We start from the raw sequence: 57,671 nt of genomic DNA on the forward strand, positions 1-57,671 counted from the left end.
AGTTTCTTGATGTAGTAATCTTGTTTACCATTTTCAACATGTTCAAAAATTTTTTTAAAATTTATGGGTGAAACCCATTTACCAAATGACGAAATTAGTGTATTCTTGTCCATAATGTGGTCCTTTACTATTGGATTTGGACAGGAATCACCTGTACTTCCATTGTAAAGGATTTTTTTGTTGTATGGACAATTTTTGAAGATTGCTATTATTTTGAATCATCAGATTTAATTAATGCAACGCTAGTGATTCAAGCTAAACCATTAATTTAAATTCTATTATTCTTTATTTTAATCTATTTGTTTATTTAAACAACTAATAATTTAGTTTTTAAGACCTAAATTTATCGTCTTTAGTTGACATTCTTCTACATAAATATACAATATAGGTAAGATTATAGTAATTTTAAATTTTTTTAATCTTATTATCTCAACTTTTTATCTCAACTTTCGCATAGCGATATCTAATGTGAAACCTTAAGCCGTAATGCTTAAATAATTATCATATATAACTCTTGAAAAACCTAAATATAATGAAAAACACCTCATGATCATGCAACAAATACATTTTACAAAGGTTTAGAATGCTAACACTTGGATGGACAGATGGCCAAACCTTTATTCCTATAGAATCATCTTATGTCTAGATGGATAGTTTGGTCATACCACAATTGTCTTCTCTCGTTACATTTTACTCGCATGGCAACACCGTTGTAGTAAAGATTTAAGGACGCTTGGTGGAATCTTTTATGAATTTTGTAATGAAATAGGTGAATAAAATTAGGCAATAACACTACAACAATGATTTGAACCAATTGAAGATATTTCAAAAAATCAAATCGTAAAATAACTAAATCGATTAAAAATCAACTACAGCAACGCAGGTTTACCCAATTATATAAAGGCTTACCTGCCTATTTAAGCATGCGAAAGTTAAATTATTATTTAAGAGGAGATGAAAGTATGACCAAGGACACAAAAAATAAATCTATCGGTTGGTTGAAAGGTGTCCTATCTAATCAAAGCCAATCGGATCAAAGTAGTAAAGAAGAACTAGTTACAACTGCTATATTTGAAGAACAATCTAGTAATATGGAAGAGCCTGAACAATCAGATATTCCTAGCAATAAGCAGTTATTTTTAAAAGATAATCAGGATAAAGTATCGCTAGATTTAATAGTTTCTGTGGAAAATATGCTAAGTGACCGGCAATTACTTCTTTATAAAAATAAAGCTCTTGAAGACCAATTATATAATGCGAATGAAACAATTAGTCGTTTAAAGCATGACATTGCAAAGAAAGAGCAACTTTTACAGGACAAGAATCAGGAAATTAGCGTATTAGAAAGCAATCTTACAAACAAACAAATGAGCTACGATCAACTTCTTGAAGATTATAAAGACTTTCAATATACTTCAAAACAAGAATTTGATAAAATTTCAAGTCAACTTGAAAAAGAGATTATTAAATATAACAAACTTAATGAAAAATCTACTTACACTGAATATCAAAATATGTTAAAAATCAAAGAACTTGAAGAGAAAATTAGTCATCTAGAAGTTGAAAATCAAAAGTACATAGAACAATATCAAAGAATTCTTGGTGAAAAGAATCAATTAATAGAGACCATTAATGATTTTACAGAGCGGATGTCATTCTCTTTTTCCCCAAAGAAAACTGCATCTACGACTCTATCGGAGTAAACAGGCACCTACAATCTAGTCACGACTAGAGAAAGGGGGTACCCATGTCAGTTTACCATGGAAAACTACTTGAATTATTATCAATCGATAGAAAATCTGATAAATCTTTTTTACGAGTAAGATTATCATTTGAACAAGAAGTTGAACTACTTTGGGAAATTGACCATGATACAGCTGAGAATTTGAAAGTAGTGACTGTATTTGGAGGGAATTATAAATACAGATTGGCCCTTTATGGCTTCTGGGATTCAATTAGAAAGCAAAACGTAAGTTATGTAACAAGAACCTATCGAGATCAAAGCGATAGGATCTATTTTCTATGCTCCGAAGAATATGTAAAAGAATTAAACTTTATTAAATGTATCCAACAAATAAATCAAGTTCACACTTTACCATTCTTATATCCAAATCTACCAATTAGTGAACTAGAACTAAAACGAGAAGAAGTAAATTCTAATAGATATAATCGAAAGTTTGCATGGATAGCTGTTACCATGCTCAGTATCATATCCACTATTCTATTCGGATATTCAGGTCATGCTAATATAAATAAGACTGGATTTGATGAAAAAACACCTAAAAAAGCAGAACTTGTGGTTAATGAAGTTGATTTGAATCAAAAAGATAAAGAGAAACCATCTGCTAGTGAACAAGCAGAAATTGATTCTTCTATTCAACCTAGCATTCCTTTTATAGAACTAAATAAGGTAATAAACTACAGTATTCCAGAAGGCTACGTTTCCCTTACCTTCGATGACGGTCCATCTAAATATACAAAGGAAATTATTGATGTATTAAAGAAGTATCAGGTTGGTGGTACATTCTTCTTTATTGGACTTAATGCGAAGAAATATCCTGACTATGTTAAATATGTTAACTCAAACGGTTACTCTATTGGTAATCATTCTTTGAACCATACAAATTTCACGAATCTCTCCTATGAAAAGCAAGAAATTAATCTAATAAAAGCAAATCAAATAATTGAAGAAATTATTCCAGATACTGTCGTTCTCTTTAGACCACCCTTCGGAGCTAAAAATGAATTAACCATAGATTTAATAAATAAAAACCATAAAAAGATGGTACTTTGGAATAAGGATACGGAAGATTGGAAAGACAATAATCCCGATGAAATTCTTAATTATATACATAACTCTAAAGCATCTGGGTCTATTATCCTTCTCCATGAATCTCAAGCTGTTATAGATGCTTTGCCAAAGATCATTGAATATTTGCAAGGGAAGGATTTAAAAATTGTGAGTTTGAGATAAAAAATATTTAAAATATACATAATAACTGTTCCATTCGGACTATTAAAAAAGTCCTAATTTTTTTATATTTTTAAAGGGAATTAACAAAATTCGTCGAATAATACCCTGTTATCATTTTTAAAAGGGGAGCTAAGTAGAAATTGAGGAGAAAAAAGAAGAAATCAAATTTATTTACTATTTTAATTTTATCTAATACTGATAAGCCTGTAATACGTTTGAAATTACCGAAAGTAAGTATCTATATAATGTTTTTATTTGTATTCATTGCTATAGTAATTCTATTTTATGTTTTTAATATAAATAATCAACTACAACAAGAGAATGTCTTGCTATCTAATAATCTTAATATTCAAACAAACAAAATAGATGAGTTACAAGAAAAAATAAAAACTATGGAAGACACTACAACTAAAGCCCAAATCAAAATAAATGAACTTGAAGAAATTGAATCCCAAATGAAAGAATACATGATGGAACTGTCTGATAATATGGACCCACGTGGGGGGATTAGTATACCGATTCCCGAGATAGAATTTGAAAATACTCAAGAAGAACCTATAAATTCTGATTTACTTTCTATTAAATTAATTGAAAGGTATAAACAAGCCATTGCTGAGATGGAAAGAACAAACAACAAATTAAAGCAGCTTCCAACTGCTTGGCCAGCAAGTACTAATACCATTACATCAAGATTCGGTATACGTAAAGACCCATTTACTAATGTATCTTCTTTCCATACTGGAATTGATCTTGCAGGGCCTACGGGAAATCCTGTTTATGCAGGCGCAGACGGTAAAGTAATTTTAGCCGAATATTATGGCGGATACGGCAAAACAATTATTATTCGTCATTCAAATACGTATAAAACACTTTACGGCCATCTTTCAGAAATAAAGGTTAAACAAGGAGACTCAGTAAAAAAGGGAGAAATTATAGGTTTAATTGGAAATACTGGACGAAGTAGTGGCCCACACCTCCATTATGAAGTGTTTAAAAATGGAAAACCTATTGATCCATATCCTTATATGAATTTTTTAAAACATAACGAAGAAAAACTTTAACATTCTCCCAGGAAAGGAAGCTGTATATGTTTAAAGTAAAAAATGATAAAGCCTTTGAGATCAACACTATTATTGGTTCAGAAACTATCATTGAAGGAAAGATAAAACTTGAAGGAAGTATACGTATTGATGGGAAAATCTATGGGGAAGTTGATAGTACTGGTGACATTTTCATCGGAAAAGAAGGCTATGTTGAACCATCTATTAAAGGAAAAAACATAATCATTGCTGGTGAAGTAAAAGGGAACTTATATACTTCTGGAAAAGTACATATTCAACCAAGTGGTAAGTTAACTGGAAGCGCAACAACAGAAGGAATTATCATCGATGATGGAGGAATATTTAACGGAGAAAGCATTATGGTTCAAAGCGACACTCAACCCTTAGCGAATAAAAAGAAAGCTGCTATAAAAACTAATAATGAGGTGGTAAATGAATGAGAAGTTGAAAGCCTTTTCTGGAATAAAAAAGATTTTACAATCAAAAATTCATAAAAACAAAACAAAAAAAATTAATTCGATCACAAATAAATTATTGTTTTCGAGAAAATAATACGCCATCTTGAAAACGTAAGAAGGGAATTAGACCGTTTGTTTCACCAAATATTTTCCAACATTTTAGATAGATTCCCAAGATTTTGGCACACCAAGAATTGATGTTGATTTCCATTAAATAATTTTAAGGCTACCTCATATGAGTCGTTATTTAACGACGTTTTGAGATAGCCTCTCTTTTTTCAATTGTTTGATTTATAGTTTCACGACATGCTGAAAGTAATTTCTTCCCCTACCTAAGAAGCGGGTTGGGTTAAATTGGCAATAATGCAACGGATTCCCTCGCTTCAAGAAATTCAATCATTTCATTCCACGACTTCGGCTTGTTTGATAAGACGGAATAATAACGTTTCAAAAACTTCACGACAAGAGCCGTTTGCAATTTATCCATGTTATCATCTGTTGGAAGAAAACAAAGGTCAAGCCCTGTTACGGCTTCTCCATCATTGTTCCAGGATGGGTGGACATAAGCGAAATCGAGGCGCTTATATCCAAGGTGAGACAATACCTCCCTACGAACATAGGGATCCATGGTTTTAACCCCGCCAAATTCATAATGCTCGATTCGATAGGGATCATAAATTTCGGCAAACATACCATATAATTGCTTTCCATTTGCCGCAGCCAAGGAGTTCAAATCCTCCAACCTCTTTTGAACTAAAAATCGGCCAATACTAAGTCCTGCTTGGCCAATAATCGTAAAATCTGTCATCGCCACATTATAATCCTCGTAATAGCGATATTCCGTTGCACCGACTACATTCCCTTCGTGAACAGCAACAAACACACGAATTCCCGGATCTTCCAAAGGCTCCTTCCACAGATCGAATTCCAATACTTCTTCGGGAGGAAAAACATGTTGCATCAATTGATGCATTTTTTTAAACAAAGGATCTTCAATACTCGTAATTCTGCGATATTCCATTTCATCATTCTCCTTATTAAAATTTAGGTGTATAAAAAGGATTTTTCCATTCCATCAGTGCTGCATAATTAAAAGATTCTTCATCCTCTAAATAGTTAGCCACCACTTTAACAGGAGTGCGGCCGCATCGAAGCAGGAAGGTAATAACAGGATCCTTCAATTCTCCTTTTACGACAGCTTCGAGGTATTGTTCCGCCGTCATCTCATCAGCTTTTTTATGATAGCCAGGCATTCTACCTCCGCCTAGCAGACGTTCCAATCCCAATTGAACAACGACTTCATACATGGATAGCATCAGCCATTTCCCCAGCCCTAATTTACGATAAGCAGGGCGCACACCAATATCAACGACATAAAGCGTATTCCCGTTCGGATTATGGTTACGAATATATCCATTATCTGTGATCTCTTCCCATGTATGTTCCGGATGGTTAGGGTCAAAATCAACAATTAATCCTGTCATTGATCCCGCAATTTCACCATCAACCTCCACACATAAAGCACCCTCTGGAAAGAGCGTAACATGGTTTTTCAGTTGTTCCGTGTTCCACCATAAATCAGACGGGAATGGTGGTGGAAAACTTTCCTGCTGGATGCGGATTAATCCAGAAAAGTCCTTTTCTTCATAATTTCGGATGACCGCCGGAATAGGTTGATCTTGGTCAAAAACATAGATCTCTTTTCGATACATTCTTCTACCTCCTCTTAAAGCAACTAGCCTCTCCTTATTTCCAATCTGGATAGAGATCGATACGTCGATCACGCCAGGTGGTGACGGATCCGCTTTCACGAACTTGATATAACAATTCTAAATCCAGATCTGCGGTGACAATCATATCCTGATTGATTTCTCCTTCGACTAAGATGCCTCGAGGCGGGAACGGGATATCGTTAGGTGTAATAATCGCTGCTTGACCGTAATTCGCTCGCATAAAGTCAACTGTGGGAAGAGAACCCACTGTACCTGTGGTGACAACATAGACTTGGTTTTCTACCGCCCTCGCATGGCTGGTGTAACGGACACGATGGAATCCATGTTGATCATCAGTACAAGAAGGAACGAAAATTACATCAGCTCCCTTAGCCTTTGCCATTCGAACGATTTCTGGAAATTCGATATCATAACAAGTTAAAATGGCGATAGTTCCCTTGTCGGTCTCGAACACTTGTAGGCCATCGCCAGGAGACATGTTCCATTCCTTTACTTCTGTCGGAGTGATATGAAGCTTTGGCTGTTCGGCAACTCTTCCGTCTGGATAGAATAAATGAGCAACGTTGTATAATCGGTCACCCTTACGGATCACATGGGTTCCCCCGATAATGTGCATCTTTGTTTGCTTCGCAAAAGATGAAAATAAATCCTGGTACTGCTCGGTGAAATCGGGTAATTCATTGATGGTTAAGGCTTTTCCTTGATTGTTACCGATAGACATCAATTGAGTTGTAAAAAACTCGGGGAATAAAACAAACTCAGCGCCGAATTCCTCAGCTGTTTTAATATAATGCTCAGATTGCTTAGCGAAATCTTCAAACGAATGTATGGTATGAAGGTGATATTGTACTGCTGACACTCTTATTTTCATTAGTTCCTTCCTCCTATGGTTTAGAGTCAAATAATTCGGAGAGTGCGAAAGGTCATAGTTCATTTTATATTATAAAAAGCCTGGAATGTTTATCAATCCTCACTGTTTAATTGCTATTAATGTAGATCAGGTTGCATCGTGAAAAACCAGTGAAAAAATGTCAATAATCATTCATATTTAATTCAGATAAGGCTTCATTCTTCCGCAAGATATCCAAAAAAACCTCCATGGCTTTTGTATGAAATTGTGTGGCTTGCGTGATTAACGAAAATTTGCGGGAAACGGGAAGTCCATTTATTTTTAACATCTTTAAAGTACCCAGTGAGATTTCTTTTCGAACAGCCCAGTGTGAAAGTAATGTGATACCTAAACCCTCTTTTACAGATTCTTTAATAATTTGAGTACTGCCAAATTCCATGATGTTATGCGGATGAAGCTGGAATTTGGCAAACATTTTTTCGGTTGCCTCGCGTGTCCCTGAACCTTCTTCTCGGACAATCCATGTTTCTTTACTTAATTCCGATATTTGTATTTCCTTTCGATTCGCAAATCGATGGTTGGCTGAGATAATGATAAACATGAGATCCTCTGCAATTGGTTCAATATGTAGCTTCTCATGTTTAAAGTTCCCTTCTACAATTCCAATATCCAATTGATGACTGGCGACCAGTTCCGCGATTTCTTTTGTATTGCCAATGGTAATGGTTGGCTTGATCAATGGATATTGCTCGCGCAAGTGTGCAATAATGTGGGGAAGTACATATTCACCATATGTAGAACTTGCCCCTATTGGTAAATTCCCACTAGCAGTATGCATTAAATCATCCACCAGACACTGCATTCGAGTATAGAGTCCCAATATTTCTTTTGCGTGATGGTACACAATTTCTCCTGCTTTATTTAATCGTACATATTTATTGTTTCGTTCCAAAAGTTTCGTCCCAACCATTCGTTCAAATGTTTGAATGTATTGACTGACTGCTGGTTGGGTCATGTGCAATTCTTCTGCCGCACGTGTGAAATTCTCCTTTTCTGCTACGGTAACAAAAACAAGTAACGATTGATCCAATATGACTTCCCCCCCACCGATTTTAAAAATACTCAATATTTATTATACCATTTTACTTATTATTATCATCATAATGATTTATTTTCCTTATCTCAAGATGCACATTATCATGGAACTGTAAAGAATAATGGAGGTGATGGAATGGCTCAAGTAAAAAACAGCGTGCCATTAACAGTTGGGGCCAGAATATCAAAGGTAGATCTAAACAAGTTAAATTTATGGATGGGCGGAATTGCTTTTACGTTTGTCATTGCTTTTATGGGTTATGGGCTAGCAAAGGTACCAGGGTTTGATCATGTTGGTCAACTCGCATCTGCGATCATCATTGCTGTTGTGTATCGTCAAATTTTTGGATATCCAGAACCTATACGTCCTGGGATCCAATTTTCAGCAAAAAAATTATTACGGCTTGCCATTATCTTGTTTGGTTTAAAGCTAAATATCGACATTGTTATTCATCAGGGACTTGGTTTGCTTGTACGTGATGTCGGAACGATTGTTTTCTCCATTTTCCTGACGGTTTTATTAGCGAAATGGTTAAAAGCCGATTCGTCCTTATCCCTTCTTCTTGGAATCGGTACAGGGGTTTGCGGTGCAGCTGCCATTGCTGCAGTATCCCCTATTCTAAAAGCTAAAGATGAAGATACAGCGATTGGAGCCGGGATTATTGCCTTAGTAGGTACTGTATTTGCCATCGCATACACCATTTTAAGACCTTTTATCGACTTAACGGGCATTCAATACGGTATCTGGTCGGGTGTAAGCTTACACGAGATTGCGCATGTTGCATTAGCGGCGGCTCCTGCTGGTCAAGACGCATTGGCAATTGGCTTATTGGCAAAATTGGGGCGGGTCTTCCTACTTGTTCCACTCAGTTTTATCTTGATGTATTGGATGAAACGTAGAGGGAAAGAACAATCAGACACAAAAATCGAGTTCCCTTGGTTCTTGATTGGATTTATCGTAATGAGTTTCTTCGGCAGCTATGTTCTTGGCAAACATCTATACGTTCCGAAGACTGTGATGAACGATGTAGCGGATTTTACAACATTTGTTTTAACCATGGCAATGGTGGGACTCGGGGTAAATGTAAGCCTTAAAGATCTCCGAACGAAAGCATTGCGACCGCTTATTGCTATGTCGATTACGTCGGTCGTTCTATCCTTCTTAACGTTTGTTGCCATGTAATTGGTTTTTATACAACGAATGAGAGGGTGGTTATAAATGAAAAGAATTTTATTTGCAACTGATGGTTCGGAATACTCTGAACATGCGGCACGGATGACAGGGGAATTTTTAGACGCTTGGCCTGAAGCAACTGCTATTGTTTTATACGTCACTGCCAAAGAAAATTATGCTTATGACTTAGTGCCTGATGTAGTCGATCGCTATGAAGAACACCTTGCGCAACAAATTCAAACCGATGTTATGGAACGCTTATTTGACAAATGGCAAAATCGTGTTCAATTCTTGCATCTTACGGGGCATCCGAGCATTACAATCTGTGAGGTTGCCAAAAAAAAGCAGGCAGATTTAATTGTTGTAGGAAGTCATGGGAGAGGCATGGTTGATCGTGCCTTATTAGGCAGTGTTTCACAAGGTGTTTTGCACCGTTCACATATTCCTGTCCTTGTTGTAAGGAAATAAAATGTAAAAGGGAGATGTTATTTATGAAACGCCCAAAAATTACAATTGTCGGTGCTGGGAATGTTGGAGCTACACTTGCACACTTAACTTTATTAAAAAAATTAGGTGATGTTGTACTTATTGATATTGCGGAAGGTATTCCTCAAGGGAAGGCACTTGATATGCAAGAATCGGCTCCTGTTGAATCTTTGAGCGCAAATATACTTGGCACGAATGACTACCAAAATACAAAGGATTCGGATATGATTGTGATCACTGCAGGAATCGCAAGAAAACCTGGAATGAGCCGTGATGATTTACTTGAAACTAACATCAAAGTGGTTCGGCAAGTCGTGCAACAATCCGCACCATTGTCGCCAAACGCATTTCTGATTTTAGTCACCAATCCATCGGATGTCATGGCACAAGTTGCACTTCAAGAAAGTGGTTTTGCCCCTGAAAAAGTAATCGGACTTGGAGGCGTTCTGGATTCTGCTCGTTTTAGAACCTTTATTGCTCAAGAACTTGGAGTGTCCTATCGAGATGTGACCGCATTTGTACTCGGTGGTCATGGCGATGATATGGTTCCGCTAGCTCGCTACTCCTATGCAGGCGGAATTCCTATCGAGACGTTACTTACCAAAGAGAAGATAGACAGCCTAGTTGAGCGGACGCGTTTTGGTGGCGGAGAAATCGTGAACCTATTGAAAACAGGAAGTGCCTATTATGCTCCTGGTTCATCGATCGTATCTATGATGGAAGCCATTTTACTTGATGAAAAACGAATTATGCCTGTTTCCGCATTTGTAAATGGCAAATACGGAGTAGATGGTTTGTTTCTAGGAGTCCCTGTAGTGCTTGGCGCAAAAGGCGTTGAACAAGTGCTTGAGATTCAATTAACGGAAGAAGAACATAAAGGGCTCATGAAATCGGCAGAAGGGGTTAAACGATTACTTAAACAAATGTAACATAGTTGATACAAAGAGACTAGTTGCCTGACCATGGTTAGGAACTAGTCTTTTTGTATTGGAATATTGTAATAAGCAAAAAGCCGTACATTTTGTACGACAAATTTTATAAGCCTTCATATACCTGGCCTCTATTTCCGATATCTATAACCAGTATTATAAGTTTCTTATCATTCTTAGTAAAAAAGACTCTGATATCTCCAATTCTAAGTCTATAATATTCATTACCTTTTAACTTCTTTACGTCACCCTTAGGTAATCCATAAATGGCAGATAAAATTCTCTTTCTTTGTTGAGTATCCTGTTTATTAATAAAACTTCAATGCATTTTTGTTTATGACAATTTTATAGTTCTGATTCATTAATACCTAACTCCTTCAGAACTTCTTCCATACTGACAAATTCAAATTTTTCTGGACTTTGTACTTATTTATGATACGGTTCACCTCTATTGATCTTAAACGCTCTATACACCTGTTCCAACAATATCAACCTCATCAATTGGTGGGGGAATGTCATTTTGGAAAAGGACAATAACATATTCGCTCGGTCATACACTTCTTTGGACAAGCCTAAGGAACCGCCGATCACAAAAACAATATGGCTTTTGCCATAGGTCATGAGCTGGTCTATTTCTTTTGCTAGCTGTTCGGAGTTTAGCATTTTGCCTTCAATGCCTAAGGCCACTACATAATCATCTTGCTTTATATTAGCAAGAATCCGTTCTCCTTCTTTTTGTTTTACCTGTTCCATTTCTGCTTCACTTAAGTTTTCTGGCGCTTTCTCATCGGCTAATTCGATGATTTGAACCTTGGTATATGCGGATAATCGTTTTTTATACTCTTCAATCCCTTGGATCAAATATTTTTCCTTTAACTTGCCAATACCGATAACCGTAATTTGCATACTCCAACATACCTCCAATCTTCCAACATTATATCCAAGCTAGTTCCGTAAGATAAACTTACATGTCAGAAAATATCCATAAAAAAACGCAAAGTCTGTCATTAGACTTTGCTGTTTTACTTTATCTCGTTTGTTCTTGAGCAGATTTACCTTCGATTCTGATCAGGGACTTCTGTTAAGGTTAATTCTATCGATTGTAGGTTGCCATCTCGATAGAAGCTAACCTTCATTTTGTCCCCTACTTTTTTCTGTTTATATAAAAACTTACGTAAATCACTAGAGCTATTAATCGGCTGGTCATCTAATTTCACGATCACATCTAATCGTTTTAATCCAGCTAAGTAAGCAGGACCAAATCGGCTTACATCATATATCACTATTCCATCATTTACAGATTCAGGTAATTTCAATACATTTACTCGGTCTGCTTGTGACACAGAGTGAAGATCAATTTGGGTAATTCCCATATATGGACGTTTCACTTTTCCGTATTGAATCAATTGGTCAATGATAGGTTTGGCCTCGCTGATTGGAATCGCAAAGCCTAACCCTTCTACACCACTTTCAGCGATTTTGGCACTATTGATGCCAATCACATCTCCATTGATATTTAAGAGTGCTCCACCACTGTTTCCAGGGTTAATCGCAGCATCTGTTTGAATAACGTCTGTTTCCCAATCGGGTTGTCCATCTCCATCTAAATCTTTATCAATGGTACGGTTTGGTGAGCTAACGACCCCAACTGTTACAGATTGAGAGAATTTAAGACCTAGTGGGTTACCGATTGCAATCGCTGGTTCTCCTGCTTTTAAGTTTGTTGAATCGCCAAAGGTTGCAACCGCATCTGCATATTTTTCATCAATAGAAATGACAGCCAAGTCTGTTAATTCATCTGCTCCCAAGACTTTTGCAGGAACTCTTTTTCCATCTGCAAGGGCAACCTCTACATTATTGGCCCCTTCAATCACATGGTTATTCGTGACGATATAAGCCTTCCCACTACGTTTATCAAAAACAACACCTGACCCAACCCCTGCTTCCACACTTTTTGTTATATTTGTCCAGAAGTTAGTTTGTTTTTGAATATTTACAACGCCAACTACAGCTGGCTTTACTTTCTCCGTTGCATCAACAATGGCAGAATTGACATCAACTTGAATTTGTTTGCCACTGGTTACATTGGTTGGCGTTTGATTATTGATTGTTTGTGATGGAGGATTTACTCCTCCCTTAGGTGTCAAATCAATAATTCCTGAATTCACAAAAGTAGGCATCAACATCAGTACGATAAGTCCACCGATAATTGCAGAAACAAAAGCCGTTAATAAATTCGATCTATCATTTTTTCTCCTTCTTTTTTGGCTATAAAAATCCTCATCATTAAAATCCATTTTTCTCACCATCCTTGATATTTTCCATTATTTCTATAGTACTATTTTTATACGAGATTGACCATCACATGTAGTCTATTTTCCTAGGAAGTAGGTAATAATGATCAATATATCTTAGAAAACGAAAATGAGGATAGGAGTGTTTCATTTGAATAAGACTTATTTTTTGCCAAAAGATGTCGATATAATAGCACAACTTGCTGATTTAAAAGAAATCGATTATAAAAATATGCTTGTTTTAACAGCCCTTATTGAATTGCTTATCGAAAAAGGTTTGATTTCTCGCCAAGAGGTTCTTCATAAAACACATCAATTAGAGACTGATTTAATCCTAGAAGATTTACTTTAATCCAACCTTTTCTTTTTTGGATATGATTTTCTCTAATGCAGTTGGTCCATTAAAATAGGTGTCCATCAATTGTACATCTTGTTCTGTAATTCCATAGTCTTCGAGAATATTCTTTACGGTTAATTTAGCTAATTCAGGTAAATTATTTTCTCTACTTAAATGGGCTAAATATACTTTTTGGGTATCTCCTGATATGATCTCAGATAATGCTTCACCTGATGCTTCGTTAGATAAATGCCCAACATCACTTAAAATTCTTTGTTTGATACTCCAAGGATAAGAAGACATTCTTAGCATTTCTACATCATGATTCGCTTCAAAAATCAATGCATCGGAGCCGGCAATTTTTTGTTTAATCTTTTGACTCACATAACCAAGGTCTGTAACGACACTTACTTGAAATTCATCTTGACGAAAAAGGTAACCAACTGGCTCCGCAGCATCATGGGAAATGGCGAAAGATTCAATTTGTAAATCAGCAAAATCTCTCACCGCTCCTGTTTCAAATATGTATTTGCTTTCCTCCTCTATTTTCCCAACATGGGTTGGTAAATGGGCAAATGTTTTTTCATTGGCATATAAGGGGATACTGTGCTTTCGTGCAAGCACACCAATTCCTTTAATATGATCATCATGTTCATGGGTAATCAAAATCCCATCAATTTTTTTGGGATCAACGCCTATTTTTCCTAACCCCTCTTCTATTTTTTTACCACTCAGTCCTGCATCAATCAGGAAATTGACGTTTTCAGTTCCAACATAAATTGAATTTCCAGTGCTGCCACTTGCTAAGACACTATATTTTATCAAAATAGACCCTCCGCTAATCTTTCTTTTTAATAAGTTAATGCTTTCTCAACTGCACCTGTCAATGCGTTTACAAAGATCATATCCCGTTTTCCTTCTATTTGATAACTAATTCTCCAGACCGGAGTCAGTACTTGGACAGAAGTTTGTTGAGTTTGTCCATGATATCCAAGTCTGATTTTTGTTATTATTGCTTCGCTTGGAAGCAATTGTTGATCCAAAAGGGTACGAAGTGCTGTATAGGAAGAAACAACTTGTCGATCTGACCCTTGATTCATAACTTCAAAATATCTTTGTGAATATTGAATTGTGCCATCTTGATTGATTTGAAACTCTAATTTTGCGTTGAAATAAGGAAAGCCATCTTTGATCTGATTATAGACAAGGTGGTTCCCCGTTGAAACGACTCCATCTAATTCATAGTGTTCAAAATTGGCGATTTTCTCTCTCGCTATCGATTCGATTACCTCGTTCTCTACTGGCATTTTCACTTTAGCTAATGTTTTTCCTTCTGATAACTGATTTTCTTTCACTTGAAGGAAATGCATTTCTAAAATTTCTTTAGGAATCGTCGCATTTAAAATAATCTTTCGTTGGCTTAATGCCTGCCTTAATTCATCCAGGCTACTTCCATCCCATTGAGATTCGTTAATACTTTGACTTTGCTTCATATAGATTTGATATCCTAGTAAAAGATTAAGAAACAAAAAGGTTAAAATAAAGATGGTTTTTGTTTTCCCCCAATCCATCATTTCATCCCACCTTCATAAGCAGGTATTGTGATTTCGTCATTTTGGTTATATCGAACCCTCCAATGGGGAAAAAGTTCTAACACGTCATTCTTTTTTTCAACCTGATAACCTAATTCAATCGATGTAATTACTTTGGCATCGATCTTATGCTGTTCTAGTTTCTTTAATAATTCAGGGCCAGAACTGGTTTTAATATATTTCGTGTCCAAATCCTGATCTAAAAGTGTCATCGATTGTTCTACTTTACTCACGATTCCATCGACTAATTGGATATTGATTTCGCCAATGAGGTACTTGTTAGTTAATAAAGGATACCCTCCTACATATTGCTGAAATGTGAAATAAGGTTGACTGGTGGCTTCAGCAAAGCCAAGATCATCAAGTTGATATTGACCCACCCAACCCCCATGTTGATTAACAAACCGAATAGAAGCAGCAAGATCATTATTCCAATCTAATTGTTTTCGATTATCTGTTACCGGCTGAAAATATGAAAATACCCGATTATTCGGGAAAAATTGCATACTTCTACTTCCGTCTGTATAAAGAACACTTTCTTTATTAGCCAATTCATATACCTTTCTAACCATGCTTGGATCAATAAATAACAATTGAATATAATCCTCGATGGAAACAGGTGTAATAAATTTACGTACTTTTTTCATTTCCAGACCTTCATTAGGTAAATAAAAAATGGGTTTTGTATTGATGTTCCTTTCCTTATTAAACGCCCAATAATATGAATACCTTGGTTGGTTTACTCCACTAGCAATGTATTTGGAAAGCTTTTTACTAGAGATTGAAGTTTCTGCTTGATACACTTTATCTTTTTGATCTGAGATAAAATAGACAATCACCTTTTCATTTTGGTCTAACACTAACCATAAGCGATTGATTTGATCAAGATACATCGTAGTCGATATCTTATAAAGAGATGATAAGACAGAGTTAGGAAGTGAAAAAGGAAAAACAATCTCTATACCTTGCTCCACTTCTATCATTTTAGTCCAATCTATAGGCTCTGAAATTGAAGTAATTTCGTAAAAAGACCAATGATCAAAATCAGCTTCTAATTGTTTAAAATCTTCACTATCTGTATTGGAGAGTGAATGAGAATTTTCCCCAAGATGGTAGATAATTTGCTTTGGCCGAATCATTTGCTTTACATCTAATTCTTGGCCAAAGGTTAATCTAGGTACATATTCTGAAGGAGATTCTTTCTCATTATTAGGACTATAAAAGATCAGGAACCATGTTAGAAATAAACTATTGGCTACTAAAACAAATAATATTATTGATTTAATTCGCTCTTTCACTTCCTGACCTCCTTTACTTCGAGACTGGAATCGTAACAATAACTCTTGTTCCTTTGTCTACTTCACTTTCAATCATAATATCTCCATCATGTGCTTTAACGATCTCTTTAGCAATGGCTAAACCAAGGCCTGTTCCACCCATTTCTCTTGATCTTGCCTTGTCAACCCGATAAAAACGTTCAAAGAGTCTAGATAGATGTTTTTTCGAGATACCAATTCCCGTATCTACTACCTCAATGATTAAATCATGATGTTTTAATCTTGCTGATACAATGATTTCTCCGCCTTCTTTGGTATATTTAAGGGCATTTGATATTAAATTATCCAATACTTGATCAATCTGATCACGATCTAATTCAACCGTTGGCAAATACTCAGGGAGATGGGAAGACAAATCGATTGATCTTTGTTTAGATTGAAATGAAAAACGATCAATGACATCTTCAATCATCTCCTTAACAGAAACCAATGTTTTGTTAGGCTTTGTTTGTTGATCATCTAAGTGAGAAAGATGTAATAAATCACTAACTAAACGAATCATCCGATCTGTTTCATGGCTAGCTACTTTGATAAATCGATGTGAGAGTTCAATGTCTTCAACAGCTCCATCTTCTAAAGCCTCAAGATAACTTTTTATTGTGGTTAAAGGGGTTCTTAGCTCATGAGAAACATTTGCCACGAAGTCCTTACGTATCTGTTCCAATTTTTGTTCCTTTGTTACGTCCTGTAGTACGATAATCATGCCAATTTCCCCACGGTTAATCCGATGAATCTTGTTAAATGTCATTTTTAATGCCTTATGTTCGTTTTCAACTTCATAATCTACAATCATACTTTCTTCCTCTTTTGCAGGGGGGAAAGAATGTAGAGAAAATAGTTGATTGATCTGTTTTTCGATAACTTCACTTTCAGAAAACCCAATAATCTCCAATGCTCTTTGGTTAACAACGATGATCCTCCCATGAGCATTTGTAGCGATAACCCCATCACTCATATGGCTTAGAATCGAGGCGAACTTCTCTTTTTCCTCTTCATTTTGGTCGATAGCTTCTTTTAATCTAACCGCCATCTTATTAAAGGTATCTGCTAAACGGCCAATTTCGTCATCCCCATATATCTTAACTCTTTGATTAAAATCCCCTTTTGTTAGTGAAACCGCTTGAGTAGTAATATCTTTAATTGGCTTTGTAATCGTTCTAGATAAAATAAAACCTAGCCATGCTGTAAATAATAAGGCAATAAGTGTTGCTGTCATTAAAATATTACTGATCCGATAAATCGTATCATATACTCCCTCAATCGAGGCTTTCATGAATACAGCACCAAGTACATTATTACCCTGCTTTATAGGCAGAGCTAAATATTTGGTACGATGTCCTGTCTTGGTATCAATCCGAATCGCTTCATCTCTTGTACCTAATAATGCCCGATTCACTTCTGTTTGATAAATTTTTTGCCCGATAATGCTTGGACTAACCTTCTCCGTAGAACTTAAAATTACACCATTACTATCAATAATCGAGACATCAACGCCATTTAACGCAAATAAATTATCTACTAAATAGTCAATATCTGCTCTTTTCTCTGCCTCTGTTTTCCCATCCTCTGTTAAATATCTTTCAAGGTTTACCGCTAATAAATTTCCCTGCGTTGCAAAAGTTTCATTAAAATTATCTAAATAATAACTCTCTAAAGATCGAATAAAATAGATTCCTATAATTTGCATCGATATTAGAATAAGTAAGAGATAAATCACAACCAATTTCCATTGAATACTTTGAAAAAACTTCCAACCTTTCAAAGGAAACTACTCCTTTTCGGATGGATAACGTAATACATAACCCAATCCCCTTCTCGTAATAATATAGGCTGGTCGGCCAGGGTCATCTTCAATCTTTTCCCGTAATCTTCTAATCGTTACATCTACAGTACGGACATCCCCAAAATAGTCGTAACCCCATACAGCCTGTAGTAAATGCTCTCTGGTTAAAGTTTGTCCAACATGTTTTGCTAAATAATATAGAAGTTCAAATTCCCGGTGGGTTAATTCTATAATCATTTCTATTTTCTTTACGATATAAGTAGATGGATAAATAGTAATTTCCCCAATTTGTATTTGTTGAGCTTGATGATTGGCTTGGTCTAAAGAATAGACTCTTCTTAAATTTGCTTTCACCCGTGCAATTAACTCTCTATTAGAAAAAGGTTTTGTTACATAATCATCTGCACCCATTTCTAAACCAAGCACTTTATCTACTTCTGTATCCTTTGCTGTTAGCATAATGATTGGTTTATCTGTAAGAGTTCTTGCTTCCTTGCAAACCTCTAATCCATCTTTGCCAGGTAACATGATATCTAATAAAATAATATCTGGATGATGATCCCTTACCTTTTGAATTGCCTCAAAACCATCAAAAGCGGTAAGGACCTCATAACCTTCCTTTTCAAAACTAAATTTTAAAATATCTGAGATTGGCCGTTCATCTTCAACAATTAAAATTCGATACTTCACCCCGTATCCCCCTTGTCTCTAACCTTATCTATTTAAGTTTATCACAAGGTATATCAATCTGAATACATAGAAAACCACAACAAAAAAACCATAAATGTGACACCCTTCTATGAGACACCCTTCTATGAATAAAGATTAAGGAGAGAAGGGTACTTCTGGAAGAAATTTATACTTTCTTCAGCATAAAAAAAAGGTAGGTTTGTCCTTGATTGAACATAACCTACCTTAGTTTACGGGATTATCTTCTTACATAATTTAATGGGTTTCTATTGCTGCCATTGACCAATACTTCAAAATGTAAATGGGTTCCTGTAGAACGTCCCGTATTTCCCATTACACCGATCTGCTGGCCTTTTGCTACTTTATCTCCACTAGAGACCATGATCTGGCTTAAATGGCCGTATAGGGTTTTCATACCATTTCCATGATCAATGATAATAGCTTTACCGTAAGCACCATTCCAACCAGCAAAAACGACTTTTCCACTATCTGCTGCTTTGATCGTACGATTACTTACTCCAGATATATCGATTCCTTCATGAGTCCTACCCCATCTTGAACCGTACTTACTGGTAATAATTCCTCCTACTGTTGGCCATAATAATGTACCAGAACCACGTGAAGAAACAATTTTAGTACCCTTCTTCACAATTTTATCTTTTGCTTCAGAAATAACCGTTTCTTTTAGAATTGTTTTTTGCGTGGTTACTCCATTTTCCTTCAATATCGAGTATTCCACACTTTTCTTACCATCGGAACCTTGTTGTACCACTTTTGTTTGGTTTGAGTACATCGATGAATCCTTTTGATAAACCACTTTGTAAGGAATTCTTTCTTGATTGATCACTGTTTCTTTTGTTTGAACAGTAACAAGCGGAGTTTTGGCTGTAACAATCACTTCGTCACCAATATTGATGAATTCACCTTTAATATTAGGATTCAATTGATATATCTGTTTCGTCGTGATGCCAAATTGTTGGGCAATTCCAGAAAGTGTATCTCCTTGTTTCACAATATATTTTTTCTGTTCTAAGGTTCCTTGTTTTAACAATGTCACCATATCTTCTGCAGATAAAATTTCTGCTGGTGTTACTTTAACCTCTTTGGTAACAACTTCTTCTTTAATTTGAATTTGATCTAGCTTTCTAATTTGTTGATTGTTTCCATCAAGAGAAGCTGCTTTTACTTTATCTTTATTCTTGTTTGGAAGAAAAGGCTGTTTGATTTGCTCAAGTATTAAATCTGCTGTTTTTTGATCTTTTACATATCCAACTACTTTTCCATTCACTACGAGTTCAACAGCTGTCGCTTGAATCGAGAAGGCATCTTTTAGAGCACTTAAAGTCTTAGCGTTATCAAACTGGCCTTTAAATTTCTTCTCTTCCTGATATGTAATCTTATTTCCAAAATTTAATGTTATCGTGCTATATGTATTCTGGGCTTGCTTTAAAACTTGCTCTTTCCATTGTTCAACTACTTCTTTATTATTAACAACCCCAACTTCTTTACCATCTAAATAGACGTGATAAAGATTTACGGCATTTGCCTGATAATAGCCTACACCAAAAAGGGTAGTCATAAGAATTGTGCCTGTAATTGAACCAATGATGATTGATCTTTTCTTATTTGATTGAATATATTGTTGTACGGTCTGAACTATTGTTTTTCCCCAATTACTAGCCTTGGTTAAGTCCTTTTGGAATTTACCTTTAAAATCGGTAAATTTATCATTGAACGTCGCCATGACAACCTCCTTTTTATGGAGTTTTTTTTCTCTCTCTCACATAAGAATGTCCTATTTTTAAAGTGGAGCCGACGATGGGACTCGAACCCACGACCTGCTCATTACGAATGAGCTGCTCTACCAGCTGAGCCACATCGGCATGTTTTAAAGCCTCCATATGTTCAAATTTACCATAATATAGCTTGTCACTTCAAGTGGAAAAATCTGAACATTTTTAGAACACTAGTAAAATGTATGCTCTTCAAGCATTCTATATACACTATATTTGAAGGGAGGCAAAATGATGAACCAAAGAAATATATTGGCTTATTTTCGATCTGTTGAAGATGCACAAAAAGCGGCAAGCGAGCTACAGCAATACAATTCAATTGAAACCCAAGTAGATCGAATAGCTTTTTATCCTGGAGACCAATTAAATGATCAGGTAAATCCCATCACAAGTCGATTTGACAGTTTAACTGATTTAACATTAGGTTCATTAGTAAATGATAACGCAGAAGTACTAGCTGCGGCAGATGTCAGTGCAAGTGGAATGGCAGATGGTAATAGAACTGCGATACCACCGAACATTTTACTAACCATTGTAATGAATGAGGATCAAGCTCCTCAGGTAGAAAACATCATCAAAAAATATAACGGAATGACTTGAGTTTATGTTTCAGAAAATAGAAAAACCTACTTATTAAAGTAGGGAAAGCGGAAAGTATATCATTTTATGGTGGTTCGGGACGGAATCGAACCGCCGACACGAGGATTTTCAGTCCTCTGCTCTACCGACTGAGCTACCGAACCTTATTATAAAAAAACATTAAAATCGCAAAGCTAACGGGATTCCGACGCGTAGCTAGTCCCGTATGGTGACCCGTAGGGGATTCGAACCCCTGTTACCGCCGTGAAAGGGCGGTGTCTTAACCACTTGACCAACGGGCCATACGCATAAAAATGGTGAGCCATACAGGATTCGAACCTGTGACACCCTGATTAAAAGTCAGGTGCTCTACCTGCTGAGCTAATGGCTCACAACTTGTCCTCTTGGACACAAAAAATATATTACCACGATAGAAATTAATATGCAACCTTTTTTGCACATTTTTCAAAAAGATTCTTTATTCTACAAATCCAACTTTCAGAATTAAAAACCCACAAAAGTGATGGCTTCTTTAAAAACTATTGCGATTCCTTTTGTGGGTTCTATGATCATATTGAAAAAAATAGATGGCCTATGCAAATACGCCTTTTATCATATTTGTTTGTTCTCGATTTGGCCCTACTGAGAAGATGGCAATAGGGATTCCAGTGAGTTGGGAAATTCGTTCGATATAATGACGAGCATTTACTGGTAAGTCATTTAAATTACGAACACCGGTAATATCTTCATCCCATCCAGGTAGCTCTTCATAAACAGGCACACATTCAGCTAACACCCTTAAATTGGCGGGGAACTCCTCAATGATTTCTCCGTTATACTTATATGCTTTACAAATTTTTAATGTAGGAATACCTGTCAATACATCAATTGAATTTAAAGATAACTCGGTAATTCCGCTAACACGTCGAGCATGTCTTACAACCACACTATCAAACCAGCCTACTCGTCTAGGTCTTCCTGTCGTTGTTCCATACTCGTTGCCGACTTCACGAATTCGATCACCTATTTCATTATTCAATTCAGTAGGAAATGGCCCATCGCCAACACGAGTCGTATAGGCTTTTGCAACACCTACAACATGATGAATTTTTGTTGGACCTACACCAGAACCAATCGTCACTCCACCTGCCACAGGATTAGATGAAGTGACAAATGGGTAAGTACCTTGGTCAATATCAAGCATAACCCCTTGGGCTCCTTCAAATAATACCCTTTTCCCTTGGTCAATGGCATCATTTAAAACGACAGAAGTATCAACCACGTAAGGTCTGATGATTTCACGATATATCGCATATTCCTCTAAAATTTTCTCTGCTTTAAACCCATCTGTTTCATAAAATTTTTCAAATAGACGGTTTTTCTCTTCAAGATTCCTTCTTAATTTTTTTTCAAATTCCTGTTCATCTAACAAATCAGCGATACGAATCCCAACTCTAGCCGCTTTGTCCATATATGCGGGTCCAATTCCTTTACCCGTTGTTCCGATTTTGTTACTACCTTTTCTTTCTTCTTCTACAAGATCCAACTTAATATGGTAAGGCATGATCACATGCGCACGATTACTAATTCTTAAATTCTTTGTACTAAATCCTTGTTCATGAATATAGTTAAGTTCTTGGACTAATGCCTTGGGGTCAATCACCATTCCATTGCCAATCACACATATTTTATCACTATAAAAAATCCCAGATGGTATAAGATGCAGCTTAAATTTCTTTCCATCAATTGTGATCGTATGACCTGCATTATTCCCACCTTGATACCTTGCAACAACTTCCGCTTTTTCAGCTAGATAATCGGTAACCTTTCCTTTTCCTTCGTCTCCCCATTGTGTTCCTACTACAACGACAGTAGACATGGAAACACCTCCAGTTTTTTGTCCTTTAAAAGTCGTATTTCAATACATATAAAGTTTAGCAATGCTTATTCCCCTTGTCAACGACAAATACGACCATTTAATTAAATATATATATTATTATTCGTATTTTTGCTTCATTTTGTTAACGTTTTAAATGATTTTGATAAAAAAAACGAAGGAAACTCTTCTGGAAAATAGAAAGAATCCTTCACTTATTTTTCTTGTTTATTTCGTTTTTATTCTTCATTATGTTGTTCTTTAGCATAATTTACGAATTTATTAAAATTCTTTAAGAATACCAATTCTACTTTACCAACCGGTCCGTTTCTTTGTTTAGCTATAATAATTTCGATAATATTTTGTTTTTCTGTTTCCGGATTATAATAATCATCGCGATACAAAAAAGCAACAATATCTGCATCCTGCTCAATACTACCAGATTCACGGATATCTGATAACATTGGCCTTTTATCTTGTCTTTGTTCTACTGCACGACTTAACTGGGATAATGCGATAATTGGAACATTTAGTTCCCTAGCAATCCCTTTAAGCTGTCTAGAAATCTCCGAGATCTCCTGTTGGCGATTATCAGATTTGCCACGGCCATGGATCAATTGCAAATAGTCAATGACAATAAGGCCTAACCCTTTTTCCACTTTTAATCTTCTACATCTGGAACGGATGTCGTAGACCGTCACACCTGGAGAATCATCAATATATATTGGTGCTTCAGACAAGGTAGTCATGGCCATCGTCAACTTTTGCCAGTCGTGCTCTTCCATCATACCAGTACGCAATTTGTGAGCATCAATATTTCCCTCTGCAGAAATCATCCTTTGGACGAGCTGACTAGCTGACATCTCCAAACTAAAGATCGCAACAACTTCCTTTGCCCTTGCCGCCACATTCTGAGCTACATTTAAAGCAAATGCGGTTTTCCCCACACTAGGTCTAGCTGCTAGGATAATCAAATCAGATTTCTGAAAGCCAGATGTCATTTTATCTAAATCTGTAAACCCAGATGGAATCCCTGTGATATCTCCTTTATGATGGTGCAAGAATTCAATACGATCCAACGTTTCCATCAATACGTCCTTAATCGGAATAAATCCATCTTTTGATCGTTTTTGTGAAATCTCTAGGATACGTTTTTCTGCATCTCCTATGATTTCTCCTATATCATCACTGCCAATATAACCAGTGCTTGCAATTTCCGTTGCTGCACGGATCAATCGCCTTAAAATTGCTTTTTCTTCAACAATTTTGGCGTAATATTCAACATTGGCTGCTGTCGGTACTGCATTTGCAAGGTCTGTAAGATAAGAAACACCCCCTACTTCCTCTAGCAGCTTTTTAGTTTGTAGATCCGCAGTTAACGTAATCAGATCAACAGGTTCACCCATTTCAGATAACTCGATCATAGATCGATAGATCTTTTGATGAGCACTACGATAAAAATCATCAGGTGATAGAATCTCCATAACGGTGATTAGCGCTTCTTTTTCTAATAGAATTGCACCTAAAACAGCCTGTTCCGCTTCCACATTTTGCGGTGGAATTCGATCTAAAAAAAGTTCACTCATGAGAGTTCCCCTCTATCTTAGTCTCTATTTTTCTTCGACAACTTGTACTTTAATCGTTGCAGTTACTTCTGGATGAAGTTTTATCAATACTTGAGTATAACCTAAATGACGAATCGGTTCATCTAATAAAATTTTCCTTTTATCAATGTTTATATTTTGCTTTTTTAATTGGTCTGCGATCTGTTTTGTTGTAATTGCACCAAACAATTTACCGCCCTCACCTGCTTTAGAGGGAATAGTAATCGTTATTTTCTCTAGTTCCTCTGCCAATTTCTTTGCATTTGTTAATTCATCCGCTTTTCTTTTTAGTTCACTTTGTTTATGAGCTTCTAACTCTTTTACATTACCTGTTGTCGCTTCTTTGGCTAATCCTTTAGCTATCAAAAAATTTCTAGCGTATCCATCAGATACTTCCTTAATATCACCTTTTTTCCCTTGTCCTTTTACATCCTTTAGCAAGATCACTTTCATATGGTTAATCCTCCTTCTTGTTGATATGTTTGTAATACCTCTATCAATCTTGTTTCTGCTTCTTCAACGGTAACTCCTTCTAACTGAGCAGCAGCATTTGTTAGATGGCCACCGCCTCCCATTCTTTCCATTATTAATTGTACATTTACTTGTCCTAATGAACGTGCACTAATTGAGGTAAGGCCATCGGTGCGAACACTAATAACAAAAGACGCAAAAATACCACTCATGTTTAATAACGTATCTGCAGCTTGAGCAATCATCAATTGATCGTTTTTCCCTTCAGCTACAGCGATTGCGATATTATCAAAAACAATCCTAGCCCTTTTTACTAATTCTGCCTTTTGAATATATTGCTCGATATCTTCTTTTAAAAGTTTTTGAACTAATATGGGGTCTGCTCCATTTCGCCTTAAAAATGAAGCTGCATCAAAAGTTCTAAAACCTGTTCTGAAGCCAAACCCTTTTGTATCAACCACTACCCCTGCAAGTAATGCAGTTGCCTCTAATGGATCCATAGAAAACTTATCTTTTTGATACTGAAGCAATTCTGTTACAAGTTCACTAGTGGAAGAGGCATAGGGTTCAATATAAATAAGGACTGGATCTTCAACAAATTCTTCTCCACGGCGATGATGGTCGATCACCACAACCCGATCAATCTTTTCAACCAATCTAGGCTCGATCGTCATAGAGGGTTTATGGGTATCAATCATAATAAGTAAGGTTCTTGACGATACCATGCTTAATGCTTTTTCTGGTGTTAAGAAATATTGAGGTAACTCTTTATGATGAGAAACTTCATCTAATAATTTTTCAATCGAAGGATTAGGCTGGTCTAAGACTACATAACCTTTCCGATCATTCACCCGCACAGCTTTTAAAATGCCTATTGAAGCACCGATTGCATCCATGTCAGGAGTTTTGTGCCCCATAATTAAGACTATGTCACTTTCTTGAATCAAATCCTTAAGAGCATGAGCGATTACTCTCGCTCTAACCCTTGTTCGTTTCTCAACAGCATTAGATTTTCCACCATAAAAAGATAAACGTTCCCCTACTTTGACCGCCGCTTGATCTCCACCACGGCCTAATGCAATATCTAAACTGGATTGAGCCATTTGTCCGATCTCAATTAACGAACTTGCCCCTGCGCCAATTCCAATACTTAATGTAAATGGAATTTTGTTATCCTCTGTCATTTCACGTACAATATCTAAAATATCAAAACGAGATTTCTCCATTTGTTCCAATACCTTTTGTGTGGTTACAATAAAAAACTTATCTGAAGTATATCTTCTAATATAAATCCCCAATTTAGAAGCCCAATCATTGATTGTACTTGTGATATTGGTAAGCAATAGACTACGATTTAAATCATCCATTCCTTGTGATACCTCATCAAAATTGTCTAGGTGGATTATTCCAAAGACCGGTTGTTCGTCCTTATATTGAGATTGGAGATTCTTATATTCTGTCACATCCATTACAAAGATAAGTCTTTCATTCTTACGAAACTCAACTTCATAAATCTTGTCTTGATAATGAATATCTTTCTTTACATTTAATTCTTCTAAATTAATTGTCGAAAATACTTCAGAGACTTTTTTCCCAATCAGATCTTTTTCACCAGTGATCTCTAGGAGATATGAATTGTGCCATTCTATTTTGCCTTCTTCATTAAATAGTAAAACTCCAATAGGCATCTGTTGCAAGACTTCAACCCCAACCTTTTGGATACGATGGGAGAGCGTAGCGATATATTGATTCAATTCTTTTTTAAAGTGAAGCTCAGCCAAATAGGTAAAATAAACTAATCCAAATAAAACCAGACTACCAATGGCAGCAAATAACCAATGATAATAAGCTAAAAATCCAAGTAATATAAGACTAAAAATAAAAGTGAAAATGACATGGAATCCATGCCAACGATTTAATAAGAAATTAGGCATTTGAAAATCAGCCCCTAAACTTTAAGCTTATTTCTTAAATGGAAACCTAGGTCTACCATCCCTAATATGATCAAAATTTGTGATAAAAAAGGATTTAATATTGCCACAATAGAAACGATAATAGGAATGCCCTTCTTAAAGCCTTTCATATGAGCTAAAAAGAAGAGAAAAGATAGCCCTTGAGCCAAAAGAAGCATTTGCAATATTGGATACAAATTACTAACGATTATTTTTAATGTATTGATTTCATAAACTGATTTTATGCTTAATGCAATCATGGTAAGTATATAATAATAAACAATACTTCTAGGAAATCTCCATTCTCTAAACGGAGGAAGTTGTGGTATTGGCGTACCCAATCTTTTCATGATTTTAACTGCAAAAAAATGATTAAAAAGTACAATAATTATCGCTGAGTTAATCAACAAAACAGGTAGTATTAAATCGATCATATCTATGAATCGATGATACATTTCAAAAGTTTGATTGATTTGTTCCTGACTTCCAAGAACACTACCCATATTCTTGACTGTTTCTAAAGATGATCGCATGAGCGTTTTAAATTGTTCTACAAGATCGATTCCAAATAATTGACTTGAAATGGTTAAACCAATAATAAAATTAACTAATGTAGTGATTACCCCACCAATAATAGCTGGTAAAGCATGGTCTCCTTTATATAATACACCCATTACGATACCTATGGTTCCAGCAAAAAACACAAAAACTAAACCAAAAAATTGACCAATAAAAAAAGATAAAGCGATATTGATTAGGATGACCCATATTCCTTGTTTCAAGCCATGGCGGTATCCATAGATGATGAAAGGAATTGGCATAAAGAATTGCATAATTCCGATTGGCGTATACATAGACAGTAGAAGAAAGATTAGAGATATCCCTGTGATAATTGAACCTTCTACCATTCCTTTTAAATTCCGCAAAAACAACACCTCTTAGCGTTTTTTCATATATTGTTCCAAAATAGAGAGGTCTCCATACCATTCCTCTATTTCGTGTCCCTCTTTTTGATGATTATGTAACTTTTCCATCACTGCTGAATCAATTTGGTGGAAGGGAATACCAATTCTTCTTGCAAGTACATAAACAGCAATTAATAATCCAGCCATACTATCTATAATATAGGATTCATTGCCATGAAATAAACCTTTAAACAATCCACCAACTCGTTCAATAATTTCAGCCTTTAGCCATTCCATCACTTTCAAATTCTTAGCGATGTGCATGTTGCTGGACTTGTCCAAGAAAATCTACTCCTTTCATCCACAACCTCAGTTTAATTCTCAATCTTATATACTTCAACAAAAAGATTTCTTTTTCCTTCCAAAAGGTTGATTCCATTACAATGAAAGACAAATTACCCATAGATATTGAAAAAGACAGTTTGCTATCAAGCAAAACTGCCTATAAAAAATAGTAACATTATTCAGTAGTAAATGGAAGTAAAGCAATTTGACGTGCACGTTTAATTGCAGCTGTTAATTGGCGTTGATATTTAGCAGAAGTACCAGTTACACGACGAGGTAAAATTTTACCGCGTTCACTGATAAACTTCTTTAGCAAATCTACATCTTTATAGTCAATGTAAGTGATTTTATTCACAGTAAAGTAACATACTTTACGACGTTTTCCGCCACGTTGTTTGCGAGCCATCTTATTCCCTCCTTTAACTGAAAGGTAAATTTAAAATGGTAGATCGTCATCTGATATATCGATAGGACTTCCGTCATCAGCAAAGGGGTCTTGTCCTTTATCATACCGGTCATTTTGATTAAATCCTGAAGTAAACGGATCATTTTTTGGATTGTTAGACGATTCTAGAAAACGAACATTATCCGCTACTACCTCGGTTACGTATACTCGTTTACCCTCATTATTATCATAATGGCGGGTTTGGATACGACCTTCAACAGCAGTTAGGCGGCCCTTCTTTAAATAGTTCGCTACGTTCTCTGCAAGCCCTCTCCATGTAACAATATTGATAAAATCGGCCTCTCTTTGTCCTTGCTGGTTGGTATAATTACGATCCACCGCAAGGGTAAAAGTTGAGACTGCTACTCCACTTGGAGTATATCTTAATTCAGGGTCTCGTGTTAGTCGTCCAATTAAGATGACACGGTTTAACATTATAATTCCCCCTTAAACCTATTTAACGTCCTTAACGATCAGAAAACGGATAACACCATCAGTGATTTTTAATACGCGATCTAACTCAGCAACTACACTTGGTTCGGATTGGAAGTTTACTAAAACATAGTAACCTTCATGATATCCTTTAATTTCGTATGCTAAGCGACGCTTACCCATTTCCTCTTGCTTTTCAATTTCGCCACCATTATTAGTAATTAAGCTTTGGAACTTTTCCACTAATTCTTTAGTAGCTTCTTGCTCAAGGTCTGGGCGTAATACATACATCACTTCGTATTTACGCATCAGATTCACCTCCTTCTGGACTTAACGGCCCTATTTCTCTATAGGGCAAGGAGCGAGGTCATAGAACTCGCATTTTTAAATTTTATCATATTTATCTGCCTATAGCAAATGTAATTTAGGATTATACATTAAATCTAAAGTGCATGACATCTCCATCTTTTACTACATAATCTTTCCCCTCTAAACGTAGGAGGCCTTTTTCCTTTGCTTGATTCATTGAACCTGAAGCAACTAAATCCTCATAACCCACGACTTCAGCTCTGATGAAACCCCGTTCAAAATCACTATGAATCACTCCTGCAGCTTGGGGGGCTTTTGTTCCCTTTTTAATCGTCCAAGCTCTGACCTCTTGAACCCCTGCAGTAAAATAGGTGATTAAACCAAGCAACTTGTAAGCAGCTTGAATCAAACGATCTAATCCTGATTGATTCAGTCCTAATTCTTGTAAAAATAACTGCTTATCTTCTCCTTCAAGCTCAGCGATTTCTGATTCTACTTTTGCACTGATTACAATCACTTCTGCTCCTTCATGATTTGCATATTCCTTTACCTTTTGCACATAAGGATTTTGGTCAAAGTTACTCACATCATCTTCACTTACATTTGCTACATATAAGACTGGTTTCATTGTAAGAAGATGAAGGTCTTTAATCAAACTTCTCTCATCTTCATCCAACTCTACACTTCTTGCTGGTTTTTCACTTTCTAAAGCCTTTTGAATCCTTTCAACCACTTCATATTCCAATTGAAATTTCTTTTCACCACTTTTTAGATTCTTCTTTGTCCGTTCCAACCGCTTTTCCACGGTTTCTAAATCGGCCAATATCAATTCTAAATTGATGGTTTCAATATCGCTAATTGGATCTACTTGTCCTGCTACATGGGTAATGTTCTCATCTTCAAAACAACGAACCACATGGGCGATCGCATCAACCTCACGGATATGGGACAAAAATTTGTTTCCTAAACCTTCACCGCGTGAAGCCCCTTTTACTAATCCAGCAATATCTACAAATTCAAAGGCAGTAGGCACGATTCGATTAGGATTTACCATATCAGCTAATACTTGTAATCTTTCATCAGGCACTTCTACCACACCAACGTTCGGATCGATGGTGCAAAATGGATAATTAGCAGATTCTGCACCTGCTTGAGTAATTGCATTAAATAACGTCGATTTCCCTACGTTAGGTAAACCGACGATTCCAGTCGTTAATGGCATTTATTCCTTCACCCCTTGATTATTCGAACATCGTACTGTAAGGATGCTTCATATATACTTCTTAAGTATAAAAAAAAGTATGCCTTAAGTCCACTCTTATAAAAAAGCAAATCAAAAACCACCTTCATCATAGTGAAGATGGTTTTGAAAGCGATTCCATATATAAGTCTGTGGATTTAACCTACTTTTTTGTCCACCACTTTTTCTACTACATTTCCTAAATGAATTCCTGTATTCGCTTTAACCAAGATCTCATCATACTTCGCTGGATCTTCCTTCTTAGAAGATAAGATGGTACCTAAGAAAGCGCCAATAAAGCCTAAAGGAATGGAAACAATACCAGGGTTAGCTAATGGAAAAATTGGGTGCCCTACCAAAATGGCTTTCCCAGCCTCTGGATTCCATATATTTGGTCCGATAGCGATTAAGAGTAATGCACTTAATAAACCAACGATCATCCCTGTAACTGCCCCAGTTGTATTAAATCTTCTCCAATAAATCGTAAAGATAATAACCGGTACGTTTGAGCTTGCAGCTACAGCAAATGCCAAAGCAACCAAGAACGATACGTTTAGGGATTGAGCAAAAAATGCTAAAAGAATTGAAAGTACTGCCACACCGATCGATGCATAGCGAGCAGCCAACATCTGTTCCTTCTCTGTTGCTTGGCCACGGCGAATGATATGACCATAAAAATCATGAGCAAAAGCTGAAGCCGCTGATAGAACTAAGCCAGAGACAACCGCTAAGATCGTTGCAAAGGCTACAGCGGAAACAAAGGCAAATAAGAAGCTTCCTCCAAGTACTTCCGCTAATAATGGAGCAGCCATATTGCCTCCTTTATCAGCAGCAACGATATTGTCATGGCCTACAAATGCTGCAGCACCAAAACCAAGGAACATCGTCATGACATAGAAGATACCGATTAACCAAGTCGCATAAACGACGGATTTACGAGCAGTAGGTGCATCTTTTACGGTAAAAAAGCGAATTAAAATATGAGGAAGTCCTGCTGTTCCTAACACTAATGCCATATTTAAAGAAATAACATCGATAGGATCCTTAAACTTATTACCCGGATTTAAAAAGATTTCCCCTAATGGAGTAGCTGTTTTCATGTGTTCAAACATATTAGTGAAGCTAAAGTTAAATTTAGCATATACGATCAAAGAGATAATAAAGGTACCTGCCATTAAAAGCACAGCCTTTGTAATTTGTACCCAGCTAGTGGCATGCATTCCGCCAAATACAACATAAATGGTCATTAGTATTCCAACGATAAGAACAGAAGTAGAATAATTAAGTCCTAAAAGCAGATGAATTAACCCACCAGCACCAACCAATTGAGCAATCATATAGAAAATTGAGATAGAGATGGTATTTAAGGCCGCAAAACCACGTACTTTACGATCATTAAAACGTGCTGCAATCATATCTGCCATGGTGTATTTTCCTAAGTTACGTAGTGGCTCTGCTACAATATAAAGAACAACCAGATAAGCAACCAAATAACCGATACTATAGAAAAATCCATCAAATCCTCCTAAGGCAATGGCTCCGGCGATTCCTAGAAAGGAAGCCGCAGACATATAGTCACCTGCAATCGCAAGACCATTTTGCCAACCCGTTAGTCCCCCACCAGCTGTGTAGAATTCACTCGTTGTTTTGGTTCTCTTAGAAGCATAATAGGTTATCACGAGCGTAATCCCGACAATCACTAAAAAGAGAACAAATGCTGTCGTATTCACTACATTCCACCCCTTTTCAAGACTTTATCTAAGATTCGATTCACATTATCATCAAATTGTGTCGCTTTTCTTGCGTAAATCGTGACTAAAGTCCAAGTCATCACAAATTGGGCAAAAGCAAAAACCCAAGCCCATGTAATGGCTCCTAGCGCAGGGGTGTTGAGCACTTTAGAATAGGCGGTCATAATCGGTAATGTAAAATAAAAAATAAAGAAGAAAATAGATAATGGAACAATAAATTTTTTCTTTTTATTCATCAGTTCTTTGAACGTCTCTGATTTTGAAATGGCAGTGTAATCGATTTGATCCTGATTTTTCATTCACCCTTACCTCCCTCTTTAATCTCCATCTCTTTTTGTTCTATATGTCTATAAATAAGGCCAAACTACCGCACTCTTACCTAGAACCACCTCCTTGTAAAATAATTACTTTGAATTAAATATATCGTTATCTTATGCAAAAAGTCAACAAAAGATTCTGAAAGTTCTAAATAATATGATAATACAATTTGATATAAAAAAAGTAATCCTATCTTAAACCGATGTATGACGGATTACTTCATTTACGTGTTATAAAAATTTTCTTACCCTATTTTCTCTATCATCACTGCACAATCATATAAGATGCTACCATTGCCCATATCGGATTTTCCATTCGAGGTTAATTGATTTACATGTCCACCTAATTCATACCAATATCCTTCTTCGATCATGATTGTGTCCCTATGATAACCCTCTTGAATCTTTACTAATCCTTCAATTTTTCCACGGTCATTATAGACTGATACGGGATCACCATTTTTTAGATGACGATTTGCTGCAATTTCTTTTGAAACCATAACGAAAGGTTTGTTTCCTTTCTTATACAACAAAAATTGATGTTGCGAATGTAATGATCGATTAGGATGAATAGTTAGCAAATGATAAGGGTATTTTTCTTTTAACTTTGGTTGTAATTGCACACTATCATTTGGATAGATTATTTTTGCCGTTGCAGGTAATCCTTCTTGTTCTGCTTGTTCTGAATAAAACTCAAACTTTCCTGAAGGTGTAGCAAATACTTTACTCTCCCATGGAATCGCTGGAATAGGTAATTCAATTTGTTGTTTTTCTTTTAATGTTTTTAAATCGATTCCATAGTCATTTAATGATTGAAGTGCAATTTCAAAATATTCTTCAATCGTTTTTTCAAAGCCTTCAAGCCTTAATTTTTTGGCCAATTCTGTCCAAATCTTTAGGTCGGCCCAAGCTTCACCAGGTGGATCAATCAATTTTGGACCATATCTCATCACTCGATGGAACATCGATCCATAATAAATGTCCTCCTCTTCAAAAACAAATGTGGAAGGAAGAATATAATCTGCCATTTTCGCAGTATCAGTCATAAACATATCAATTACAACTTTGATTTCTACTTTATTCAGAGCTTCCATTGTACGAGCTGTTTGTGGTAATTGAGTAACTACATTGCTTCTTGTAATAAACATCATCTTAATAGGTGGATCATTGGCAGCTAAAATTTCTTCTGCCTGTGTAGGTCTTGTGAAGGTACGATACGCTTCCCTTTTCTCTTCTTCAAGTAATTCTGCCCAGTTAAAGCTTCTACCCACAGCTAAATTTGCATAGTTAACCCCTCCACCAGATATACCAATATTACCGGATAAAGCAACTAATGCATCAATCGCTCGAATGGTATTTCCCCCATTTGCATATCTTTGCATGCCTAAACCAAGAAACGTCATCACTGGCTTTTGTTGAGTATATACATAAGCTAATTTTTGGATCATCTCTATATCGACATTTATTTCCTTGGAAATGTATTCAATATCGATGGTTTGAATTTCTTTTACAAAGTGTTCAAAACCTATTGTATGTTGTTGGATAAATTCTTTGTCATGCCAGCCATTGTCGATGATAATTTTACTCAAGGTGAATGCTAACATCCCATCCATTCCAGGACGAATAGGAACATGCAGATCTGCTTTCTTAGCAATCCCATTTTTAAGTGGATCTATGACGATCAATGAAGTACCATTACTTTTTGCCTCTTGAATAAAGGAATAAAGATGCATATTTGTCGATGTAACATTCCTACCCCAAACCACGATTGTTTTGGCATTGAACACATCCTCAATAGCATGACTTAATGAATTCCCAAAATCATAAGTTTGAGCCTGGATTCCAGCCCCCCAACAAAGACTACCAACGGTTTCTGTCATGCCACCAAAATAATTAAAGAAACGTTTGTCTAATTCCTTTAATAAACCGCTAGAGGAATAATCATAGCTGTGAAGAATGGCTGTTGGACCATATTCCTTTTTTATTTGGAGCATTTTCTCACTGATTTCATTTAATGCTTGCTCCCAAGAAATACGAATAAATTTATCATCAACCTTTTTATATGGATATAAAATTCTACTTTTATCATATATTCGATCTTTAATCATCTTCCCCCGGCCACAAATGTTCCCCTTCGTAATTGGATGATCAGGGTCGCCTTCGATACGAACCACTTGGTTATTATCAATTGTTACAATAAATCCACAAACATCAAAACAATTTAACGGACAAGCTGTTCTCCACTGTTTTCCCATCTTCCGTTTCTCCTCTTCACTTACTCGTCTTTACTTACTCCTCTTTTTCTCCCTTTTGAACCACCTTTTTTAATTTTCTCTCAAACTCTCTGCGTGGGATGAGCACACTATGATTACAGCCTGTACATTTAATGCGTATATCCATCCCCATTCGGATCACTTTCCATGCATTGGTTCCACAAGGATGTGGTTTCTTCATTTCTACGATATCGTTTAAATCAAATTGTTTCTTTTCCATTTTAGTTCACCCCTTTGTTTTTTGAAAAGTGACTAATCTTGGATAAGGAATTTCAATCCCTGCTTGGTCAAATCCATTTTTAATTTTTGCCCTTAATTTACGAGCAACCGCATAATGATTCATAGGTTTAGTTTCAGCAATGACACGAATGACAACTTCTGATGCCCCTAATTCTTGAACTCCAAGAATTTCCGGTGGTTTGACCATTTCGTTCATTTCTTTATACGTATTTGCTAATAATTTTTCCAATACAGAAATCACATGATCAATTTCTTCTTCGTATGCTATACCAACATCAACGACAGCGACTGAATTATGTGTTGAATAATTTGTCACTTCAGAAATGGTTCCATTGGGAATAATATGAAGTTCTCCCGTCCAGTTGCGAATCTTTGTTATGCGTAACCCTATTTCTTCAACAGTTCCTGAAAAATTCCCAGTTGTAATATAATCTCCAACAGCGAACTGATCTTCAAATATAATAAAAAAACCTGTAATCACGTCTTTTACCAAACTTTGTGCACCAAAACCGATAGCTAGTCCTAATATTCCAGCTCCTGCTAGAATTGGTCCTAAATTAAACCCGACCTTTCCCAGAATCATAAGAATAGCTAAGAAATTAATGGTATATTTTACAATGTTTTGTATAAGAATACCTAGTGTTTTTGTTCTTCTTTCATCTACTTTAAAACTTGATCTAGGTTTTCTAATAATAAACTTTTCTATAATCTTGCCTGTTAACTTGATTAAAAGCTTTGCTAGAATCCAAATAAAAAGAATCTGAACAAAAGTCCAGAAAATATCAACCCACAAATCGATATCTAATAGCTTCATTCTGATCGTGTCCCAAAATGATTTTATATCGATTCCATCTAATTGACTTAGCGAAAATCCGAATCTCAAATAGATCTCTCCTTCTTTAAAATATTATTTTGATTGTTTTGCCATATGATTGATCTCTTCTTTTACATTTGATAATACCCTTTCTGATCCCTTTTAACAGGAAATGCACCTAATTTTCTTAAAATCCAGGCCAATATAAACTGGATCTAAAATACTTACGTGATTAGCAACGAAAATAAGTGAACCACTGGTTGGAATTTGATCTGTGCCATGAACAGTTACCCTATTATATATTTTTAAGACTGGTTTTAAAATAGCCTTTGCAAAGAAATAAAACCAATTTTTTTGCTCTTTCATCGCCATTTTGATCACCACATTTGGTAGATTAATTATGTTTCTTTTCATTATATTATTTACCTTGTTTTTTGAAAAGGATAGAGAATCAATATAGATAAGACATACAAATTTAATACACCATATAAGGGATATAAAACTTTCACTAAATTAGCAAAACCAATAAAAGTAAAAGGAATAATGAAAAGAATTATGCCTAAACTGATCTTTCCTGTTGAAAGGTTTATCTTATTTTGGATGCGATAAACTAATGCATGGATATTTGACAAAGCTGTTGTATAGATGGCTAACCATAAAATCACACTTACAATAAGCAGTAAAATAGGTTGGTTGGTTGGGATTAAGGAAAATAGTGGAATCTCATATTGATCAACATGAGGTACTCTTAATAATGATAGATTGATCATCATCCCTACTAAGCCCAAACCAATGATACTGGTTATTCCCCCAAAAATGATTTCTCCTTTTGTTTCTATCCTCTTTCCCATTGTAGATAGGACTCCTAATAGAGAGATCATATTAAAAGCAACATACGTGATAGCAGATGGCCAAACTTCTAAATAGTGACGAGTAAATGGTCCTGAAAGTGAAGGATTTCTAGATATATATAATAAACCGATCGCTAGAATAATCACTGTTTTAATTGGCATTAGAATACTGTTTAAGTTGATCAGGCCACGAACTCCCTTAGTCAGCACTAGCCATATTGCAATACTTACGATACCTACTCCTAAAATAAAAGGTAAGTTCCATTGTACAAATGTTGCACCGCTTCCAGCCAACATAATGATTGATCCCGAAACTAAATACAAAAAAATAAGGGTATCAAATAACCTGCTAAGTGTATTTCCTAGTAATAATACCAGAATATCATAATAATTCTCTGTTTGATGGCGCCAACTCATCCAAAGAATAAAGATGCTACTTAACGAAAATAAGGTTAAGGCAATCATTAGTCCAAAGATACTCTGCCTTCCATAAGAAGTAAAGAACTCCCAAATCTCACGCCCTGAAGCAAATCCTGCGCCTATGGTCGTACCCATAATTGTTAAACCTATTTTTAAACCATTCCACATCTTTTTCTGCAAGTGATTCACCCCTCAAATAGCTTCCTGTCCTATGTATATTTCTAACCCTTTCTACATATACTAGTAATACTATTTTTCTGGAGGCTTCTATGAATCTATTTAAAAACAATCAATGTTCTAAATATGTGATTGACTATTCTGACCCACAAGCACTTCATTTCCTTACTAACCGTATACAATATATGATTGACCAATATGATTACCAACATTGGGTCGTGGTATGCATTGGTACTGACCGTTCTACAGGTGATTCTCTTGGGCCTTTGGTGGGATCACAATTGAGGTTGTATGACTCTACTAAAAGGGTTTTCGGGACATTAGATGAACCAGTTCATGCTTTAAACCTACAAGATACGATAGACATCATCCAAAACCATTATCCTGATTCTGGTATCATCGCGATCGATGCTAGTCTAGGACAATTAACAAGTGTGGGTACGATTCAAGTAGTAAATGGTCCATTAAAACCAGGCGCAGGAGTGCAAAAAAATTTACCTGAGATCGGACATTTCCACATTACTGGAATTGTTAATGTAGGCGGATTTATGGAATATTTTGTTTTACAAAATACTAGGCTTAGTATAGTCATGAAAATGGCAGATCTTATTACCCATGCGATTACCAACACGACTTGCTGGAACCAAAATTCAGCCACATATCGAAGCCCATCAATTGGATTTGTTGATCATATGTAAGAAAAGAGCCTTAAATCAAAACGATTTAGGCTCTTTTGCCATTCACATCACGTGCAATGCTTTCCTTTTCTAATATTCCTTTAATGCTTTATGCAACAATCATTTTCACATTGAGATTTTCTTTCATCTCCTTTGCAATTTGCATTGCATGGCCGGAGTATAATGGATTAACAATAAATATCAACCGTTTCCTATCCATCATTATTTAGTTGCTCTCTCTATTGCCAGAATTTCCTCTTTCGAGAGTTGGTACCTTGATTCTCCAGCCTCTAAAGGTTTAGCATAGGTGTTTGACTCACCTCTATTATAAATACTTGTTATGACGATACCGTTCTTCTTTTCATCTAAAATAGCGATTGAAAAACTTAAGTCATTTCCTTGTTCACCAAATGCATTATAGCGAATGATTCCAACTTGTCCCTTTATATTTGTTAGTTTTTCCAAAATAAGATGAAGTTGTTTTCTATTTTGGGCAATAATTTCTTTTATCTCATCCATGTCAGTTGAAAAGTTCTCAATCATTTGTTCTAAATTATTTACACTGCCGCCCCTACTAAAACGTAAGAAGCGTTTTTTTAAGTTTTTTAATTTAAAACTAATCGTTATATTCCATATCAATAAAATTATAGCTAATAATCCGAGCAATAAGATGATTTCATCGATATATTGTGAAACGATATCCACTATTCATTCTTCCTTTCACATAAATATAAACTTTCCATGCGGTTAAAATAACTTAGAAATCCATTGAACCAAAATGACTCCGATTGGTGCAATAATGATTGCTGGCAACATATTAGCTACATTAATTTTCTTCAATTCTAAAATATTAATCGCAATCGCAATAATTAATATTCCTCCAGTTGCAGTAATTTCCACAATCATTGTATCTAGTAATTCTTGACTAAAAAGTAAGTGGATATATTTTGCTAATAATGCGATCATTCCTTGGTATATCAAGACAGGAACTGCTGAAAATACAACCCCAAATCCTAAGGTGGAAGCAAAGATAATTGCAGAAAAGCCATCTAACATTGCTTTTAAATATAATAAGCGATGGTCAAGATTTAGACCACTATTTAAAGACCCAAGTATGGCCATTGCCCCTATTGTATAAACCAGTGTAGCTGTTACAAAAGCATTCGAAATATTTCCCTTTTTCGACCCACCTAGTTTCCGTTCTAACCAGTGACCAAGTTGATCTAGTTTATCATCAATCTTTAAAATTTCCCCTAATACGCCACCAAGCACTAAACTAAGAATAACAAGTAAAAAATTCTCCGTTTTTAATCCCATTAAGATTCCCTGAATGATAACAGCTAATCCTAAACCTTGCATAACTGTATCTCTCATCTTTAAAGGAATATTTGGTAAAAACGCACCGATCATTCCACCAAAGATAATGGCAATCGTGTTCACTAATGTACCTTGTAAGACCATTTTTTCCTACCTCACATCATCAAAGAAATGATTTCTTTTAATGCATTTAAAAGCGTATCTATTTCTTTTTCCGTATTTGTGTGTCCTAAACTTACCCTCACTAAGCCACTACTTTCTGTATGACAAATTTCATGGGCTAATGGTGCACAATGAAAACCGCTTCTGACAGCGATCTGATAATGACTATCTAAAACTGTAGCAACTTCATTAGAGTCAAGCCCTTCTATCTGAAGGCTTACAACAGGAACCCTTTCTATATGTAGATCTGGCCCATACCATTTCACTTGTGGAATTTGCTCTAAGCCCTTCAATAAATATTGTGTTAACTGCCATTCTCTGTTCTTTAACTTTTCGATACCTTGTTGTTCAATATAATCGATACCTGCTCCTAAACCAACAATTCCGACTGTATTAAGTGTCCCTGATTCATAACGGTTAGGGCTGGCTTTGGGTTGGTCGATTTTTTCTGATTGATTTCCTGTTCCACCATGAATCAAAGGAGATAGTTCTATACTTGGATTGATATATAATCCCCCTACTCCTTGTGGACCAAGTAATGCCTTATGACCGGGAAAAGCCAATAGATCTATATTCATTTCCTTCACATCAATCTGATACCTACCCACGGTTTGTGCTGCATCAACTAAAAAGGCTATTCCATTTTTCTTTGCTATGGCTCCAATCTCCTTAATCGGTTGAATCGTTCCTAAAACATTAGAAGCATGGGAGAAGACGAATAATCTTGTGTTTGATTGAATGGCATTCTCTATTTCCTTTAACTGAAGTTTGCTTTGTTCATTTGGTTTTACATAAGTAATTTCAATACCTAATTCTTTTCTTAGGTATTCTAACGGTCTTCTTACTGAATTATGCTCTAGATGACTTGTTATAACATGATCACCCTTTTTAAGAAACCCTTTTATTGCTTGATTTAATGCTTGAGTTGTATTCATAAAGAAAACAATTTGGTTAGGGTTTTGTACATTTAATAGTTTAGCTATTTTTACTCTAGTTGCATAAATCGCTTCAGATGCAATAGCTGCCATCTTATGATTCCCTCTGCCAGGATTAGCACCATTTTCACGAAGAAATTGAGTTAAGGTAAAAATGACTTGCTCTGGTTTTGGCCATGAAGACGCCGCATGATCAAAATAAATCATTTTTTTCACATCCCTATTTAAATGGATCAGTTAAAGATAAAGACAACCTTTCATTGGTTGCCTTGATGGAGGTTATTCTTCTATACCTAGCATCTCCAGTATTCGGTTTAAATCGCTTTGATTAAAATATTCAATTTCTATCTTCCCTTTATTTTTCCCCGTTTTAATTTTTACTGCAGTTTTAAACCGATTACGCAATTGGTCCTCCAATTGTTTATAGATAGGATTAATTGTTTCCTTTTTTTTCGTTGTTTCACGTGAAACATTTTCTTTTAAAGATTTTATTTTTTCTTCAAGTGTTCGTACACTCCAGTTTTCAGTAATCACCTTATTACATAAAAATTTCTGTTGTTCTGGATGATCTAAGGAAATTAATGCCCTTGCATGTCCCATAGAAAGGTTACCATTACCAACCTGAGATTGTATTTCATCGGGTAGTTGAAGAAGTCTCATAAAATTTGCTACGTTCGGTCGGCTTTTTCCTACTTTTGCCGCTAATTCTTCTTGAGTTAAGTTGAACTGTTGCATGAGTTTTGCGTAAGCATTGGCAATTTCGATTGGGTTTAAATTTTCCCGTTGTAAGTTTTCAATTAAAGCAATCTCCATTACTTGCTGATCAGAAAATTCCTTAATTACCACTGGAATCTTCTCTAAATTTAAAGCTTTGGTTGCACGCCATCTTCTTTCACCAGCAACAATTTCGTACCCATTAAGTGATTTTCTCACAACGATCGGTTGAATCACACCATGCTCTTTAATAGAGTCCATCAGTTCAGATAATTGACCATCGTCAAAATTCTTTCTTGGTTGATAGGGATTTGGTCTGATTTTAGCTACTTCCAATTCAGAAATTTGATCTTTTTCATCAATATTAAGTGACGGAATTAAAGCGTCTAATCCTCTTCCAAGGCGTTTACTCATATTCAGCCACTTCCTTTGCTAAATCGATATAGACCTCAGCACCTTTTGATTTTGGATCATAGGTAACAATAGATTGACCATGACTTGGCGCCTCACTAAGCCGAACATTCCTAGGTATGATGGTTGAATATACCTTATCTTGGAAATATTTTTTAACTTCTTCAACCACTTGGATGCTTAGGTTTGTTCTTGCATCAAACATCGTCAAAAGAACCCCTTCGATCATTAAATCTGTATTTAGATGCTTTTGAACTAATCGAATTGTATTTAATAGCTGGCTTAATCCTTCTAATGCATAGTACTCACATTGGATCGGAATTAATACAGAATCAGCAGCTGTTAAGGAATTAACAGTTAAAATCCCTAATGAAGGTGGACAATCAATAATGACGTAATCATATTTATCCCTTACAATATGTAAAGCACGCTTTAACCTAACCTCTCTAGAAATGGTAGGAACTAATTCTATCTCTGCCCCGGCTAATTGAATCGTTGCAGGTATAAGTTCCAAACCCTCAATTTCTGTAGGATATATCGCATCTTTAGGAGAAATATCATTGATAAGGATATCGTAAATACAATACTCTACATCAGCTTTGTTAATACCTATTCCACTCGTAGTATTACCTTGGGGGTCAATATCCACTAACAAAACTTTCTTCCCTAATTTAGCCAAGCTTGCACTTAAATTAACCGAAGTAGTCGTTTTTCCTACTCCACCTTTTTGATTTGCGATGGCAATAATTTTCCCCATTTTACTTCACCTCACTTATAACGAAAACACATGTCATTCTTGCTGCCTTATTGGTGATATTACTTGGAACAAACATCATAAAGTGCATTTAATATTTTATCTTATTTATTTGTTTGTGAATAGGGATTTTGAAGATCTTTTTTAACATGAATAAGCGGCAAAAATACTTGCCGCCTAATAAATGTCAGTTGATTACTTTATTTTTTTGGAATTTTGATAATAAATTCATAATATTCATCATGATCTTTTTCATCTGTAATAATATCCATTCCTGTTTTTAAAACCATATCTACAGATTGTCTAATTGTATTCATAGCAATTCGCATATCTCTTGAAAAAGCAATTTTTTTAGTTTTTGGTTTGCTTTCACCCGTCAATTTTTCAATGATTTGTTTAATCCTTGTTTCGGTTTGTTTTACATTTAACTCTTTTTCTATGATCTCTTGTAGCAATTTTTCCTGAATAGATTGATCAGGCAATGATAATAAAGCTCTAGCATGCCTTTCGGTGATTTTTCTTCCCATTAGAGCATCTTGAACAGTCTGAGATAAATTTAATAATCTTATTTTATTTGCTATCGTAGATTGTCCTTTTCCTAATCTTTGAGCCAAACTCTCTTGTGTTAGTCCATGTAACTCCATCAATTTTTGATATGCTACTGCTTCCTCAATTGCAGTTAACCCTTCACGTTGGAGGTTTTCGATTAAAGCGATTGATGCAGATTGAGCATCATTAAAATCTTTAATAATTGCTGGAATTGTTTGAAGTTCTAGTCTCTTCACTGCTCGCCATCTTCTTTCACCAGCAATGATTTCATACATACCATCACGAGGACGCACAACAATGGGTTGGATGACTCCATGAATTTTAATGGTTTGGCTTAATTCCTCAATTCGATCTTCATCAAACAAGGACCTGGGTTGATAAGGATTGGGAACGATTTGATCCACAGGAATTTGCTTTACTTCATCATTTCCACGATCTTGCAATCCAAAAAGACGAGATAAATGGTCTTTCATTTGACCACACCACCTACTTTAACATTCAATCATATGTATTCTCTTTCTATTTTAAAATTCCTGCACGATTAAAAAAAAGAATTTGTTTCACGTGAAACATTTTCACTGTATTGGCTCACGATTAGGGGTTCCTGATTTTCTAGGGTATTTATTAGGAGTAGATTTCATTTTATTGATGATAATAATTGTCCTTTCACCAAAATGTTCAGGTAAATCAAAGGTATGTTCTTTAACAAAAACTCCGCCTAAGAGTTGTATTGCCTTTTGGGCTTCAGCAATTTCTTCATTTGCTCTAGCCCCTTTTAAGGCAATCATCGATCCCTTTAACTTAATAAAGGGTAAAGATAATTCTGCAAGTACATTAAGTTTTGCAACTGCTCTAGAGATTGCAATATCAAATGATTCCCTAAGATCTGATTTCCTTGCTATTTCCTCAGCTCTACCATGAATAAAATCAACATTTTTAAGGTTAAGGGTCTCAATAAGATGTTGTAAAAAAGTAATTCGTTTATTTAAAGAATCTAATAACGTTAATTTTAAATCAGGAAAACAAATTTTTAAAGGAATGCTTGGAAAACCTGCCCCAGCACCAATATCAATCATTCTTTGTTGAGAAAAAGGATAAAAGAAAGCAGGAGTAACTGAATCAAAAAAATGCTTAACGATTACTTCCTCTGGGTCAGTAATTGCTGTAAGATTCATTTTTTTGTTCCAATCTATTAATAAATCATAGTAGGTTGCAAATTGCTGTAATTGACTGTCTGTACAATCAATCTGATAGGGTTTCAATCTTTCCTTTAATTTTTCTATCATATCCATTTCCATCTTATTTCCCCTGTTCAATATAGACTAATAAAATCGAAATATCTGCAGGGCTAACACCAGATATTCTAGAGGCCTGGCCAATATTCATAGGTTGAATTTTATTTAACTTTTCTCTTGCTTCCATAGAAAGACCACTTATTTTATTATAATCTACCCATTCTGGTATTTTCTTTGCCTCAACCTTTTTCATTTTCTCTACAAGTAACAATTGTTTCTCTATATATCCTGAGTATTTGATTTGAATTTCAACCTGTTCCTTCATTTCAGCAGATAATTCCACAGGACTGGGTGAGAGTTTTTCGATGATTTCGTAAGTAATTTCAGGTCTTCTAAGCAATGTAGCCAATTCAACAGCATTGTTTAATTCAGAAGTTCCTACCTCTTTCATCATCACTTGAACCTCTTCTGAAGGTCTGATCTTTTCCGTTTTTAAGCGATTGATCTCTTGTTCAATTTTCTCTTTTTTATCAAGAAAACGTTGATATCGTTCCTCATCAATCAAACCAAGTTGATACCCTATTTCTCGAAGTCTTAGATCTGCGTTATCATGACGCAACAACAAACGGTATTCTGCCCTTGAAGTTAATAGTCGATAAGGTTCATTGGTACCCTTTGTAACCAAATCATCAATAAGCACCCCGATATAAGCTTGAGAACGATCCAATACGACTGGATCTTTTCCTAATACCCTGCATGCAGCATTGATACCAGCCATAAGACCCTGACCTGCAGCTTCTTCATACCCAGAGGTTCCATTTAATTGTCCAGCTGTAAATAAATTCTTAATCTTTTTCGTCTCTAAGGTTGGCCATAATTGAGTAGGTACGATTACATCATATTCAATTGCGTACCCAGCCCGCATGATCTCTGCGTTTTCTAAACCAGGAATCGTTCGTAGCATATCAATCTGAACTTCCTCTGGTAAACTCGTAGAAAGTCCTTGAACATACATCTCATTTGTATGTTCCCCTTCAGGTTCCAAGAAAATTTGGTGGCGTGGTTTATCATTAAAACGTACTACTTTGTCCTCAATAGAAGGACAATATCTTGGGCCGGTACCTTCAATGACTCCGGAAAACATCGGGGCCCGGTGTAGATTATTATTGATGATCGAATGAGTTAGAAAATTGGTATAGGTTAACCAACATGGAATTTGATCTAAACGATATTCAGTTGTATCAAAAGAAAAAGCTCTAGGCTCTTCATCTCCTGGTTGAATTTCCATTTTGGAAAAATCAATTGAATCTCGATCAACCCTTGGAGGAGTCCCAGTCTTAAATCTGACGAGTTCAAAACCTATTTCTCTTAAGTGTTCAGATAATTTAACAGATGGTTGTTGATTATTTGGACCACTTTCATAGATCAGATCACCTAAAATAATTCTACCCCTTAAATAAGTCCCTGTTGTTAATACAACGGTTTGACAATAATATTCTGCACCAGTTCGAGTGATTACCCCTTTTACCACTTGATCTTCAATGATAAGCTTTTCTACCATCGTTTGTTTTAAAGTTAAGTGAGGGGTCGTTTCTAACGTTTTTTTCATCTCTTTTTGGTATTCGAACTTATCTGCTTGAGCGCGCAATGCATGGACAGCAGGACCTTTTCCGGTATTTAGCATCCTCATCTGCAAATATGTTTTATCAATATTCCTTCCCATTTCACCACCCAAGGCATCGATTTCTCTAACAACATGTCCTTTTGCTGGCCCGCCAATAGATGGGTTACAAGGCATAAAAGCAATCGTATCTAAACTAATGGTCAGTAATAAAGTTTCTACTCCCATTCTGGCAGCTGCTAGTGCAGCTTCTACACCTGCATGTCCTGCACCTACTACAATGCAGCCAAATTCACCAGCTTTATATCCCATCTTCATTCCTCCAATGAATGTCATCTTTATTTTCCAACACAGAATTGCGAAAAGATTTGATCTATTAAATCTTCACTAACCGCTTCTCCAATAATTTCACCTAACAGATCCCAAGCATTTTTTACATCTATTGCTATCATATCAATTGGTAGCCAATCTTCAATAGAATGTATGGCATCTTCTATACTTTGTAAAGCCCTTTTTAATAATGAAATATGTCTTGCATTTGATACATAAGTTAAATCCTCTGTTTGAATTTGGCCTGCAAAAAATAGTTCACTTATCGTTTCTTCTAACTGATCAATACCTTGTTCTTTGATAACAGACATCAAAATCATTCTTGCATCTGGTATTTTCTGTTTTACTAAATCCAAATCTATCTTTTGTGGTAAATCTGTTTTATTGATAATCACAATCACATGAAGTCCTTGAACTAATTCCATCAATCGTAAATCATCTTCAGATAATTCTTGGTTAAAGTTTAGAACAAGTAGAACTAAATCTGCTTCTTCTAATGCCTTTCTTGATCTTTCCACACCGATTTTCTCTACAAGATCTTCTGTTTCTCTAATCCCTGCAGTGTCAACTAATTTAAGAGGAACTCCCTTAATATTAATGTACTCTTCAATGATATCTCTGGTTGTTCCAGCTATTTCAGTAACAATGGCCTTATTTTCATGAATCAATGTATTTAATAGTGAAGATTTACCTACATTAGGTCTACCAATAATAACAGTTGATAATCCTTCACGCAGTATTTTCCCTTGAGAAGCAGTATCCAATAAATAATTTATCTCTTTTTTCACCTCTTTTGTTTTTGAAAGCAATAATTCATGAGTAACAGATTCAACATCATGTTCAGGATAGTCTATTGTTACTTCAATATGAGCTAGTACCTCTAATAAAGTTTGCCGTAATTCCTTAATTTTTCTAGACAATTTACCTTCTACTTGTTTTAGAGCTAACTGCATAGCTTTATCTGTTTTTGATCGAATTAAATCAATCACTGCCTCTGCTTGAGATAAATCAATTCTTCCATTTAGAAATGCCCTTTTTGTTAATTCTCCTGGTTCAGCCAATCTTGCTCCTTCTTCTAAAATCGCATCTAAAACCCTTCGAACTGATACTAAACCACCATGACAATTTACTTCAACTACATCCTCTTTTGTGTATGTTCTTGGAGCCCTCATCACTGTTACCATCACTTCGTCTATCACTTGTCCACATTTATCAATCAGTTTCCCATAATGGATAGTGTGACTATCCACAGTGGATAACTTTTTTCTCCCTCTATATAAACGATCTACAATATCAATCGCTTCATTCCCACTTACACGAACAATTGCAATTCCACCTTCTCCTAACGCGGTAGATATTGCAGCTATTGTATCAAAATCCATCGATGACCACCTCAGTATCTATATCTTCTAAAAAAGTAGAATACCATATTTTGAATAAAAGAACAAAAACAAAAATATTTATCCACATGTTTATAACAAAATTATTATGTAGTATGCCCAATTAAATAAAATTTAATGTTATCCACATCTCTTCTTCCTCTTTTTAAGATAACCCACAAAAGTAACGTCTTCCTTCGAAGTGTATTCGATTACTTTTGTGAGGTCTCAATAAAATAGATTTTTTCGCAAAAAAAATCCCTGTTACTAACAAAAGTTAATAACAGGGATCAATTAAAACTATTTTCTAGTAATAACAACCTTACGATTTGGTTCCTCTCCTTGACTATAAGTTTGAACCTTTGGATGGTCTTGTAATTTAGTATGAATGATCTTCCTTTCAGAAGGTGTCATTGGTTCAAGAACAACTTCTTTGCCTGTTCTTATCACTTTTTCAGCTAATCTATTTGCTAGTTCTTCTAATGTTGCCTTTCTTCTTGAACGGTAATTTTCAGCGTCTAACACAATACGCAATCGATTATGATCTACCTTCCGATTAGCAACAATGTTAACCAAATATTGTAGGGAGTCTAATGTTTGTCCTCTTCTACCAATTAGTATTCCTAGATCTTTTCCTACAAAATTAAGGACAGTATAATCAGCCTGATTAAATTGTTCAATTTGGACTTTCAAATTCATTGATTTAAATACATCAAATAAAAACTTTTTCGCTTCCTCTAAAGGATCTACCTGTTCTGGAAACAATTCTACTTCTACTACCGCATTTTTTCCAATTAATCCAAATAGCTTTTTGCTTGGTTGTTCTAAAACTTTTACCTTAACCCTATCTTCTGTCGTACCTAGTTGTCTGAGGGCTGATTGAACTGCTTCTTCCACAGTTTTACCGGTAGCTATTACTTTTTCCATACTAATTGCCCCCTATTAAATTTTTACTTGGTGGTTCTATAGATCAATTTGGTCTGTGCAATGGAAAAAATATTACCAATTACCCAATATAGTGCTAATGCAGCTGGTAATGAAATTCCAATAAATAAGATCATGGCAGGCATCACAACGGCCATAATTTTCTGCTGTTGGGCAGCTTGTGGAGTTACGGCAACACTCGTTGACGTCATTTTAATTTGTAAATAAGTTGTAATCGCTGCAAGAATTGGAAAAATATAGTAAGGATCAGGTGTTCCAAGGGAAACCCATAAGAAATCATGCTCAGCAATAAAGGCATTCCTGCTAATCGCATGATAAAAGGCAATTAAAATCGGCATCTGAATAAATATAGGTAAGCAACCCGATAAAGGATTTACATTATGTTTTTGGAAGAGTTTCATTGTTTCTTCCTGTATTTTTTGGGCATTATCTTTATATTTTTCTCTAATCTTTGTGATTTCAGGTTGTAAATCCTGCATTTTCTTAGTACTTCTAATTTGAGTAATCATTAGAGGAAGCACCAAAAAACGAATTAAAATGGTTGTTACAATGATAGCTAAACCATAGTTATTAAATAATATCTTAGCAAAAAAATCTATGGTAATAGATAATGGATAGACAAAATATTTATCCCAAATTCCGTTAGCAGGATCTATTTGGGTACCCGGTTTAGCAGAACAACCAGTACTAAATATAGCTATTACAACCAATAATAAAATGATATATGTGCGTTTCCGCAAGATAACTCCTCCTCTAATTATTTTCCTTTTTAGGTACCGGATCATATCCACCTGGATGTAAAGGATGGCATTTTGCAATTCTTTTTGCAGATAACCAACTACCCTTAAGTGCTCCGTGTATCTCAATTGCTTCTAATGCATAGTGAGAGCATGTCGGGGCAAAACGACAAGTAGGCGGTTTCATTGGTGAAATAAATTTTCGATAGAAACGAATGAGAATCAAAAGTAACTTTTTCACCTGTTAAACCCTCCTAACTGAGATACATCAATGATATAAATAAATGATTTAATCATTTGTTTCAATGATTTTCATTTTTTTAAATAAATGTTTAAGACTTCTCTCAAAATGGGGAAGATCCATCTGAGCCGCTGGAATCCTTGCAATAATAATATAATCCTTTTTCTTTTTTATTTCATATTTTAACAAAAGGGAACGAATGGCTTCTTTTATTAAACGTTTAACCCGATTCCTGATCACGGCATTACCAACCTTTTTACTCACCGAGATACCAAAACGATAAGGTTCAGCCTTGGGTTGATCCATCATGTATAATACCAATTCACGATTAGAAACAGATCTTCCATATGTATATACTTTTTTAAAATCTTCTCTTTTTTTTAAGCGTAGCTCTTTTTGCAAAATAAAGAAACCCCCATACAAATAGATGAATACGTTCACAAAACAAGATATAACTAAGTGAAAGTATGGGTAATTATTCCTCATAATAAACCTATTCTAACACATTCTGAATCTTAAATTAAACTAATCTTTCGATAAAGTAACGTAAACATATTTTCTTTCAATTGAAAAAAGGCCACTAATCTGTGGCCTATTATGCAGATAATACTTTTCTTCCTTTTCTACGACGTGCAGCTAAAACCTTACGGCCATTTTTAGTGCTCATTCTTTTACGGAACCCATGTACTTTACTTCTTTTACGAACATTTGGTTGAAATGTTGGTTTCATCTATAACACCTCCCCTTGAGGATCAAAATTCATGAAAGACATTCTTAAATAGTTTATCAACTATAAAAGAGATTTGTCAAGAATAGGATTTTTATTTCTTCATGTCGATAAGTAAAATTATCCACATGTTCTTATTCGACATTTTTCACACAGCTTATCCACAAAATATTGTGTTGTGAATAACCGCTATCCACTAATTATTGTGATTGTGGATAAGTTGGATAAGACCATTGATTATCTAGGTTTTATCTGATATTATTGTGTTAATATATCTAGTGGATATTTACCTTTGATAAAATACATATTCACAATCTGTGGATAAAATTGTGGACAGTTATCCATGGTTGTGGATTTTTTATTCACATCTTGTGATTATTTTTTACTTATATCGCAAATTTTTGTGCTCTTACGACATTATTTTTATCCACATTTATTCATAATACTCTGTGGAAAAAAGAAATACAGAGGAGGGACATCGTGGAGCAATTAAGTAGTTTATGGCAGAAGGCCTTATCTATAATTGAAACAAAATTAAGTAAACCTAGCTTTGAAACTTGGCTAAAATCAACACAAATCTCTTCTTTAATCAATAATGATCTCACAATTATTGCTCCAAATGAGTTTGCTAGGGACTGGTTGGAGTCTAGGTACTCTGGTCTGATCCAAGATACCTTGTTTGAAGTAATCGGTGAAAAACTAAATATTAAGTTTATTATTCCACCATCTGCATCTGATATTCATCTAGATCAAGTATCTCCGACACCTAAAGAAGTAAAACCTTCAAATTTTGATGAAGAGGATGCCCATACAAAATCCTTATTAAACCCAAAATATACATTTGATACCTTTGTGATTGGGGCTGGAAACCGCTTTGCCCATGCAGCATCACTCGCAGTTGCTGAAGCTCCTGCTAAAGCATATAATCCTTTATTTATATATGGCGGAGTAGGATTAGGGAAAACTCATTTAATGCATGCAATTGGGCACTATGTTGTTCAGCATAATGAAAAAGCTAAAGTGTTATATATTTCATCAGAAAAATTTACAAATGAATTTATTAACTCGATACGTGATAATAAAACCATTGAATTTCGCAACAAGTATCGAAATATTGATATTTTACTTATTGACGATATTCAATTTCTAGCTGGAAAAGAATCAACACAAGAAGAATTTTTCCATACTTTTAATGCTTTGCATGAAGCAAGTAAACAAATTATTATTTCTAGCGATCGAACTCCAAAAGAAATCCCTACTTTAGAAGATCGTCTTCGTTCTAGATTTGAATGGGGTTTAATTACTGATATTCAGCCACCGGATTTAGAAACAAGGATTGCAATTCTTAGAAAAAAAGCAAAGGCAGAGAATTTAGATATTCCTAATGAAGTCATGATCTATATTGCTAATCAGATCAATACAAATATCCGTGAGTTAGAAGGAGCTTTGATTCGTGTTGTTGCATACTCATCCTTGATCAACAAAGATATGAGTGTTGACTTAGCTTCTGAGGCATTAAAGGACATTATTCCTTCCACTAAGCCTAAAGTCATTACAATTCATGACATTCAAAAAAATACAGCTGAGCATTTTAGTCTGAAATTAGAAGATTTAAAGGCAAAAAAACGAACAAAAGCTGTAGCTTTTCCTAGACAAATAGCAATGTACTTGACTAGAGAACTCACAGACTATTCTCTACCCAAAATAGGAGAAGAATTTGGAGGTAGAGATCATTCTACTGTGATTCATGCTTATGAAAAAGTATCTACACAATTAAAAACAGATCCAGACTTAGAAAAAACGATAACCAATTTAATTGAAAAAATTAAAAACCATAACTAATTAGTTTATGTTATGCTGTGAATAAATATGACAGATTTATTTACAGCTTATCCACATGTTGATTTCTTTAATTTCGTTAGCCTTATTTCAATTATTCACATATTCACAAGTATTATTACTATAACTACTATTTTTTATAAATTAATAAATATATGTATAATGAAGGCCATATATTCCAATGATGGAGGGTAATCATGCATTTTTTTGTTCATAAAAATCAGTTGGTTAATGCACTTCAGCATGTTCAAAAAGCTGTTTCATCAAAGACAACAATTCCAATTTTGACAGGAATCAAATTTGATATTGGAACAAAGGGTTTAATCATTACTGGTAGTGATTCTGATATTTCTATTCAAGTTCTTATTCCTCTAGTGGAAAATGGAGAAGAATGGGTACAATTGATTATACCAGGCAAAATTGTAGTCCCAGCAAAATATATTTTGGAGATTGTTAAAAAGTTACCAGGAGAAATGATTGAATTTGAAGTGATTGATCATTTTACAATAATAATTAAATCAGGTTCTTCTGAATTTCGACTTAATGGTTTTGATGCTGATGAATATCCAAACTTACCACAAATCATCGACGAAGAAGAACATGTATTTACGATTCCTAGCGATCTTTTAAAAATGATGATTCGCCAAACTCAATTTGCTGTTTCAACCATAGAAAGTCGACCCATTTTAACAGGTGTGTTATGGAATCTAGAAAACCAGGTTTTAAAATTTACTGCAACTGATTCCCATCGTTTAGCTGTTAGAGAAGCCACGGTTGAAAGCTTAACAAACCTATCTTTTCAAAATGTAGTGATTCCAGGTAGATCTCTAAGTGAATTAAGTAAAATTCTTGATGATACTCAGACACCTGTTGAAATCATCGTCAATGAAAATCAAATTTTAATCAAAATGAATCATGTTTTATTTTTATCAAGATTATTGGATGGTACTTATCCTGATACTTCTAGAATTATTCCAGATAAATATAAAACAAAGATTATTATTCAAACGAAAAAATTATTAGAATCAATTGAAAGAGCTTCTTTATTAGCTAGAGATGGTAAAAATAATATCGTTAAGTTTACAAATATAGAGAATCTTTTAATCGAAGTTTCTTCTAATTCACCTGAGGTTGGAAATGTTACTGATCAATTACAAATAAAAAATATAGAAGGTGAGCCAGTCAAAATTTCCTTTAATGCAAAATATATGCTAGATGCTTTAAGAGCGATTGACAGTGAAGAAGTTCAAATTGAATTTACAGGCGCATTAAGTCCATTCGTGATTAAGCCAATTGAACATCATCGAATTTTACAACTCATTTTGCCAGTAAGAACTTATTAAAGGAGAAAGTTGTGATGAATGAGGTATTGATTGATACCGAATATATAACTTTAGGACAGTTTCTTAAAATGGTCGATGTGATTCAATCAGGTGGCCATGCAAAAATATTTTTAATGGAACATCAAGTTAAGGTAAACGGAGAAAAAGAAACAAGACGAGGTCGGAAATTACATCCTGATGATATAATTTCCATTGAACAAATTGGTAAATTTCAGATCAAATATTCATCTTAAGGGAGAAGATGTGATGTTTGTTGAGCATCTCCAATTAAAAAATTTCCGTAATTATCAAGATTTAAATCTTCATTTTGACCATCAAATCAATATTTTTCAGGGGGATAATGCTCAAGGTAAAACAAATATCTTAGAAGCGATCTATGTCTTAGCTTTAGCTAAATCCCACCGAACTTCAAAAGAAAAGGAATTGGTCCAATGGGGCCAATCTTTTTCTGTTATTAAAGGAACGATTCAAACAAGAAGAAACTCATTAAAATTGGAAATGCAGCTAACTTCTAAAGGGAAAAAGGCAAAAATCAATCAATTAGAACAACGTAAATTAAGTGATTATATAGGTGCATTCAATGTAATTATGTTTGCACCAGAGGATTTGACATTAGTAAAAGGAAGTCCTCAATATCGTAGGAAATTCCTCGATGTTGAAATTGGACAAGTTAGTCCTTCCTATCTATACCATTTATCCCAATATCAAAAAATCATTCAACAAAGAAATAATTTATTAAAGGATTTTACCAAGAATGAAAAGAATAAATTAGAGTTATTGGAAATTTGGGATAAACAATTGGTTGAATATGGTTCAAAAGTCATTTCCAAAAGATTGTATTTTTTGAGACACTTAGAAAAATGGGCTAAAGAAATCCATGCAGGAATTACTGATCAAAATGAAGAGTTATCTATCCTTTATAAACCTTCATTTCCCTTAGAATTAGGTAATATTGATGTACAAGATATGAGTGATCAGTTTACTTTTAGATTACAAAAAATAAGAAAGCAAGAACTTTTTCGGGGGACTAGTTTGATTGGTCCACATCGTGATGATCTATATTTTTCTATCAATCAAATTGATGTTCAGTCCTTTGGTTCACAAGGCCAGCAACGAACCACCGCTTTGTCTCTCAAATTAGCTGAAATAGAACTGATTCATGATGAAATAGGAGAATACCCTGTTTTATTATTGGATGATGTTCTTTCAGAATTAGATCAAAAAAGACAAACTCAATTAATTCAAACGATTGAAAATAAAGTGCAAACCATGATTACAACAACAAGTACAGAAGGAATTGACATCAATACACTAAAACGTTCTTCTATCTTTTATGTGGAACAAGGTCTTATTTCCTAAGAATCGAGGTGAAACCTTATGTTTATGCATATTGGTGGAGATATAGTTGTCAAGACAAAAGAAATTGTGGCAATCTTAGATATTAGTCATTTTGCTAAAAGAAAGAAAAAGCTTCATTCCTTTATTGCACAAGTAGAGAATAAAAACAATGTGGTTAAAATAACAACTGAAGGAAGTAAATCCCTTGTGGTCACGGCAGATAAAATGTATTACTCTCCTATTTCATCTTTAACGTTATTAAAAAGAGCAAACACGATCTTTTAACCTCATAAAGACAACCCACAAAAGTGACGATTAAAGAAAAATAGGTAGTAAGAATGGAAGGTGTGCAAATGCTAACAAAACAACAACACAATTATGATGAAAGTCAAATTCAGGTCTTAGAAGGTTTGGAAGCAGTTCGTAAAAGACCTGGGATGTATATAGGGTCAACAAGTGAAAGAGGATTGCACCATTTAGTATGGGAAGTTGTCGATAATAGTATTGATGAAGCCCTTGCAGGTTACTGCAATCATATTACTGTGGTTGTACATCAAGATAATAGTGTAACGGTTATAGATAATGGTAGGGGTATTCCTGTTGGAATTCATCCTAAGATGGGACGGCCAGCAGTAGAAGTAGCATTAACTGTATTACATGCTGGTGGTAAATTTGGTGGTGAAGGTTATAAGGTTTCTGGTGGATTACATGGTGTTGGGGTTTCAGTAGTAAATGCTCTTTCAGAATGGTTAGAAGTAGAAGTAAAAAGAGAGGGAAAGATCCATTTACAACGCTATCACCGTGGGGTTCCAGAATTTGACCTAAAAGTAATCGGAGAAACAAACGAAACAGGAACGACAGTAACTTTTAAACCAGATCCTGAAATATTCCAAGAAACAACCGAATTTAATTATGATACCTTAAAAACCCGAATCAGAGAGCTTGCCTTTTTAAATAAAGGGATTCGTATAGACCTTATTGATGAAAGAAACGAAAATAAACAGGAATCTTTTAAATTTGATGGTGGAATCAATTCATTCGTTGAGTTTCTCAATAAGAATAAAGAAGTTCTTCATCCCCATCCAATTTATGTAGAAGGATCAAAAGATCAAATTGAAATAGAAATTTCCCTACAATACAATGACAGCTATTCTAGTAATATTTTGTCCTTTGCAAATAATATCAACACCCATGAAGGGGGAACCCATGAATCGGGATTTAAAAGCGCACTAACACGTGTACTAAATGACTATGCTAGAAAGAATAATTTACTAAAAGATCAAGATGCAAATTTAACTGGTGATGATGCCAGAGAAGGGTTAACTGCAGTTATTAGTGTAAAGATCCCAAATCCTCAATTTGAAGGTCAGACCAAGACAAAGTTAGGGAACAGTGAAGTAAGGGGGATTACTGAATCTCTATTTGCTGAGAAATTTGCCACTTTTCTAGATGAAAATCCATCTGTAGCAAAAAAGGTGATTGAAAAAGCACTTCTAGCAGCAAGAGCCCGTGATGCTGCTAGAAAAGCAAGAGAGCTAACAAGAAGGAAAAATGCACTAGAAGTTAGCTCATTACCTGGGAAATTAGCTGATTGTTCTAGTAAGGATGCAGCGATTAGTGAATTATATCTCGTAGAAGGTGATTCAGCTGGCGGTTCTGCAAAACAAGGGAGAGATCGTCATTTTCAAGCAATCCTACCACTAAGAGGAAAGATTATCAATGTAGAGAAAGCTAGATTAGATAAGATTTTTGCTAATGAAGAGATTAGAGCAATGATTACGGCGTTAGGTACTGGAATAGGTGATGATTTTGATATCTCAAAAGCAAGGTACCATAAAATCATTATTATGACAGATGCTGACGTAGACGGTGCCCATATTCGCACACTACTTTTAACTTTCTTTTTCAGGTATATGAAAGAATTGATTGAAAATGGCTATGTTTATATTGCTCAACCACCTTTATATAAAATCCAACAAGGAAAAACAGTTCGATACGCTTATAGTGATAGAGAATTAGAAAAGATAAAAACAGAATTAGGTAATCGACCTGAACCCACAATCCAACGTTATAAAGGTTTAGGAGAGATGAACCCAACCCAATTATGGGAAACGACGATGGATCCAGAAAGTAGAACATTATTACAAGTTAGTTTACAAGATGCCTCTGATGCGGACGGGATCTTTGAGACACTAATGGGAGATAAAGTTGAACCCCGAAGGGAATTTATCCAAGAACATGCAAGATATGTTCGGAATTTGGATATCTAAACAAAGGGGATGGAGGTAAAGCATGCTTGAATCAAATGCAAGAATAAAAGAAGTAAATATAAGTCAAGAAATGAAAAGCTCCTTTATCGACTATGCGATGAGTGTTATCGTAAGTCGTGCTCTTCCAGATGTAAGAGATGGCTTAAAACCAGTGCATAGAAGAATCCTTTATGCGATGAATGAGTTAGGAATGACACCAGATAAACCACATAAAAAGTCTGCTAGGATTGTAGGGGAAGTTATAGGTAAATATCATCCCCATGGTGATTCTGCAGTCTATGAAACGATGGTACGCATGGCACAAGACTTCTCTTATCGCTATTTACTCGTTGATGGTCATGGAAACTTTGGGTCAATTGACGGTGATTCTGCAGCAGCTATGCGTTATACGGAAGCTCGTATGTCAAAAATATCGACAGAATTATTAAGGGATATTAACAAAGAAACCATTGATTTTGGAGATAACTATGATGGTTCTGAAAAGGAGCCATTAGTTTTGCCAGCTAGGTTCCCTAATTTGTTAGTGAATGGATCTGCAGGGATTGCAGTGGGGATGGCAA

At 35.2% G+C, this 57,671-nt stretch carries 61 protein-coding genes, 4 tRNA genes and 1 pseudogene (1 of these 66 running past the window's edge); 18 read left to right on the forward strand and 48 right to left on the reverse strand.

Features of this window, described 5'->3' with window-relative positions; all coding sequences use genetic code 11:
- Positions 1 to 660: 660 nt before the first annotated feature.
- From TEPIDINF_RS11570 to TEPIDINF_RS11590, 5 genes and pseudogenes are all read left to right on the forward strand, one after another.
- Positions 661 to 921 (forward strand): annotated as a pseudogene (locus tag TEPIDINF_RS11570) (IS4 family transposase); the annotation flags it as partial.
- Between the two features lie 41 nt (positions 922 to 962).
- Positions 963 to 1,703, forward strand: coding sequence for a hypothetical protein (locus TEPIDINF_RS11575; RefSeq protein WP_068726845.1), 741 nt, complete (start codon positions 963 to 965; stop codon positions 1,701 to 1,703).
- Between the two features lie 44 nt (positions 1,704 to 1,747).
- Entirely contained in the window at positions 1,748 to 2,974 is a 1,227-nt protein-coding gene (locus TEPIDINF_RS11580) for a polysaccharide deacetylase family protein (protein WP_421692046.1), read from the forward strand.
- Positions 2,975 to 3,114: 140 nt separating this feature from the next.
- Complete coding sequence (locus tag TEPIDINF_RS11585; RefSeq protein WP_421692047.1) at positions 3,115 to 4,035, forward strand: peptidoglycan DD-metalloendopeptidase family protein; 921 nt, start codon at positions 3,115 to 3,117, stop codon at positions 4,033 to 4,035.
- Positions 4,036 to 4,061: 26 nt separating this feature from the next.
- Positions 4,062 to 4,475, forward strand: a complete 414-nt coding sequence (locus tag TEPIDINF_RS11590; RefSeq protein WP_421692048.1) for a bactofilin family protein — start codon at positions 4,062 to 4,064, stop codon at positions 4,473 to 4,475.
- Positions 4,476 to 4,842: 367 nt separating this feature from the next.
- On the opposite strand, the gene TEPIDINF_RS11595 is transcribed toward TEPIDINF_RS11590, so the two are convergent.
- From TEPIDINF_RS11595 to TEPIDINF_RS11610, 4 genes are all read right to left on the reverse strand, one after another.
- Entirely contained in the window at positions 4,843 to 5,514 is a 672-nt protein-coding gene (locus tag TEPIDINF_RS11595) for a GNAT family acetyltransferase (protein WP_069799084.1), read from the reverse strand.
- A 16-nt stretch (positions 5,515 to 5,530) separates the two neighbouring features.
- Positions 5,531 to 6,205: a GNAT family N-acetyltransferase gene (locus tag TEPIDINF_RS11600; RefSeq protein WP_068726856.1), complete on the reverse strand. Its 675-nt coding sequence runs from the start codon at positions 6,203 to 6,205 to the stop codon at positions 5,531 to 5,533.
- Between the two features lie 34 nt (positions 6,206 to 6,239).
- Complete coding sequence (locus TEPIDINF_RS11605; protein WP_421692049.1) at positions 6,240 to 7,097, reverse strand: carbon-nitrogen hydrolase family protein; 858 nt, start codon at positions 7,095 to 7,097, stop codon at positions 6,240 to 6,242.
- A gap of 160 nt (positions 7,098 to 7,257) precedes the next feature.
- Entirely contained in the window at positions 7,258 to 8,166 is a 909-nt protein-coding gene (locus tag TEPIDINF_RS11610; RefSeq protein ID WP_069799080.1) for a LysR family transcriptional regulator, read from the reverse strand.
- A 141-nt stretch (positions 8,167 to 8,307) separates the two neighbouring features.
- Here TEPIDINF_RS11610 and TEPIDINF_RS11615 point away from each other — a divergent pair, with 141 nt between their 5' ends.
- From TEPIDINF_RS11615 to mdh, 3 genes are read left to right on the forward strand one after another with little or no spacing between them, the layout of a single operon-like run.
- On the forward strand, positions 8,308 to 9,354 hold the full coding sequence (locus tag TEPIDINF_RS11615) for a YeiH family protein (protein WP_421692050.1): 1,047 nt from the start codon (positions 8,308 to 8,310) through the stop codon (positions 9,352 to 9,354).
- 36 nt (positions 9,355 to 9,390) lie between these two features.
- A complete protein-coding gene (locus tag TEPIDINF_RS11620; protein WP_069799076.1) occupies positions 9,391 to 9,813 on the forward strand; it encodes a universal stress protein in 423 nt (140 codons plus the stop codon).
- A 23-nt stretch (positions 9,814 to 9,836) separates the two neighbouring features.
- Positions 9,837 to 10,760: a malate dehydrogenase gene (gene mdh / locus TEPIDINF_RS11625; protein ID WP_068726867.1), complete on the forward strand. Its 924-nt coding sequence runs from the start codon at positions 9,837 to 9,839 to the stop codon at positions 10,758 to 10,760.
- 106 nt (positions 10,761 to 10,866) lie between these two features.
- Here the strand turns inward: mdh and TEPIDINF_RS11630 are convergent, their stop codons facing one another.
- The 3 genes from TEPIDINF_RS11630 to TEPIDINF_RS11640 form a co-directional block, all read right to left on the reverse strand.
- On the reverse strand, positions 10,867 to 11,073 hold the full coding sequence (locus TEPIDINF_RS11630) for a type II toxin-antitoxin system RelE family toxin (protein ID WP_421692168.1): 207 nt from the start codon (positions 11,071 to 11,073) through the stop codon (positions 10,867 to 10,869).
- A gap of 113 nt (positions 11,074 to 11,186) precedes the next feature.
- Positions 11,187 to 11,666 carry a 23S rRNA (pseudouridine(1915)-N(3))-methyltransferase RlmH gene (gene rlmH, locus TEPIDINF_RS11635; RefSeq protein WP_421692051.1) on the reverse strand — a complete coding sequence of 160 codons (480 nt, stop codon included), beginning with the start codon at positions 11,664 to 11,666 and terminating at the stop codon, positions 11,187 to 11,189.
- Positions 11,667 to 11,812: 146 nt separating this feature from the next.
- The gene (locus TEPIDINF_RS11640) at positions 11,813 to 13,057 is read right to left on the reverse strand and encodes a S1C family serine protease (RefSeq protein WP_068726876.1); all 1,245 of its coding nucleotides are present in this window, start codon (positions 13,055 to 13,057) and stop codon (positions 11,813 to 11,815) included.
- A gap of 148 nt (positions 13,058 to 13,205) precedes the next feature.
- On the opposite strand from TEPIDINF_RS11640, the gene TEPIDINF_RS11645 reads away from it, so the two are divergent.
- Positions 13,206 to 13,406: a hypothetical protein gene (locus TEPIDINF_RS11645; RefSeq protein WP_235589119.1), complete on the forward strand. Its 201-nt coding sequence runs from the start codon at positions 13,206 to 13,208 to the stop codon at positions 13,404 to 13,406.
- On the opposite strand, the gene TEPIDINF_RS11650 is transcribed toward TEPIDINF_RS11645, so the two are convergent.
- The 7 genes from TEPIDINF_RS11650 to TEPIDINF_RS11680 all read right to left on the reverse strand — a co-directional run bounded on the left by TEPIDINF_RS11650 (position 13,398) and on the right by TEPIDINF_RS11680 (position 20,676).
- Positions 13,398 to 14,213, reverse strand: coding sequence for an MBL fold metallo-hydrolase (locus TEPIDINF_RS11650; protein WP_069799152.1), 816 nt, complete (start codon positions 14,211 to 14,213; stop codon positions 13,398 to 13,400). The genes TEPIDINF_RS11645 and TEPIDINF_RS11650 overlap by 9 nt on opposite strands.
- 29 nt (positions 14,214 to 14,242) lie before the next feature.
- On the reverse strand, positions 14,243 to 14,965 hold the full coding sequence (gene yycI / locus TEPIDINF_RS11655; RefSeq protein ID WP_069799073.1) for a two-component system regulatory protein YycI: 723 nt from the start codon (positions 14,963 to 14,965) through the stop codon (positions 14,243 to 14,245).
- Positions 14,962 to 16,281: a YycH family regulatory protein gene (locus TEPIDINF_RS11660; protein WP_421692052.1), complete on the reverse strand. Its 1,320-nt coding sequence runs from the start codon at positions 16,279 to 16,281 to the stop codon at positions 14,962 to 14,964. Before TEPIDINF_RS11660 ends, yycI begins: the two co-directional genes overlap by 4 nt.
- Positions 16,282 to 16,294: 13 nt before the next feature.
- Positions 16,295 to 18,082, reverse strand: coding sequence for a cell wall metabolism sensor histidine kinase WalK (walK, locus tag TEPIDINF_RS11665; protein WP_068726886.1), 1,788 nt, complete (start codon positions 18,080 to 18,082; stop codon positions 16,295 to 16,297).
- A gap of 6 nt (positions 18,083 to 18,088) precedes the next feature.
- Positions 18,089 to 18,793, reverse strand: a complete 705-nt coding sequence (yycF, locus tag TEPIDINF_RS11670) for a response regulator YycF (protein ID WP_068726889.1) — start codon at positions 18,791 to 18,793, stop codon at positions 18,089 to 18,091.
- Positions 18,794 to 19,031: 238 nt separating this feature from the next.
- Entirely contained in the window at positions 19,032 to 20,537 is a 1,506-nt protein-coding gene (locus TEPIDINF_RS11675; RefSeq protein WP_068726891.1) for a peptidoglycan DD-metalloendopeptidase family protein, read from the reverse strand.
- 63 nt (positions 20,538 to 20,600) lie between these two features.
- Positions 20,601 to 20,676: transfer RNA gene (locus TEPIDINF_RS11680), tRNA-Thr, on the reverse strand.
- 141 nt (positions 20,677 to 20,817) lie between these two features.
- Between TEPIDINF_RS11680 and TEPIDINF_RS11685 the strand changes: the two genes are divergently transcribed.
- Positions 20,818 to 21,186: a hypothetical protein gene (locus TEPIDINF_RS11685; protein ID WP_421692053.1), complete on the forward strand. Its 369-nt coding sequence runs from the start codon at positions 20,818 to 20,820 to the stop codon at positions 21,184 to 21,186.
- A gap of 67 nt (positions 21,187 to 21,253) precedes the next feature.
- On the opposite strand, the gene TEPIDINF_RS11690 is transcribed toward TEPIDINF_RS11685, so the two are convergent.
- From TEPIDINF_RS11690 to TEPIDINF_RS11785, 20 genes are all read right to left on the reverse strand, one after another.
- Positions 21,254 to 21,329 (reverse strand) — tRNA-Phe (locus TEPIDINF_RS11690).
- 63 nt (positions 21,330 to 21,392) lie between these two features.
- Positions 21,393 to 21,467, reverse strand: a tRNA-Glu gene (locus TEPIDINF_RS11695).
- A gap of 13 nt (positions 21,468 to 21,480) precedes the next feature.
- A tRNA-Lys gene (locus TEPIDINF_RS11700) sits at positions 21,481 to 21,556 on the reverse strand.
- A gap of 201 nt (positions 21,557 to 21,757) precedes the next feature.
- Complete coding sequence (locus tag TEPIDINF_RS11705; RefSeq protein WP_421692054.1) at positions 21,758 to 23,044, reverse strand: adenylosuccinate synthase; 1,287 nt, start codon at positions 23,042 to 23,044, stop codon at positions 21,758 to 21,760.
- 236 nt (positions 23,045 to 23,280) lie between these two features.
- A complete protein-coding gene (gene dnaB, locus TEPIDINF_RS11710) occupies positions 23,281 to 24,627 on the reverse strand; it encodes a replicative DNA helicase (protein WP_068726896.1) in 1,347 nt (448 codons plus the stop codon).
- Positions 24,628 to 24,651: 24 nt separating this feature from the next.
- Complete coding sequence (gene rplI / locus TEPIDINF_RS11715) at positions 24,652 to 25,098, reverse strand: 50S ribosomal protein L9 (protein ID WP_068726898.1); 447 nt, start codon at positions 25,096 to 25,098, stop codon at positions 24,652 to 24,654.
- A complete protein-coding gene (locus tag TEPIDINF_RS11720; RefSeq protein ID WP_421692055.1) occupies positions 25,095 to 27,050 on the reverse strand; it encodes a DHH family phosphoesterase in 1,956 nt (651 codons plus the stop codon). The genes rplI and TEPIDINF_RS11720 overlap by 4 nt, the downstream gene beginning before the upstream one ends.
- Before the next feature lie 14 nt (positions 27,051 to 27,064).
- Positions 27,065 to 27,994 (reverse strand): YybS family protein, encoded by a 930-nt coding sequence (locus TEPIDINF_RS11725; RefSeq protein WP_421692056.1) that lies wholly within the window; start codon positions 27,992 to 27,994, stop codon positions 27,065 to 27,067.
- 12 nt (positions 27,995 to 28,006) lie between these two features.
- Positions 28,007 to 28,315, reverse strand: a complete 309-nt coding sequence (locus TEPIDINF_RS11730) for a MazG-like family protein (RefSeq protein WP_235589120.1) — start codon at positions 28,313 to 28,315, stop codon at positions 28,007 to 28,009.
- A gap of 178 nt (positions 28,316 to 28,493) precedes the next feature.
- Positions 28,494 to 28,724, reverse strand: a complete 231-nt coding sequence (gene rpsR / locus TEPIDINF_RS11735; protein WP_068726907.1) for a 30S ribosomal protein S18 — start codon at positions 28,722 to 28,724, stop codon at positions 28,494 to 28,496.
- A gap of 30 nt (positions 28,725 to 28,754) precedes the next feature.
- Positions 28,755 to 29,198 (reverse strand): single-stranded DNA-binding protein, encoded by a 444-nt coding sequence (ssb, locus tag TEPIDINF_RS11740; RefSeq protein ID WP_068726909.1) that lies wholly within the window; start codon positions 29,196 to 29,198, stop codon positions 28,755 to 28,757.
- Positions 29,199 to 29,216: 18 nt separating this feature from the next.
- On the reverse strand, positions 29,217 to 29,504 hold the full coding sequence (gene rpsF, locus TEPIDINF_RS11745; protein ID WP_068726911.1) for a 30S ribosomal protein S6: 288 nt from the start codon (positions 29,502 to 29,504) through the stop codon (positions 29,217 to 29,219).
- 121 nt (positions 29,505 to 29,625) lie between these two features.
- The gene (gene ychF / locus TEPIDINF_RS11750; RefSeq protein WP_069799057.1) at positions 29,626 to 30,726 is read right to left on the reverse strand and encodes a redox-regulated ATPase YchF; all 1,101 of its coding nucleotides are present in this window, start codon (positions 30,724 to 30,726) and stop codon (positions 29,626 to 29,628) included.
- Positions 30,727 to 30,902: 176 nt separating this feature from the next.
- Positions 30,903 to 32,474, reverse strand: coding sequence for a solute symporter family protein (locus TEPIDINF_RS11755; RefSeq protein WP_068726915.1), 1,572 nt, complete (start codon positions 32,472 to 32,474; stop codon positions 30,903 to 30,905).
- The gene (locus tag TEPIDINF_RS11760; protein ID WP_068726917.1) at positions 32,474 to 32,794 is read right to left on the reverse strand and encodes a DUF485 domain-containing protein; all 321 of its coding nucleotides are present in this window, start codon (positions 32,792 to 32,794) and stop codon (positions 32,474 to 32,476) included. Before TEPIDINF_RS11760 ends, TEPIDINF_RS11755 begins: the two co-directional genes overlap by 1 nt.
- A 263-nt stretch (positions 32,795 to 33,057) precedes the next feature.
- Entirely contained in the window at positions 33,058 to 35,067 is a 2,010-nt protein-coding gene (locus TEPIDINF_RS11765) for a molybdopterin-containing oxidoreductase family protein (RefSeq protein ID WP_421692057.1), read from the reverse strand.
- Positions 35,068 to 35,101: 34 nt separating this feature from the next.
- Entirely contained in the window at positions 35,102 to 35,305 is a 204-nt protein-coding gene (locus tag TEPIDINF_RS11770) for a DUF951 domain-containing protein (RefSeq protein ID WP_069799051.1), read from the reverse strand.
- Positions 35,306 to 35,311: 6 nt separating this feature from the next.
- On the reverse strand, positions 35,312 to 36,208 hold the full coding sequence (locus TEPIDINF_RS11775) for a mechanosensitive ion channel family protein (RefSeq protein ID WP_421692058.1): 897 nt from the start codon (positions 36,206 to 36,208) through the stop codon (positions 35,312 to 35,314).
- Between the two features lie 93 nt (positions 36,209 to 36,301).
- Complete coding sequence (locus tag TEPIDINF_RS11780) at positions 36,302 to 36,553, reverse strand: lysophospholipid acyltransferase family protein (protein ID WP_421692059.1); 252 nt, start codon at positions 36,551 to 36,553, stop codon at positions 36,302 to 36,304.
- 8 nt (positions 36,554 to 36,561) lie between these two features.
- Positions 36,562 to 37,590, reverse strand: coding sequence for a YkvI family membrane protein (locus TEPIDINF_RS11785; protein ID WP_421692060.1), 1,029 nt, complete (start codon positions 37,588 to 37,590; stop codon positions 36,562 to 36,564).
- An 89-nt stretch (positions 37,591 to 37,679) separates the two neighbouring features.
- Here TEPIDINF_RS11785 and yyaC point away from each other — a divergent pair, with 89 nt between their 5' ends.
- Complete coding sequence (gene yyaC, locus TEPIDINF_RS11790) at positions 37,680 to 38,285, forward strand: spore protease YyaC (RefSeq protein ID WP_235589122.1); 606 nt, start codon at positions 37,680 to 37,682, stop codon at positions 38,283 to 38,285.
- A 201-nt stretch (positions 38,286 to 38,486) separates the two neighbouring features.
- Here yyaC and TEPIDINF_RS11795 read toward each other — a convergent pair whose 3' ends face one another.
- From TEPIDINF_RS11795 to rpmH, 14 genes are all read right to left on the reverse strand, one after another.
- The gene (locus tag TEPIDINF_RS11795; protein WP_421692061.1) at positions 38,487 to 38,969 is read right to left on the reverse strand and encodes a DUF4446 family protein; all 483 of its coding nucleotides are present in this window, start codon (positions 38,967 to 38,969) and stop codon (positions 38,487 to 38,489) included.
- 42 nt (positions 38,970 to 39,011) lie between these two features.
- The gene (locus TEPIDINF_RS11800; protein WP_068726930.1) at positions 39,012 to 39,725 is read right to left on the reverse strand and encodes a DUF554 domain-containing protein; all 714 of its coding nucleotides are present in this window, start codon (positions 39,723 to 39,725) and stop codon (positions 39,012 to 39,014) included.
- 11 nt (positions 39,726 to 39,736) lie between these two features.
- Positions 39,737 to 40,885 carry an aminotransferase class V-fold PLP-dependent enzyme gene (locus TEPIDINF_RS11805; RefSeq protein ID WP_421692062.1) on the reverse strand — a complete coding sequence of 383 codons (1,149 nt, stop codon included), beginning with the start codon at positions 40,883 to 40,885 and terminating at the stop codon, positions 39,737 to 39,739.
- 72 nt (positions 40,886 to 40,957) lie between these two features.
- Positions 40,958 to 41,806 carry a ParB/RepB/Spo0J family partition protein gene (locus TEPIDINF_RS11810; RefSeq protein WP_421692063.1) on the reverse strand — a complete coding sequence of 283 codons (849 nt, stop codon included), beginning with the start codon at positions 41,804 to 41,806 and terminating at the stop codon, positions 40,958 to 40,960.
- A complete protein-coding gene (locus TEPIDINF_RS11815) occupies positions 41,799 to 42,560 on the reverse strand; it encodes a ParA family protein (RefSeq protein ID WP_068726938.1) in 762 nt (253 codons plus the stop codon). The genes TEPIDINF_RS11810 and TEPIDINF_RS11815 overlap by 8 nt, the downstream gene beginning before the upstream one ends.
- Positions 42,561 to 42,757: 197 nt before the next feature.
- Complete coding sequence (gene noc / locus TEPIDINF_RS11820) at positions 42,758 to 43,579, reverse strand: nucleoid occlusion protein (protein ID WP_421692064.1); 822 nt, start codon at positions 43,577 to 43,579, stop codon at positions 42,758 to 42,760.
- Positions 43,580 to 43,681: 102 nt separating this feature from the next.
- On the reverse strand, positions 43,682 to 44,398 hold the full coding sequence (gene rsmG, locus TEPIDINF_RS11825) for a 16S rRNA (guanine(527)-N(7))-methyltransferase RsmG (protein ID WP_421692169.1): 717 nt from the start codon (positions 44,396 to 44,398) through the stop codon (positions 43,682 to 43,684).
- Between the two features lie 7 nt (positions 44,399 to 44,405).
- Complete coding sequence (gene mnmG / locus TEPIDINF_RS11830; RefSeq protein ID WP_421692065.1) at positions 44,406 to 46,274, reverse strand: tRNA uridine-5-carboxymethylaminomethyl(34) synthesis enzyme MnmG; 1,869 nt, start codon at positions 46,272 to 46,274, stop codon at positions 44,406 to 44,408.
- A gap of 26 nt (positions 46,275 to 46,300) precedes the next feature.
- Positions 46,301 to 47,674, reverse strand: coding sequence for a tRNA uridine-5-carboxymethylaminomethyl(34) synthesis GTPase MnmE (mnmE, locus tag TEPIDINF_RS11835; protein ID WP_068726942.1), 1,374 nt, complete (start codon positions 47,672 to 47,674; stop codon positions 46,301 to 46,303).
- A gap of 297 nt (positions 47,675 to 47,971) precedes the next feature.
- A complete protein-coding gene (gene jag, locus TEPIDINF_RS11840; protein ID WP_068726944.1) occupies positions 47,972 to 48,598 on the reverse strand; it encodes an RNA-binding cell elongation regulator Jag/EloR in 627 nt (208 codons plus the stop codon).
- 23 nt (positions 48,599 to 48,621) lie between these two features.
- The gene (yidC, locus tag TEPIDINF_RS11845) at positions 48,622 to 49,356 is read right to left on the reverse strand and encodes a membrane protein insertase YidC (protein ID WP_068726947.1); all 735 of its coding nucleotides are present in this window, start codon (positions 49,354 to 49,356) and stop codon (positions 48,622 to 48,624) included.
- A 13-nt stretch (positions 49,357 to 49,369) separates the two neighbouring features.
- A complete protein-coding gene (gene yidD / locus TEPIDINF_RS11850) occupies positions 49,370 to 49,594 on the reverse strand; it encodes a membrane protein insertion efficiency factor YidD (RefSeq protein ID WP_068726949.1) in 225 nt (74 codons plus the stop codon).
- A 48-nt stretch (positions 49,595 to 49,642) separates the two neighbouring features.
- Entirely contained in the window at positions 49,643 to 49,996 is a 354-nt protein-coding gene (gene rnpA / locus TEPIDINF_RS11855) for a ribonuclease P protein component (RefSeq protein WP_068726952.1), read from the reverse strand.
- Positions 49,997 to 50,189: 193 nt separating this feature from the next.
- Positions 50,190 to 50,324, reverse strand: coding sequence for a 50S ribosomal protein L34 (gene rpmH, locus TEPIDINF_RS11860; protein ID WP_068726955.1), 135 nt, complete (start codon positions 50,322 to 50,324; stop codon positions 50,190 to 50,192).
- A gap of 477 nt (positions 50,325 to 50,801) precedes the next feature.
- On the opposite strand from rpmH, the gene dnaA reads away from it, so the two are divergent.
- The 7 genes from dnaA to gyrA all read left to right on the forward strand — a co-directional run.
- A complete protein-coding gene (gene dnaA, locus TEPIDINF_RS11865) occupies positions 50,802 to 52,163 on the forward strand; it encodes a chromosomal replication initiator protein DnaA (RefSeq protein WP_421692066.1) in 1,362 nt (453 codons plus the stop codon).
- Between the two features lie 194 nt (positions 52,164 to 52,357).
- Positions 52,358 to 53,503: a DNA polymerase III subunit beta gene (dnaN, locus tag TEPIDINF_RS11870; protein WP_421692067.1), complete on the forward strand. Its 1,146-nt coding sequence runs from the start codon at positions 52,358 to 52,360 to the stop codon at positions 53,501 to 53,503.
- Between the two features lie 14 nt (positions 53,504 to 53,517).
- Entirely contained in the window at positions 53,518 to 53,736 is a 219-nt protein-coding gene (yaaA, locus tag TEPIDINF_RS11875) for a S4 domain-containing protein YaaA (RefSeq protein ID WP_068726957.1), read from the forward strand.
- 13 nt (positions 53,737 to 53,749) lie between these two features.
- Entirely contained in the window at positions 53,750 to 54,862 is a 1,113-nt protein-coding gene (gene recF, locus TEPIDINF_RS11880; RefSeq protein ID WP_421692068.1) for a DNA replication/repair protein RecF, read from the forward strand.
- Between the two features lie 18 nt (positions 54,863 to 54,880).
- Positions 54,881 to 55,126 carry an extracellular matrix regulator RemB gene (gene remB, locus TEPIDINF_RS11885; protein WP_068726962.1) on the forward strand — a complete coding sequence of 82 codons (246 nt, stop codon included), beginning with the start codon at positions 54,881 to 54,883 and terminating at the stop codon, positions 55,124 to 55,126.
- 68 nt (positions 55,127 to 55,194) lie between these two features.
- Positions 55,195 to 57,111, forward strand: a complete 1,917-nt coding sequence (gene gyrB, locus TEPIDINF_RS11890) for a DNA topoisomerase (ATP-hydrolyzing) subunit B (protein WP_421692069.1) — start codon at positions 55,195 to 55,197, stop codon at positions 57,109 to 57,111.
- A gap of 22 nt (positions 57,112 to 57,133) precedes the next feature.
- On the forward strand, positions 57,134 to 57,671 hold the 5' portion of the coding sequence (gene gyrA / locus TEPIDINF_RS11895) for a DNA gyrase subunit A (RefSeq protein ID WP_421692070.1). Its footprint extends 1,919 nt past the window's final position; only the first 538 of its 2,457 coding nucleotides appear in the window; it begins with the start codon at positions 57,134 to 57,136; its stop codon lies off the right edge, out of view.

This window comes from Tepidibacillus infernus (assembly GCF_048898065.1).
Classification (GTDB): Bacteria; Bacillota; Bacilli; order Tepidibacillales; family Tepidibacillaceae; genus Tepidibacillus_B; species Tepidibacillus_B infernus.

Coding starts and splice junctions, on each gene's coding strand:
- TEPIDINF_RS11575 (WP_068726845.1), top strand. CDS start 963: ATGACCAAGGACACAAAAAATAAATCTATCGGTTGGTTGAAAGGTGTC.
- TEPIDINF_RS11580 (WP_421692046.1), top strand. CDS start 1,748: ATGTCAGTTTACCATGGAAAACTACTTGAATTATTATCAATCGATAGA.
- TEPIDINF_RS11590 (WP_421692048.1), top strand. CDS start 4,062: ATGTTTAAAGTAAAAAATGATAAAGCCTTTGAGATCAACACTATTATT.
- TEPIDINF_RS11595 (WP_069799084.1), bottom strand. CDS start 5,514: ATGGAATATCGCAGAATTACGAGTATTGAAGATCCTTTGTTTAAAAAA.
- TEPIDINF_RS11600 (WP_068726856.1), bottom strand. CDS start 6,205: ATGTATCGAAAAGAGATCTATGTTTTTGACCAAGATCAACCTATTCCG.
- TEPIDINF_RS11605 (WP_421692049.1), bottom strand. CDS start 7,097: ATGAAAATAAGAGTGTCAGCAGTACAATATCACCTTCATACCATACAT.
- TEPIDINF_RS11615 (WP_421692050.1), top strand. CDS start 8,308: ATGGCTCAAGTAAAAAACAGCGTGCCATTAACAGTTGGGGCCAGAATA.
- TEPIDINF_RS11620 (WP_069799076.1), top strand. CDS start 9,391: ATGAAAAGAATTTTATTTGCAACTGATGGTTCGGAATACTCTGAACAT.
- mdh (WP_068726867.1), top strand. CDS start 9,837: ATGAAACGCCCAAAAATTACAATTGTCGGTGCTGGGAATGTTGGAGCT.
- rlmH (WP_421692051.1), bottom strand. CDS start 11,666: ATGCAAATTACGGTTATCGGTATTGGCAAGTTAAAGGAAAAATATTTG.
- TEPIDINF_RS11640 (WP_068726876.1), bottom strand. CDS start 13,057: ATGGATTTTAATGATGAGGATTTTTATAGCCAAAAAAGAAGGAGAAAA.
- yycI (WP_069799073.1), bottom strand. CDS start 14,965: ATGATGGATTGGGGGAAAACAAAAACCATCTTTATTTTAACCTTTTTG.
- TEPIDINF_RS11675 (WP_068726891.1), bottom strand. CDS start 20,537: ATGGCGACGTTCAATGATAAATTTACCGATTTTAAAGGTAAATTCCAA.
- TEPIDINF_RS11685 (WP_421692053.1), top strand. CDS start 20,818: ATGATGAACCAAAGAAATATATTGGCTTATTTTCGATCTGTTGAAGAT.
- TEPIDINF_RS11705 (WP_421692054.1), bottom strand. CDS start 23,044: ATGTCTACTGTCGTTGTAGTAGGAACACAATGGGGAGACGAAGGAAAA.
- dnaB (WP_068726896.1), bottom strand. CDS start 24,627: ATGAGTGAACTTTTTTTAGATCGAATTCCACCGCAAAATGTGGAAGCG.
- rplI (WP_068726898.1), bottom strand. CDS start 25,098: ATGAAAGTGATCTTGCTAAAGGATGTAAAAGGACAAGGGAAAAAAGGT.
- TEPIDINF_RS11720 (WP_421692055.1), bottom strand. CDS start 27,050: ATGCCTAATTTCTTATTAAATCGTTGGCATGGATTCCATGTCATTTTC.
- rpsR (WP_068726907.1), bottom strand. CDS start 28,724: ATGGCTCGCAAACAACGTGGCGGAAAACGTCGTAAAGTATGTTACTTT.
- ssb (WP_068726909.1), bottom strand. CDS start 29,198: ATGTTAAACCGTGTCATCTTAATTGGACGACTAACACGAGACCCTGAA.
- rpsF (WP_068726911.1), bottom strand. CDS start 29,504: ATGCGTAAATACGAAGTGATGTATGTATTACGCCCAGACCTTGAGCAA.
- ychF (WP_069799057.1), bottom strand. CDS start 30,726: ATGCCATTAACGACTGGAATCGTCGGTTTACCTAACGTAGGGAAATCG.
- TEPIDINF_RS11760 (WP_068726917.1), bottom strand. CDS start 32,794: ATGAAAAATCAGGATCAAATCGATTACACTGCCATTTCAAAATCAGAG.
- TEPIDINF_RS11765 (WP_421692057.1), bottom strand. CDS start 35,067: ATGGGAAAACAGTGGAGAACAGCTTGTCCGTTAAATTGTTTTGATGTT.
- TEPIDINF_RS11770 (WP_069799051.1), bottom strand. CDS start 35,305: ATGGAAAAGAAACAATTTGATTTAAACGATATCGTAGAAATGAAGAAA.
- TEPIDINF_RS11780 (WP_421692059.1), bottom strand. CDS start 36,553: ATGAAAAGAAACATAATTAATCTACCAAATGTGGTGATCAAAATGGCG.
- yyaC (WP_235589122.1), top strand. CDS start 37,680: ATGAATCTATTTAAAAACAATCAATGTTCTAAATATGTGATTGACTAT.
- TEPIDINF_RS11800 (WP_068726930.1), bottom strand. CDS start 39,725: ATGGTCTTACAAGGTACATTAGTGAACACGATTGCCATTATCTTTGGT.
- TEPIDINF_RS11805 (WP_421692062.1), bottom strand. CDS start 40,885: ATGATTTATTTTGATCATGCGGCGTCTTCATGGCCAAAACCAGAGCAA.
- TEPIDINF_RS11810 (WP_421692063.1), bottom strand. CDS start 41,806: ATGAGTAAACGCCTTGGAAGAGGATTAGACGCTTTAATTCCGTCACTT.
- TEPIDINF_RS11815 (WP_068726938.1), bottom strand. CDS start 42,560: ATGGGGAAAATTATTGCCATCGCAAATCAAAAAGGTGGAGTAGGAAAA.
- noc (WP_421692064.1), bottom strand. CDS start 43,579: ATGAAAGACCATTTATCTCGTCTTTTTGGATTGCAAGATCGTGGAAAT.
- rsmG (WP_421692169.1), bottom strand. CDS start 44,398: ATGGATATGATAGAAAAATTAAAGGAAAGATTGAAACCCTATCAGATT.
- mnmG (WP_421692065.1), bottom strand. CDS start 46,274: ATGGGATATAAAGCTGGTGAATTTGGCTGCATTGTAGTAGGTGCAGGA.
- mnmE (WP_068726942.1), bottom strand. CDS start 47,674: ATGGATTTTGATACAATAGCTGCAATATCTACCGCGTTAGGAGAAGGT.
- jag (WP_068726944.1), bottom strand. CDS start 48,598: ATGGAAAAAGTAATAGCTACCGGTAAAACTGTGGAAGAAGCAGTTCAA.
- rpmH (WP_068726955.1), bottom strand. CDS start 50,324: ATGAAACCAACATTTCAACCAAATGTTCGTAAAAGAAGTAAAGTACAT.
- dnaN (WP_421692067.1), top strand. CDS start 52,358: ATGCATTTTTTTGTTCATAAAAATCAGTTGGTTAATGCACTTCAGCAT.
- yaaA (WP_068726957.1), top strand. CDS start 53,518: ATGAATGAGGTATTGATTGATACCGAATATATAACTTTAGGACAGTTT.
- recF (WP_421692068.1), top strand. CDS start 53,750: ATGTTTGTTGAGCATCTCCAATTAAAAAATTTCCGTAATTATCAAGAT.
- remB (WP_068726962.1), top strand. CDS start 54,881: ATGTTTATGCATATTGGTGGAGATATAGTTGTCAAGACAAAAGAAATT.
- gyrB (WP_421692069.1), top strand. CDS start 55,195: ATGCTAACAAAACAACAACACAATTATGATGAAAGTCAAATTCAGGTC.